Below are 56,886 nucleotides of genomic sequence, written 5' to 3'. Positions count from 1 at the left end.
AACTGCGATCGGGATCGAAGTGGAAGCGGCCAGGCGAACGTGCCCATCGACATCGTCGGCCGGCAGCGGCTCCTCGAACCAGCCGATATCCGCCTCGCGATAATGATGGGCACGCCGGATCGCCTCGTCCACAGCGAAGGCCTGGTTGGCATCGGTGAAGATTTCGAAGCCCTCGCCGACGGCTTCACGCACGGCGATGAGGCGATTCACGTCTTCGCGCACCGGACGGCCAACCTTGATCTTGCAACCGCCGAAACCGTCGGCCTTGGCCTTGAGGGCGTCGGCGACAATCGCCTCCTTGTCGAGTTGCAGCCAACCGCCCTCGGTGGTGTAGAGCCGGATCCTGTCCTGGGCACCCCCGGCCATGACATGCAGGGGCAGGCCGGCCTTGCGGCAACGCAGGTCCCACAGCGCCGTATCGACCGCGGCAAGAGCGAGCGAGGTAACGGCGCCCACCGAGGTTGCATGGCTGAGGAAGAGCAGATCGCGCCAGATCTGCTCGACCATGGCGGCTTCGCGCCCGATCAGCGCCGGCGCGAACGTACGCGCCAGGAGTTCCAGGACGGAATGCCCCCCCGTGCCGATCGTATAGCTATAGCCGATGCCGACGGCACCATCGCTGTCGAAGACGCGAACGATCGGTGTCTCCTGGGCCACGAAGGATTGGATGGCGTCGACCCGCTTCACCTTGGGTTCGAGCACCACCATCGACAATTCGATGCGTTCGATCCTGGCCATGCAAGGCCTCCCTCTTTCTTGCCGAGGCATTCTGCTATCCCGGATCCCGGCCCGCGCAGACGCGGCTGAAATCAGAATATGTCCTGGCTCTGTTTCGAGGTCATCAGAGCGGCCGGCATGCGCAAAGTCAAGCATAGTGCATGGAATATGCATTATGACGCGGGCATCGTCTGGGAGAGGCTGCAGGAATCGACGGATTTGTCGGCGCACGCGCCATGCAACCGGTTCCGTCCCATCGGCGGGCAGCGTATAGTCGTGATCGTTATCCGATCATCCGATAAGAGAGGGGACTGACGTCATGCATGCTACCCCGATTACCGGTGCGCAGATCCGGGCCGGCCGTGCCCTATTGCGCTGGACTGCCCAGAAGCTGGCGGATGCCTCGAGCCTCGGCGTGGCGACAATCCGGCGAGCCGATGCCTTTGACGACATTCCGCAGATCACCAGCGCGAACGCCGCCGCCATCCGCCGGGCGCTCGAAACCGGAGGGGTGGAATTCATCTCGGAGCATGGCCGGGGCGTCGGCGTCCGCCTGGCCCGTCATCGCCTGCTACAAGGCGCGCAATTCGATCATGTCAGCGACGGGAATGAAGGGTGAGGAAGTTTTATCTGGCGGCGGCAGCGGCGGCTTTCATCGGTACGCCGTCCGCCCAGGCTTATGACTATATGGCGCTCGGCCTCGGCACGATGCCGTGCAAATATTGGCTCTCCACCACCCGCCTCGAAGGGGAAGGCAATAGCTGGATTCTCGGCTGGTGGACCGGGCTCAACAGCCGCAACGACAATCACTGGGTCGGCAGCCGCACCGATGGCAACGGCATCATCCTGGCGGTGAAGAGCGAATGCCAGCACCAGCCCGACAGGCTGTTGATGAACGCCATAGACAGCGTATTCAAGAAGATGGCCAATCCGAGCAAATAGGCTGCCCCTTCGGAGAAATACCGGAAATTTACCACATAGTCCGCTGTGCGAGCCTATTTTGGCCCGGCAGATTCGTGTGCATTGACACCTGCCGCTTGTATCCCTATACCGGATAACGTAGCATTCCCTTACGTTACATCGGCTGGGCGGCAGTTAATATTCACCAACGGAGACGGATACTATGTTAAGAATTGTAAAGATTGCTGCCGCTCTTGGATTCATCGCCGCGACGGCTGGGGCTGCGCAGGCCATGCCTGCCTCCACGCCGATGACGAAAGGCTCTCTGATCGTCAACGAAGTTGCTTTCCGCTGTGGCCCGGGCATGGAGCGTAATCGCTTCGGGCGCTGCGAATTCCGCCGCGCCGACCGCTTCGAGCGCCCTGCCCCGGCCTATCGTCGCCCAGCTTGCCCTCGCGGCATGCACCCGGCTCCGTCCGGCCGGCGCTGCGTTCCCAATCGCTTCTGATCGAAGGCACAGCTTTCCGATGCCGATATGAAAGGGCGGTGTGACCGGTTACGCCCGGGAGGCGTGGCCGGTCACGCCGCCCTTTCCTCAAGCGTTACTCGGCACCGGTGTGCCAGGGGCCATGATGGGCACCGGGCTGGTCGATGCGTTCGAAGCCATGGGCCCCGAAGATGTCGCGCTGGGCTTGCACCAGGTCCACTGTGGCTCTGCTGGCCCGCAGTTGCTGCAGATAGTTGAGGGCCGAGGTCAGGGCCGGCACCGGGTGGCCATTGGCGAGTGCAAGGCCGAGAATCTTGCGCGCGGCCGGCAGGCTCGCCTTGAGCTCGCCGGCAAAATCCGGATCGAGAATCAGCGATTCGGGCGCCGGCGTCGCCGAATAGGCGCGCGACATGCTGTCGAGCATACGCGAACGGATGATGCAGCCGGCGCGCCAGATCTTGGCGATCTCGGCAAGCGGCAGGTTCCAGCCGAACTGCTTGGAACCGGCGGCCAGGACGTCGAAGCCCTGGGCATAGGCCAGGATCTTGCCGGTCAGCAGAGTCTTCTCGATCTCGGCGATGATCTCGGGCGTCGCCGTGCCGATCGCGGCCCGCTCGGCATCGCCGAGGACACCGTTCACCGCCTGGCGCAGGCTGCGCATGCCGGAAAGGCCGCGCGCCTCGACGGCCGCGGCGATGGCGCTTGCCGGCACGCCGAGATCGAGCGCCTCGATGGCGGACCAGCGACCCGTGCCCTTTTGGCCGGCGCTGTCGAGAATGATGTCCACCAGCGGCTTGCCGGTGGCGGGATCGGTCGTGCGCAGGGCCTGCACGGTTATCTCGGTGAGATAGGAGGCGAGTGGGCCCTTGGTCCAGCCCTCGAACACGTCGGCGATGGCCGATGGCGTCATGCCCAAGCCGGCGCGCATCAGGCCATAGGCCTCGGCGATCATCTGCATGTCGGCATATTCGATGCCGTTATGCAGCGTCTTGACGAAATGGCCGGCACCGGCCGGGCCCATATAGGCGCAGCAGGATTCGCCCTGATAGCGGGCGGCGATCGCCGTCAACACCGGCTGGACCCGCTCCCAGGCCTTCTGGCTGCCGCCCACCATGATCGAAGGACCGTGGCGAGCGCCCTCCTCACCGCCGGAAACGCCGACGCCGAGGAATTCGAAACCCTCCGCCGAGAGGGCCTGGTCATGGGCGACGCTGTCGCGGTAATTGGCATTGCCGGCATCGATGATGATGTCGCCCTTGGCGAGATGTGGCTTGAGCTGGGCGATGGTCTCGTCGACGGCAGCACCCGCCTTCACCATCAGCAGCAACGCACGCGGCGGCTTGAGGGCGGCGACCAGTTCCTCGATCGAACGGCAGGCAATCATGTTGCCGGCGAGATCACCTGCCTCGACCAAGGCCTCATCGGTGCGGGCCGAGGAACGGTTGTAGACGGCAACCTTGAATCCCTTCTCGGCAATGTTCATGGCGAGGTTGCGACCCATGACCGCCATGCCGATGACTGCGATATCTGCCTGTGCCATTTTCGGCTTCTCCCTGTTTGCCCGGGGTGCCCCGAGCACATCGATCCTTTCCTTGCGCTATGCCGCCTTTGTCCCAGGATGTACAGGCCTCCCCACCCGCGGAAGCGCTGAATATTTGGGCAATCGCGCCATGAAGTCTTTCCAACAAACCGGTAAGCCGCCCGCTCGTTCAACGGCAGGCTGTCCCGACCGATTTGACAAAATACGGCATTTGCCGCCAGGTCCAGCGCCTTGCTACCAAAGCCCGGGGCTCTCTGCGTGGATTTGACCGCCATCGCCAAAACCGTCGCGCAGGCGCTCGCCGCCCTCGCCATCATCGTCGTGCTGGCCTGCCTCTCGCTGGGGCTGGCCGACGGCCTGCGCCGGCCCGAGGCCATCCAGGAAGCGGTCCGGGCGGCCATCGCCAGCCAGTCCTTCGGCGATCGGGAAGGTATCGAGCGCATCGGGCAGCACCGGCTCAGCCATTTCAGCGAATGCATCGGCCTCTCGACGGCGATCGCTCCAGCCGCGGCCAATCCCATCACCTTCACGCTGCAATCCCCGGCCCTGCTCTGGCAGCCGCCGAGATCGATCTGCGACAGCTTGCGAGAACAGCTTGCCGGCACGGAGCAGCCGCATTTCGCCTATTCGCGCTACTGGCACGGCTATCGCCTCGTCACCGAACCGTTCCTGTCGTTCTTCTCCTATCGCAGCCTGCAGCTTTGGGGCGGCGCCTTTCTCATGCTCTGCGCCTTTCTGGTGCTGGCTCCGTTCCTGCCTCCCGTCATCCGCGGCACGGCAAGCGCGGCACGGATCGCCACGCTGGTTGCCGTTACGGCCCTGGGCCTGGTGATGACGGACCTGCCGATATCAGGCCTCACCCCGACCCACATGGTCTCCCTCTCGGTCCTCCTGCTGTGCTGGGCGGTGGCCTTGCGCAAACAGGGCCCGATGGAACTGCTTCGCTTCGCACCCTGGGCCTTCGCCATGGGGGCGATCTACAATTTCTTCGACTTTCTCTACAATCCCGACCTTCTGGCCTACGTACTCGGCTGGACCTTTCTGCTGCGCGCCGTGCTGGCCGAGCAGCGCCCGCTCGGCGCCAGCCTGGTGCAGGCGATCCTTCTGCAGGGCGTTGTTATCGCCGGCTATATCGCCATGTGGGCAGCGAAATGGGTCCTGGTGGTGGTCGCCGGCAGGATCTTCGGCGAACAGACCTCAGTACCGAGCCAGGATTTCGCCCGCTGGTTCGGCGGCGGCGACGGTGTCTACCGGCCCCTGCAAAGCCTCTACGAACTGCTGCTCGAGAGCGCCACCATGCCTCTGGGCTGGTGGCCGATCGCAGCCTGCCTCCTGGCCGGGCTCGCGCTGTTCTCGGTAGCGCTGCGGCGCGGCCAGGCAGCGGCCATGCTCGGCGTTCTGGTGCTGACAGTCCTGCCGCTGCTGGTGCTAGAACTGAAGGCCAACCATAGCATCCAGCATGCGCCCTTCACCTTCCGCCTTATTCCCTTCGCCCTGGTGCTCAGCCTTGCAGGGGCGGCGGCGATGCTGGGCCGCTCGGCACGCATCACCACACTTGCGCCGGGGCACGCGGGACGGGTTCAGTCCTGAAGCCGAAGAGATAGCGTGTCCTGGTCTCCAGGGCCTGCGCCAACTGCTCCATGGTATCGAGGGCGCGCCGCAGTTCGGTGTTGGTGAAATAGGTGAGCAAATGCGCGGCGAGATTCGGCTCGCCGGCTTCGATCAGCACCGCGGCGCTGCGTGCGATTCTCGCATGCTCCACCGCCAGCATCTCCTCCATCGCCTGCCACAGCGTCAGGGCTTCGGGCAGGAAGGCTTCGTGGTGCTGGAAGAGCAGATTGAGCAACCGCTTGCCGGCGAGGCTGGCCGAGCGGGTCGATTCGGTGCCCTGCGGCACCGCCGACAAGGTTTCGGGGCGCCCCTTCTCGGCATGGCGTGTGTCGAGGAAGCGCGAGGCCTCCCCGTCGCTGAGATAGCGGTGCTGACGATATTCCTCCGCTACGGTCTCGATGCCCAGGAACACCGGCACGAAAGGTGCCGCCACCGCGCCGACCTGGGTGTGCCAGATGAGGCGCAAGGCCTCGGGAATCACGCCCAGCAGCGGCACCACCTGGCCGTAGCCGGCAGTGTCGCCGGTCAGCCGCTCCGTGCGCACGGCCCAGAAGATGTCCGCCAGGCCGATCTTCTCCGGCCGGGCTGCCCGTGCCGTCATTTCCTCTTCGATCCATTGCACACCGGGCCAGCGCCCCTTGCCGTCGCCATAGACGGCATTGGCATCGAAAGGCGCACCGGGCCGGTGCCAGCCGTGCTCCTGCGCGAAGGAGACGAAATGCGGTGGATAGAGAAAATCCGTCTGCGCCGGGTCCTCGACCGGCACCTGCCCGACATAGCCGGGCCGGGAGGCGCGAATGGCATCCGGCCCGAGACGCTCCGCCACCCACAAGCCCTGGCCGCCCGAGAACTCGATCACCACCCAGGCCTCGTCAGCATCGGCGATCAGATGCGAATTGCCGCCATAATCGGCATAGCCATGGCGGGCGATCAGATCGGCGATGATCTCGACGCCCTCGCGGGCCGTGTGCGCCCGCTCCAGCACGAAGCGGGCGAGGTCACTGTAATTGGGGCCGGTCTGGTCCGATGGCGTCATCGCCACCAGTTCGGCGCGGGAGGATGACCAGATGTCGCGCACGGCGACGCCATGTTCGTTGAGGCCGCCATTGGTGAGCGGGGCCGGCACCCCCTTGTAGTAGCTGTAGCTGACGCGCAGATGCCGCGCCGTTTCGGGAACCTGCGGAATCTCGCTCATCTGTCCCGGCAGATCGGCCTGAGGCGTCACGCCGACCGCAATCCGCGCATCCGCCGCATGCCGGCATCGAGGCACGAGCTCGAGCCAATGGCTCGAGGGCTCGTCGCCATAGCCGGCGAGATAGGCGATCCCATCCGCCGTATGGTTCCTGCCGATATAAAGACCGTAGCTCACCACCGGCCTCCGCCTTGGAATTCAACAGCCCTGAGGGGCGCCGACAAGGTAGGCCGTCATTCCGCCAAAGGTCACGTGGCATCGTGCCGCGCGCCCTGTGCGCGCCGTCACGGTCGAATAACGAGACATGCGTTAACCTTTGTGCAACCTAATCATCCCTAGCGTAAGGCTACCGGGCGGCGGGGCGCTGCAGGTGAACTGGAGTTCAACCAGGGAATGACAGATATTTCGCAAAACGCTCAGATTTCCAGCGACTGGTTCAGTTATTTTTTTAATTCGACCATGCTCAGCATGATCGTCCTCGATCTTATTGTAGCTCTCGTAATTTTAATTGCTCATCGCTGGTTCGTCTTGAACGAGCGGAAGATTAACGCAACGTCAACCACATCAGCAACTTCAACGGCTTCAGAACAGATCGAAACGCGCCTCCCTGGCATCGCCATACGTCCAGTTGCGCTCGCCTGAGCAGGACGATCGGCTGCCCCCTCATTCGGGGCCAGCCTTTCCACCTCGTTGCCTTTGCGCCTGGCATCACAGACTTTCCTTGATGCGGCCTCATCACGGCCCCGGGCGAAGCGTACTCCCTTCAGCCTAGTCCTTTCGGGGCAGGCCAACTCCTAATTGCTGACTTGGCCGCGCGACGCCTCGCTTTATCATGGCGATGTCCGTTTCTTTTCACCCAATCGATTGCAATGACCTCCGAACAAGCCAATCTTCTTCGCGCCTGCTATCTCTCCGGCCAGATGAGCGAGGCTCAGTGGCAGGAGCATCTCCGCAACGGCGATGTGACCGAGGAAGCTCCTTCTCTTGCGGCCGGCGCGAAGCCCTTGCCGGATATGCTCGCCGAGCTGGAAGCGACCTATGATCTGCGCCCACCAGCCAAGAAGCTGGCCCGCTCAGAAGTTTGAGGGGGATTGGCGTTCGCCGAGCCACAGGACGATGCTTATGCGGGCCGGACATCCGGCCCGTTTCATTTTGCCCGCGTCTCTTCCTCGGACGAGGACGATTCCCGGCGAATCTGCTTTCGCCCGAACAGCCTCGACCTCCCCGTTTTCGGAGAGCCCGGCCGAGGGCGGACAGGTTGAATGGACGGCTCAACCAGCCGAAGCCACAGCATGAACAATCAATTGTTTCAAGGATTTAGATGGTGCTGCAAGAGAGGATTGAACTCTCGACCTCTCCCTTACCAAGGGAGTGCTCTACCACTGAGCTACTGCAGCATCTGCCAAGGTACTTGCCCGGCGCGGCGCTCTAGTGCCACAAGGGAGGCTTCCGCGCAAGCCGGTTGCTGCATAAAGTCGTCATTTGATGAAAACACCCGTGAAAACCGAGGCCGATAAGCGAGCCGAGCGCCTCGCCAAAGCCCTGCGCGCCAATCTCGGCCGGCGCAAGAGCCAGTCGCGCGGGCGTGACGCCGTGTCGAGTGAAAACCGGGAAAACGCCGATGCGAAAATGCCACAGGACGATGCCGAATAGACCCCGCCGCGATTCCGCCCCGGCTTCGCCCTTGTCCGGCCTTTGCGCTTCGTTTACTCAAACCGGTTAACCTTATCTCTTACGTTGCTCGACTGCTTGCCTTCCGGCCGCCAATGCGCCGATCACGGGCGAGGCCGAAGCCATTCCGAAGGATCGAACATGGATCGAATCAAGATCACCGGCGGCGCGCCGCTTCACGGCGTCATTCCGATTTCCGGCGCCAAAAACGCTGCCTTGCCGCTGATGATCGCGAGTCTGCTCTCCGAGGACGTGCTCACCCTCACCAATGTGCCGCGCCTGGCCGACGTCGCCCTGCTTGCCCGCATCCTCGGCAATCACGGCCTCGACGTCACCATCGCCGGCAAGCGCCCGGGCGAGCTGGAACTGACCGGCCAGACGGTGCGCCTCGATGCCCGATCCATCGTCGATACCACCGCGCCCTACGAGCTGGTCTCGCGCATGCGCGCCAGCTTCTGGGTGCTCGGCCCGCTGCTCGCCCGCATGGGCCGTGCCCGTGTCTCGCTGCCCGGCGGCTGCGCCATCGGCACGCGCCCGGTCGACTTCCTGCTGATGGCAATGGAACGGCTCGGTGCCAAGATCGAGATCGAAAACGGCTATGCCGTCGCCGAGGCGAAGAACGGCCTGAGAGGCGCAGAGATCGATTTCCCGAAAGTCACGGTCGGCGGCACCCATGTCGCATTGATGGCCGCGACCCTGGCCGAGGGCACCACCGTCATCCACAATGCGGCGCGTGAACCCGAGATCGTCGATGTCGCCGACTGCCTGATCAAGATGGGCGCCAAGATCAAGGGCGCCGGCACTGCCACCATGGAGATCACCGGTGTCTCGCGCCTGCAGGGTGCGCATCACCGCGTCATCTCCGATCGTATCGAGGCCGGCACCTACGCCATGTGCGTGGCGATGGCCGGCGGCGACGTCATGCTCGAAGGCGCCCAGCCCGAGCTGTTCGAGAATGCGCTCGACGTGCTGCGCGAGGCTGGAACCGAGATCGCCGCTACCAATGAGGGCATCCGCGTGCGCCGCAATGGTCACGGCATCGATCCGGTGGCCGTGACCACCGAACCCTTCCCGGGCTTCCCCACCGACCTGCAGGCCCAGCTGATGGGCCTGATGACCAAGGCCAAGGGCAAGTCGCGCATCACCGAGACGATCTTCGAGAACCGTTTCATGCATGTGCAGGAACTGGCTCGCCTCGGCGCCCATATCCATCTCGACGGCCAGACGGCGATCATCGAAGGCGTCAGCACCCTCAAGGGTGCCCCGGTGATGGCGACGGATCTGCGTGCCTCGGTGTCGCTGGTGATCGCCGGCCTGGCGGCCCAGGGCGATACCGTGGTCAACCGGGTCTATCACCTCGACCGCGGCTTCGAGAGCCTGGAGCGCAAGCTCGCCGCCTGCGGTGCCCAGATCGAGCGCATTTCCGGCGAAGGCTGAGATTTTCCACTTCGCCAGCGTATGCCGGCCTGGTTATCTTCTGAAGGGGCGCTGCCATGTCGGTTCGCGCCCCTTTTGCGTAACGGACCGTCGAGCATGCTGAGAATCTGGGGACGCCAAAATTCCTTCAACGTCCAGAAGGTGATGTGGCTGGTCGGCGAACTCGGAATCGCCCACGAACATATTCCGGCGGGCGGCGATTTCGGCGGCCTGGATACGTCTGAATTCCTGGCGCTGAACCCGCATGGCCGAGTGCCGCTTATCGAAGATGCGGGCACTATCGTGTGGGAATCACACACGATCCTGCGCTATCTCGCCGCTCGATTCGGAGCCGGACGTTTCTGGCCTGATGGCGCCGGCGACCGCTCACAATTCGAGCGCTGGATGGATTGGTCGCAGACTGCCCTGCAACCGGCCTTCCTGTCCGACGTGTTCTGGGGCTTTTACCGCACGCCGGAAGCACAGAGGGACTGGTCACGCATCCGCCGCGGCATCGAGCACTGCAGTGCTCATTTCCTGCTGCTCGATCGCTGGCTGAAAGGCAGGGACTATATGCTGGGCGATCATCTCAGCCTGGCTGATATCACCGTCGGCACCACGCTCTATCGCTATTTCAATCTCGATATTCCGCGCCCTGAAATCCCGAATGTGCAGGCATGGTACGAGAACCTGGCGACACGTGCCCCCTATCGGGAGCATGTGATGATGCCATTCGACAATCTTCATGGCCGGCTCGCCTACTGAGAAACATTGATCCGCTCCCAAGCTAGAGCGTCTTGTCGAGGCGCTCCTTCAGATAGGCGCTGAACTCACTGGCAAAACGCTCCGCCACCTCGATACCGGTCTGGTTTGCCGAGCGAATCATCTGGAAGCCCGCATCGATGAAGATGCTGAAGGGGCGAAAGACGATGTCCCGGCTCGTGAACTCGCTTGCAGAAGCCGGATCGACCAGTGCGATGCCCGCGCCTTCGGCCACCAAGGTGAGGGCCGTATAGGAAAGCCCTGTTTCGAGCTTGGCCAGGCGTGGCACCCCGGCAAGCGCCAATTCCACCCGCATCGAAAACAGCGTGCCGGGATCCAGGTTGATGACGCGCTCGCCGGCAAGATCGCCTGGTTCGATGACCGGCCTGCCGACCAGACGATGGCCTGCCGGAAGCGCGGCAATGGCGGCAGCCGGATAAGGCTCGATGACAAAGCCGCGCCTGTCGAGCGGCTCATCCGCATAACCGATATCGGCCTGGCCTGACGCCACCGCCTCGATCACCATGGCGGAAGGAAGCGCATTCAAGGACACGTTCAGGCCCGGCTTGTCGCGCAGGAAGCGGGCCAGGAAGCGTGGCAGCAGGCTATTGCCCAAGGCCGGCATGGCTGCGATCCGCAGGGTACCGGCCGAATGCCGCCTGATCTCCTGGGCGAGGAAGGCAATCCTGTCCAGGCCGATAAAGGCCCGTTCCACTTCCTGTATCAAATCGATCGCAGCGCGGGTCGGCCTGATCTGATTGCTCTTGCGTTCGAACAGGATGAGGCCCGTGGCACGCTCCATATCGGCGATCAGCCGGCTGACAGCCGGCTGCGTCACCGACATCAGCTCCGCCGCCAAGGTCATCCGGCCGGTGCGCATGACGGCCCTGAAGGCCTCGATTTGTCTCAGATTGATCGGAGGTCCCATAACATCTGCTTATTCGTGAGCGTCAAATTCGAATTTGCGCGAATACGCTGCCGATGCAAGTCTGCTGCAGCCGAACAAGACGGAGAGACGGCATGGGCTCGCAGACCCTTCTGATGTCGCTATATCGCTACAAGTCCTGGGCCGACGATCTCATGCTGGACGCGATGATCGAGGTAGAGCGCGCCGGCCCGCTCCCTGGTTTCGGCGCGGCGCTGCGTATCCTCAATCATGCCCATATCGTCGATCGCATCTTCATGGCGCATCTTGAGGGGCGCAGCCATGGCTATGACGACAATGAACCGGACGACCTGCCGGCCTTGAAGGATCTTTCCGCTGATATTCGCCAGACGGACAGCGCCTATGTCGATTACATCGCCGGCCTGCCGGCTGAGGAATTACGGGAGACCGTTCGTTTCGGTTCACGGATGGACAGCCCGGACGCATGTCGCGCGAGGAAATGCTGGCCCATGTCGTCACACATGCCGGCTATCACCGCGGTGAGATCGGCCGGCTTCTGCCGCAGATTGTCGAGGCTGCTTCCGTGGACGTTTTCGCGGGCTATCTGCACCGGTCCGATCCGGATCGCAGAATCTAGAGCAAAGTGCGATTTTTCTGAATCGCACCTTTTCTCTAACTCCTCGTTTTAGCGCGTTTTCTTAATCGAAAAGTCTATCAACTTTTCTGGAAAATGCTCTAGCGGCAAGATGGTGGTTGAAACCCTGCGACTGCTGACAGGCTGCGGTCAGCAGACAAATCCTATATTCTGTCGGACAACGGTTAGCGGAGTTCGACACATGTCCAGCACCGACTATCAGGACGATCCCTGGGGCCGCCATTGGTGCCATGCACCCCGGCATAATGGCTTCCTCCTCACTGGCGGGGCACCGAAGCCGGGCATCTTCCGCATGCTCCTGCAACGCATCAAAGCGATGGCGCGCGGCAAGCCGGTGCCCTCCGATTACGAAGATCGATCGGCATAGATTGCCGCTTCACGCTTTCTTGCGCGTTCTCGGAGCAGGGCGGGAAGCATTTTAGGCATGAGCAGGGCTTGGCAAGCCCGTGCTCATTTCCCGTCGAGGAACCCGATCAACGCCGCATTGAACAGGGCCGGATCCTGCAGGAAGGCGAAGTGACTGGCATTGGGCAGGATCAAAAGGCCGGCGCCGGGGATGGTGGCGGCGATGTATTCGGTATGCTCGCGCTTGATCGCCTCGTCACGATCGCCATCAACAACCAGCACCGGCGTCTTGATCGCCTTGAGCTGCACATCGGTCCAGCTCGGCTGTGTCGCCCACATCTGGCTGATCTGGCCGACGAAGGCCTCATACTCCTTCGGGGTCTGCGACAGCTTGGCATATTCCTTGCCGGCCCGTTCGATATAGGCGGCGAAGGTAGGATTCTTGTCGACCCCGTCCTTGACACCGGAGGTCACGGTGTTCGCCGCGAAGGCGAAGATCTTGCCGACGCGGTCGGGATGACGGATGGCGAGATCGATGCCGAGAATGGCGCCGTCGCTCCAGCCGACGACATCGGCCCGCTTGATCTTGAGCTTGTCGAGCAGGGCGACCACGTCATCGGCCATCAGGTCATAGCCATAGGGCTTGGTATCCCGGCTCGAGCGGCCATGGCCGCGGCTGTCGACAAGGATCACCTTGTGACGGCGCGCCAAGGCCTTGGCCTGCAGGCTCCAATAGTCGGAATTGCCGAGGCCGCCATGCAGCAGCACGACCGGCGCTCCCTTTCCCAGGGTGGCGTAATAGAGCTTGATGCCGTTGATATCGGCAAAGCTGCCCTTGGTGACGGGTGCCGGCGTCGGCGGCAGCGTCTCCCAGCGCTCGGCCGCCCGGACCGCACCGAAGGAGGCTAAAAGCAGGACGCAGGCGGAAAAGGCGGCAAGGATGATGCGCATTGGAAGGCCCCTCGACTCGAAATCCGATCGAGCCGACGATCCATCATTTACACACCAACGTCAAAGTCTATTAAAATAGTGATCTATTCTCGGGATGCATAACGGTCGGAGCCTGGGCTTCCTCCACCGGTATTCTGATCAACCCAGCGATACCACGCTTCGGCGCTGCCGTTGAAGACGTTGAGGTCGATCTTCTCGCGGACACCATGCGAGAGCCCCGATCCCGAATATTGCCAGAAGATCCATCTCCGGCCTTCGAACACCTTGGAAGGATGCTGGGCGACCGAGCGCAGCCAGAAGGGATAGTCCAGGAAGGCGCCTTCCAGATTGTCGTGATAGAAGCCCGGCGCCGTGTAGATGATGGGTCGCTGGCCGTAATGCTGTTCCACCATGGTGAGGAACACGCGCATCTTTTCAACGATTTCGGCGGGCGACGGCCGCCGCTTGCAGGCCGAGTCGGCATTCCATTCGACATCGAGCACTGGCGGCAGCGCCCCGTCGACACGCGGTACGTTGCGGATGAACCAGCGTGCCTGCTCGGCGCCGCTGCGGCACCAATAGAAGAAATGATAGGCGCCGCGCCTGAGCCCGGCCTCGTGCGAAGCCCGCCAATTGCGCCTGAAGAGGGGATCGAGATGGTCGCCGCCATCGGTCGCCTTGATGAAGGCGAAGTTGGCACCTTGCTGGCGCAGCGTCTGCCAGTCGATGTCGCCCTGCCAGCGCGAGACGTCGACACCGTGAACCGCGAAGGCGCGCGGCGAAGCCTTGCCGAAATTGATCGGCTTGGCATCCCGGAAGCGGCGGCCATAGATGCGCTCGCGCAGGCTCTGCTTGATCACCGGCGCGGCCATGGTCGCTGCCGCGGGCTCGACGGGGAGTGTCACGGGCCGCAGTGGCGGCCTGGAAATCGGTGGCGACGCCATGGCCACCGTGTCCGGCGGCACGCCCTCGGGGAGTGGCTGCTGGATCGGTTCCGGCTCCGGCGGCGCCGGAATGGAGGAAGCAACCGAGCCCGTGGTCTCCGGCGGCCGGATGGGCCGGTCAGGATCGCCGCTGATGGCACTGCAACTCGCCAGAGCGAGGCAGGCGACGAGAATGGCTGGCAGACCCAGTACGCGCATGGATACTCACGTCAACAAACGCCGGAACGATCGGCCCCAGTCCCCCGGAAGCCGTAACGAAACGTTTGTGCGCAAATCGCCAACAAAGATTGAATCAGGGCGCCTCACCGTTGATTTCGCGCCACAAGGCGCGCCATTCCCGGAACATGGTAACTTTTCGGCTAGCAATCATGGTTACCACCACGGCTTGTTTTCGGCCGGCTGCTCCGTCTCGGCCCATGCCGTCATCGTAAGCGCCGCCAGGCGCTCGCAACGCGCCGGAGTGCTTCACGCCGTTCGCAATAAGGAGAAGCCGAGTTTCAGAGGCGGGCTTATTCCGCCGCGGCACGCAGCCGGAAGGGCAGATCGAGCTTGTGCCACACCGCCACCAGTGCCTTCGTCAACTCGGCGATCAGTTCCTCGCCATGGAAGGGTGTCGGCGTGATGCGCAGGCGCTCGGTGCCGCGCGGCACGGTGGGATAGTTGATGGGCTGGATGTAAATGCCGTGTTCGGCGAGAAGCAGATCGCTGGCAGCCTTGCAGCGTTCGGCATCGCCCACGATCACCGGCACGATATGGGTTTCGGAAATCGTTACCGGCAGGCCGGCATTGGCCAGCGCCGCCTTGGTGCGGGCCGCATTGGCCTGCTGGGCCGCGCGCTCGCTCTGCGAGGCCTTGAGATGACGGACGGAGGCCTGAGCCGCCGCTGCCACGGCCGGCGGCAGCGCCGAGGTAAAGATAAAGCCCGGTGCATGTGAGCGCACGGCGTCAATGATGGGGGCATTCGCAGCGATATAGCCACCGAGCGTGCCGAACGCCTTGGCGAGCGTGCCCTCGATCACGTCGACGCGTCCCATCTGACCGTCACGCTCGGCGATACCGCCGCCGCGCGGGCCATACATGCCCACGGCATGAACCTCGTCCAGATAGGTCATGGCATTGTAGCGCGCGGCCAGATCGCAGATCCGTCCGATCGGCGCGACGTCTCCATCCATGGAATAGACGCTCTCGAAGACGATCAGCTTGGGACGCTCCTTGCCAGCCTTGCGCAGGAGGTCTTCGAGATGGTCGAGATCGTTGTGGCGGAAGATCACCTTCTCGCGGCCCGATTGCCGTACGCCCTCGATCATCGAATTGTGGTTGAGCTGGTCTGACAGGATCAGACCATCAGGCAGCAGCCTGCCGAGGGTGGAAATGCCAGTCTGGTTCGAAACATAGCCGGAGGTGAAGACCAATGCGGCTTGCTTGCCGTGGAGATCGGCAAGCTCGCGCTCCAGCGTCACCACCTGGTGGCTGTTGCCCGAGATGTTGCGGGTACCGCCGGCGCCGACGCCCAGATGCTGCGCGGCCTCGACCATGGCGGCGATCGAGCCGGGGTGCTGCCCCATGCCGAGATAATCGTTGGAACACCACACCACGATTTCGCGCGAGCCTTCGGGCGCATGCCAGAGGGCGTGGGGAAAACGCCCGGCGATCCGTTCGATATCGGCGAAGACACGATAGCGCTTCTCACGCCGGAGAGCGTCGACAGCCGTTTCGAAAATCGCGGTGTAGTTCATCATCTCAACCCAAACTCGCCTTGAACCGGATTTACGGGGCCTGCCCCAAACCCGGCGACGCTGACCGAAGAAGCCAATGCTCGCTTCGAACTCTTCCAATCTAGCCCAGTCATAACCCGAATTTTGGGCCGATGCACCAGGATGGACAGTAAAGACGGCGATTGGTCGCGGGTCCTTGCGCTTTCGCACGCATCGCAATCTCACGCACCAAGCATAGGAGCAAGCCATCGGCCCGTCTTGCTTCGATTGCTGGAAAGTGTTTCCCGCCAAACGCGTGGGAAAGAATCCGGTCGCGGAAAGGAAGCGAAGCCGAGAAATATTTTCGCCGCCCAATGGACGATTCACCCCCTTCCTCATTAATGAAAGGAAACAAGATTTCCTGACACGCAGCGGTTGTTCCCGTGTTTTTGCCCGATATCGAGATCCGCGCAGCCCGTAACGGTGGCGGCACCGCTGTCGGGCCGCCGACAAGCCGCGCCTGCGCATATCGTGGCCCAAGCAGATTCCTCCTGATCGGGCCACGGGTCCGATCAGGAGGAATCTACAAGATATCAAACATTTGCAGCGTTTCCTGGCGAGACCCATCCGTGGGCCGCGCCAGGAAACTCTGCTTAGCCGTCGCCCCGAAGGTGCGGCCATGAGGAACGAGGCGTCGTTGCGCCCCATCCTGATGTCGGGGCTGGGCGTCACCTTCCTGGCCTTTCTCGACACCGGCATGAAGGTGATCTCGACCACCTACCCGCTGATGCAGGCCATCACCATGCGCTATGGCGCCGGGGCCGTGGTCGCATTGGTGATCTACCTGCTCTTTGCCAAGGGCCGTCCCAGTCCCGCAGCGCTCAAGCGCAACGCCCTGCGCGCCGTGGTAGTCCTGGCGACGGCGGCCTGTTTCTTCACGGCGATTTCGCGGCTGCCGCTGGTCGAGGCAATCACGCTCACCTTCCTCGCCCCGCTGCTGATGGCCGTGCTGGGGCGCATCATCCTGAAGGAGGCGATCGCCGTGCGGGCGCTGGTGGCCATCCTCGTCGGCTTTGCCGGCGTGCTGGTGATTGCTCGCGGCCAGGAGGCCAGCCAGGCCCATGCCTTCGACGTGATCGGCCTCCTGGCGGCGCTCGGCTGCGCTTTCTTCTACGCTCTCTCCATGGTGCTGATGCGTCAGCAGTCGAGCCAGGATTCGACGCTGACCATCGTGATGCTCTCCAATTGCTTCGCCTTCCTGTTCGTGCTGCCGGCCGGCCTGTGGCAATGGCAGCCGGTCAAGCTGGAACATTGGCTGATTACCGCCACCGTCGGCCTGTTCGGCACATTCGGCCATCTCTGCCTGGCCTGGGCCTATGCGCGCGGCCATGCCGCACGGCTCGGCATCATGGAATATACCGCCTTCGTCTGGGCGATGATCTTTGGCTACTATATCTTCTCCGAAGTGCCGACGAACTGGACGCTCGCCGGCGCCACGCTGATCATGGCCGCCTGCCTGTTTGCAACTTTCAGCGTCCCACGGGCTCGCGCGGCATAGAGCAAAGCGCGTTCAGGCGAGAACGCTTGTTTTGCCCTAATTTGCTGTTTCGATGGGTCTTTGCGAGGCGCGGCGTCCGCGTCCAATCGCAAAATGCTTCGGGCGCGCCATTCACCAAATTCGCTTTGGCTAAAATTGTTTACGGGCGCGCTCCTTGACAGTCCCGAGGGGGCTGACTAAATCCGGGTCAGTCGTTAGCACTCGCATTCAATGAGTGCTAACGATCTTTCATAAAATCCCTTCGATGTGGACCAAGGGGCCTAGCCCCTCGCACAAGAGGAAGACCAACATGAAGTTCCGTCCGCTCCACGACCGCGTGGTCGTACAGCGCGTCGATGCCGAGGAAAAGTCCAAGGGCGGCATCATCATTCCTGACACCGCCAAGGAAAAGCCCCAGGAGGGCAAGGTCATCGCCGTCGGCCCCGGTGGCCGCGATGATTCCGGCAAGCTCACTCCCCTCGATGTCAAGGCTGGTGATCGCGTGCTGTTCGGCAAGTGGTCGGGCACCGAGATCAAGCTCGATGGTGAGGATTACCTCATCATGAAGGAATCCGACATCATGGGTATCGTTGCCTAAACGGCAGCTACCATCTCCCCATTCATTCTGAGGACACCCAAATGGCTGCCAAGGAAGTTAAATTCTCCACGGAAGCGCGCGACAAGATGCTGCGCGGCGTGGACATTCTCGCCAATGCCGTCAAGGTCACGCTCGGCCCGAAGGGCCGTAACGTCGTGATCGAAAAGTCGTTCGGCGCACCCCGCATCACCAAGGACGGCGTCACCGTCGCCAAGGAGATCGAGCTCGCTGACAAGTTCGAGAACATGGGCGCCCAGATGGTGCGTGAGGTCGCCTCCAAGACCAACGACACCGCTGGCGACGGCACCACCACCGCTACCGTGCTGGCCCAGGCCATCGTCCGCGAAGGTGCCAAGGCCGTTGCCGCCGGCATGAACCCGATGGACCTCAAGCGCGGCATCGACCTCGCCGTCACCGCTGCCATCAAGGACATCGCTGACCGCTCCAAGAAGGTCGCGAACTCGGCTGAAATCGCCCAGGTCGGCACGATCTCGGCCAATGGCGACGCCTTCATCGGCGGCGAAATCGCCAAGGCCATGCAGAAGGTCGGCAATGAGGGCGTGATCACGGTCGAAGAGGCCAAGAGCCTCGACACCGAAGTCGACATCGTCGAAGGCATGCAGTTCGACCGCGGCTACCTGTCGCCCTACTTCATCACCAATGCCGAGAAGATGATCGCGGACCTCGAGGATCCCTATATCCTCATCCACGAGAAGAAGCTCTCGGGCCTCCAGGCCATGCTGCCGGTGCTCGAAGCCGTCGTGCAGACCGGCAAGCCCCTCCTCATCGTCGCTGAAGACGTCGAAGGCGAAGCTCTCGCCACCCTCGTCGTCAACAAGCTGCGTGGTGGCCTGAAGATCGCCGCCGTCAAGGCTCCGGGCTTCGGCGACCGCCGCAAGGCCATGCTGGAAGACATCGCCATCCTCACGGGCGGCCAGGTGATCTCCGACGACCTCGGCATCAAGCTCGAAACCGTCACGCTCCAGATGCTCGGCCGCGCCAAGAAGGTGACGATCGAGAAGGAAAAGACGACGGTTGTCGACGGCGCCGGCAAGAAGAAGGACATCGAAGGTCGCGTCGCTCAGATCAAGGCTCAGATCGAAGAGACCACCTCCGACTACGACCGCGAGAAGCTCCAGGAGCGCCTGGCCAAGCTCGCCGGCGGCGTTGCCGTCATCCGCGTCGGTGGTTCCACCGAAGTGGAAGTCAAGGAGAAGAAGGACCGCGTTGATGACGCTCTGAACGCCACCCGCGCGGCCGTTCAGGAAGGCATCGTTCCCGGCGGCGGCACGGCTCTGCTCCGCGCCAAGGCTGCGGTTTCGAAGCTGACCTCCGACAACTCCGACATCCGCGCCGGCATCAAGATCGTCGAGAAGGCTCTCGAAGCCCCGATCCGGCAGATCTGCGAGAACTCGGGCGTCGAAGGCTCGATCGTCGTCGGCAAGATCCTCGAGAACAAGTCGAAGACCTTCGGTTTCGACGCGCAGAACGAGGAATATGTTGACCTGCTCGAGAAGGGCATCGTCGATCCGGCCAAGGTCGTGCGCACCGCGCTGCAGGACGCCGCTTCGGTGGCTTCGCTCCTGATCACCACGGAAGCGATGATCGGCGAAGCGCCGAAGGACAAGGGCGCTGCTGCTCCGGCAATGCCGGGCGGTGGCATGGGCGGCATGGACTTCTAAGAAGTCCATTCGCCCAAAAGCGAAAGATCATCAAGTCCGGCAAGCCGGACTTGATTGGGCGGCATGGACTTCTAAGTCCGGCTTCCTCTCTGGCTTGACGAAGGGCGGTGCCGCAAGGTACCGCCCTTTTTCTTTTCCGTGAGCAGACCGATCAACGGCTGCCCTTGAACCGGCCTCCGAGGAGATTAAATCTGGGAGACCTCCTCTCTTTTTTCTACCATCCTCCAAGTACCTCCGATCCCTTTCCGGACACTGGTCGTCCCCAAGGAATTGACCTGACCGCTCTCCAATTGCATGAAGGCTCATGGAACATTCCAACGCCAGTTTTCTTCCCAGCCTTCTGCTCTTCCTCGGCGCCGCGGTCGTCGCGGTACCCATCTTCAAGCGCATCGGTTTCGGCGCCATTCTCGGCTATCTGATCGCCGGGCTCGCCATCGGCCCCTCCGGCTTCGCGCTGTTCACCGACACCGTCACCATTCAGCATATCGGCGAGATTGGCATCGTCCTGCTGCTTTTCGTCATCGGGCTCGAGTTGCAGCTCTCGCGCCTTCTGGCGATGCGCAAGGATATTTTCGGCCTCGGCGGCCTGCAGCTTCTGGTCTGCGCCCTCGTGATCGGCGGCATCGCCAACGCATTCGGTCTGTCGGTGATGGGAGCTGCGCTCACCGGCATTGCCTTGGCTCTCTCCGCTACGGCGATCGCCTTGCAGGTTCTGGGCGAACGCGGCGAATTGCAGGCACCCTATGGCCAGCGCAGCTTCGCCGTCCTGCTGTTCCAGGATATGTCGGTGGTGCCGATCCTGGCGCTCATCCCGCTTTTCGCCGTCGAGGCCAGCCACGTCGCCAGTGAAGGCGGCGGCTGGCTGCGCACCGGCATCATGGTCGGCTCGATTGCCGTGGTGGTGCTGGCGGGCCGCTATCTGCTCAACCCGCTGTTCCGCATCCTCGCCACCACCGATGCCCGCGAGGTGATGACGGCCGCGGCCCTGCTGCTGGTGCTCGGCACCGCCCTCCTGATGCAGTGGGCGGGCATGTCGATGGCGCTCGGCGCCTTCCTCGCCGGCGTGCTGCTGGCCGAATCGAATTTCCGCCACGAACTCGAGGCCGACATCGAGCCCTTCCGCGGTCTCTTGCTCGGCCTGTTCTTCATGAGCGTGGGCATGGACATCAATGGCGCGCTGGTGCTGCAGCACTGGCTGGCTTTGGTGATCGCCGCCCTCGGCCTCATCCTGGTCAAATCGGTCTCGGTCGCCGCCGTCTTCCGCCTCACCGGCTCCACCAGGCTCGATGCCATCCGCTCCGGCATCCTGCTCTCGCCCGCCGGCGAATTCGCTTTCGTACTGATCCCGCTCGGGCTTTCCTACGGTTTCCTCCAGGGCGAGCAGGCCGGATTCGTCAAGGCACTGGCTGCATTCACCATGCTGTTCGGCCCCCTGATCGCAGCCGGATCCGAACGCCTGCTCACGCGTTTCGCCCCGGCTGAGCTGACCCGGGAGGAGGATTATTCCGACGCTCACGGCAAGGCCCTGGTCATCGGCTTCGGCCGCTTTGGCCAGGTCGTCTCCCAGGTCCTGCGCACCGCCGACATCGAGACGACCATCATCGACAAGGATGTCGAGATGATCGACGTCGCCGCCCGCTTCGGTGCCAAGGTCTATTTCGGCGATGGCGGCCGGCTGGACGTGCTGCGCGCGGCCGGGGCCGGCGAGGCCCGCGTGATCTGCGTGGCGATCGATGACCGCGCCACGGCGGTGAAGATCGTCGAAATGATCAAGGCCGAATTTCCGCTCACCGAAGTCTATTCCCGCGCCTATGATCGCCAGCACGTGCTGGCCCTGCTGAGCGCCGGCGTCGACTTCCACATGCGCGAGACCTATGAGAGCGCCCTCGCCTTCGGGCGATCGACCCTGGAAGCCCTCGGTATCGACAATATCGAGGCCGAGGAGATCATCGAGGACGTGCGTGACCGCGACGCAAGACGCATCGTGGCGCAGCAGCAAGGCGGCATCTATGCCGGCATGGACCTGGTCAATTCCAAGCGCCTGATGAAGCCCGAGCCGCTGGAACGCCCGGACACGGTTGGCGTCACCCTGAACAAGGAAGCCATCGACGCGGCAGAGGAAGCGAAGGAAGACGAAGAGACCGGCTGATACCCCTCGCAATCGCTGCTTCCCTTGCCAGCGATTGTGTGGGGCACAGGCTTGAGCTCTCCCAAATTGTTTGTAGACTAACGATCTTGAACAATTCGGGAGGAGCGCATCATGGCGCATGAGGAAGCCAAGGCCGGCGGTGCCAATGACAAGCTTGTCATCCGCAATATCGGCCTGCTCTTGAGCGGTGACATCGCCAATCCCATCCTCGATGCCGATACGATCGTGGCGGTCGGTGGCCGCATCGCCGCTATCGGCAAGGCGAGGGATCTCGACCTTTCCGGCGCCGCCAGCGTGATCGACGCCTCCGGCACCGCTGTTACACCCGGCCTGATCGACAGCCATGTCCATCCCGTCGCCGGGGATTGGACGCCGCGGCAGAACCAGCTCGGCTGGATCGAATCCAACCTCCATGGCGGCGTCACCACCATGATATCCGCCGGCGAGGTGCACACGCCCGGCCGCCCCAGGGATGTCATCGGCCTCAAGGCAATGGCTGTTTATGCCCAGCGCACCTTCTCGGCCTTCCGGCCCAGCGGCGTGAAGATCCATGCCGGTGCGCCGGTGATCGAGCCCGACATGGTCGAGGACGATTTCCGGGAACTCGCCGCCGCCGGCGTGAAACTGCTCGGCGAAGTCGGTCTCGGCGGCGTCAAGGACGGCCCGACCGCGCGCAGGATGGTGGGCTGGGCCCGCAAATACGGCATCCAGTCGACCATCCATACCGGTGGCCCCTCGATCCCCGGTTCGGGCCTGATCGACAAGGACGTCGTGCTGGAGGCCGACACCGATGTGATCGGCCACATCAATGGTGGGCATACCGCCCTGCCCCTCGACCAGATCCGCTGCATCTGCGAGGGCTGCGGCCGCGGCCTGGAACTGGTGCACAATGGCAATGAACGGGCCGCCCTCTACACGCTGCGCACCGCGCGCGAGATGAACCAGCTCGAACGCGTCATTCTCGGCACGGATGCGCCGGCCGGCTCGGGTGTGCAGCCGCTCGGCATCCTGCGCATGGTCTCGATGCTGTCCTCGCTCGGCGATGTGCCGGCAGAGATCGCCCTGTGCTTTGCCACCGGCAATACCGCGCGCATGCGCTCCCTCGATTGCGGGCTGATCGAAGTGGGCCGGGCTGCAGATTTCGTGCTGATGGACAAGGCCCAGCATTCGGCGGGCAAGAACCTGCTTGAAAGCATCGAGTTCGGCGACCTGCCCGGCATCGGCATGACCGTGATCGACGGCGTGGTGCGCACCCAGCGCAGCCGCAACACGCCGCCGGCGACGAAGGTGCCGGTGATCGAGGGGGCTTGACGGCCGGTCGCGGCTAAGCAGATTCCTCCTGATCGGGCCTCGCCAAGAAACTCTGCTTACGGGCGGACGAACGCCGCTCTCATCGAAACGACGGCGGAGCCACCAATACGGCCCGCTTCAGCGTAGCAGTGCCTTGTCCTGTGCCACAAGGGTGCCCCCGGTCACATAGTCGGTACGCGGGTACTGTGCTTGGCTGAAGGCCCGCGCCCCCGATGTCCTGTCTTCCCCCTGCATCCCTGTTCGGGGTCCCAGCGCGCCACGTAGGGCGGCGGGGCCAATGACGGATGAGGGCCTATTGGCCCCAGGAGGGGTGACATGAATTATCTTGGTAAAGCATTCGCCATTGCCGGCCTGCTGGTGGGCTTTTCCGCGCCTGCCTTTGCGGGCGAACCGGAAAGCTGCAAGGCGGTGCGGTTCTCCGATGTCGGCTGGACCGACATCACCTCGACCACCGCCATCGCCTCATCCATCCTCAAGGGGCTGGGCTATCAGCCGGAGACGACCGTACTCTCCATCCCGGTCACCTATGCCTCGATGAAGGCCAAGGATATCGACGTCTATCTCGGTGACTGGCAACCAAGCATGGAAAATGACCGCAAGCCCTATCTTGAGGACAAATCCATTACGGTCATCGGCGCCAATCTGCCGGTGGGCGCGAAATATACCCTTGCCGTGCCCGAGTACACCTATGACAAGGGCCTGCACGACTTTGCCGACATCGCCAGGTTTCGGGACAGCCTTCAAGGCAAGCTCTATGGCATCGAACCGGGCAATAATGGCAATCGCCTGGTGCAGGGCCTGATCGACGCCAACAAGAACGGCCTGAAAGGCTTCCAGGTGGTCGAATCCTCCGAGCAGGGCATGCTGGCCCAACTCCAGGGGGCCGTCGCGCGCCATGAGGACATGGTATTCCTGGCCTGGGCGCCGCATCCGATGAACGTCAACTTCAAGATCCGCTATCTTGCCGGCGGCGACGATACCTTCGGGCCTGATTACGGCAAAGCCGTCGTTTACACCAATGTGCGGGCTGGCTGGGCTGAACAGTGCCCGAATGCCGCCCGTTTCATCGCCAATCTAAAGTTCACGGTCGAACTCGAAAACCAGATGATGCAGATGATCACCGGCGATGGTCTGGACGGCCCGACGGCGGCGGAGAAATATCTCAAGGCTAATCCTGCTATGCTGGAAGCCTGGCTCGCCGGCGTCACCGCCTTTGGCGGGCAGTCCGGATTGCCAGCTGTGCGGAAAAGCCTCGGTTTGTAGGGTTGGGCGTTGACGGGCGGGTCCGCGGCTCCCATCCGTCAACCTTCACTTGACATGACCCCGGACCTCGATAATTTATTTGTACACTAACAATTTCTCACTGCGTCGCGAGGTGGGATGTATCTGCGCCCCAGAACGGTGAACGAAGCCTGCGCGGCCCTCGCGGCCGAGCCGATGCGTATTCTCGCCGGCGGCACCGACATCTTCCCCGCACTCGGCGACAGACCGCTCACTGGCCCCGTGCTCGATCTTTCCGCCGTCGAAGGCCTGTCGGGCATCGATCTTGGCGCCGATGTCATTCGCATCGGCGCGCGCACCAGTTGGTCCACCATCACCAGGGCAACGCTGCCGCCAGCCTTGCGCGCCCTGCAGCAAGCCGCCCGCGAAGTCGGCGCAATCCAAATCCAGAATGCAGGAACCATAGCCGGCAATCTATGCAACGCCTCCCCGGCCGCGGACGGCGTACCGCCTCTGCTCGCCCTCGATGCGCGCGTCGAACTGCGCTCGGCGGCGGGCAGGCGCGAACTCCCTTTGGCCGATTTCATCACGGGCTATCGCAAGACGGCCCGACGGCCCGACGAATTGGTGAGCGCCATCCTGGTACCGCGCTGCATCGAGACGGCCCGCTCGGCCTTCCTGAAGCTCGGGGCCCGCAAATATCTGGTCATCTCCATTGCGATGGTTGCCGTCATCCTCGCTTGCGATGACAGGGGTATCATTCGCGATGCACGTATTGCCGTCGGCGCCTGTTCGGAAGTCGCCCGGCGCCTGAACGCCCTGGAGACTGCCCTGATCGGCACCAAGGCGGAGCCTGGCCTGGGTGCGGCGATCCGGCCGGAGCATCTCGCCGGCCTGGCACCGATCGACGACGTCAGAGCCAGCGCGGACTATCGGCGGGATGTGGTGAGAACCTTGATCGCCCGTACACTCGATGCGGCCCTACAATAAGGAGAGGCGGGATGGACCAGAAGCTGCCCGGCTTCACGCTCAACGGCGGGGCCGCCACCATCGCCGCGACGCCCGGCGCCCGCCTCAGTCAGGTCCTGCGCGAGACATTCGGGCTGACGGGCACCAAAGTCGGCTGCGACGCGGGTGACTGTGGGGCCTGCACGATCCTGCTCGACGGCGAGGCGACCTGTTCCTGCCTGGTTGCGGTTGCTCAGGCCGAGGGACGCCGGGTCGATACCATTGAAGGGCTGACCCGCAGCAACCCGCTCACTCGGGCCTTGCAGGCCTCTTTCCTGCGGCACGGCGCGGCCCAATGCGGCATCTGCACGCCCGCCATGCTCACGGCTGCAACGGCTTTGCTGCAGGATGGCAGCGCGTGCACCGAAAGCGCTGTCGCCGATGCGCTCGGCGGCGTCCTCTGCCGCTGCACCGGCTATCGCAAGATCATCGACGCAGTGCTCGAAGTGGCCTGTGGCTCTTCAACCGCCGCTTCTTCCAGCTCCGAGGGCCCTGTCGGCTCGCGCATCGATCGTCTCGACGGCCTTGCCAAGGTGGAAGGGCGTGACATTTTCGGAGCGGACGAGAAGCCCCGGGATGTCCTGGCGCTACGGGCCATACGCAGTCCTCACCATCGCGCTGCCTTCGAGATCGGTGACATCGACGCCTTCCTCGCCGCGCATCCCGGCCTCCTCAGGGTCTTCACGGCACGGGACGTCCCCGGCCGCAATTGCTACGGCGTCATCCCGGCCTTTGCGGATCAGCCTGTCTTCGCCAGCGGCGAAACCCGTTTTCGCGGCGAGGCCATCGCTGCCGTGGTGGGTGAGCCGGCCGCCGTCGAGGCGCTCGACCTCTCGGCCTTCCCGGTCAGCTGGACGCCGCTCGCCGCCCTCACGGCCATCGACGAGGCCCTCGCCTCGACCGAGCTCCTTCATCCAACCCGCCCCGGTAACATCCTCACCCGCGGCCGCGTCGTGCGCGGTGACGTCGAAGTCGCCCTTGCCGCGGCCGATGTCGTGGTGGAAGGTGAATTCGAGACCGGCTTCGTCGAACATGCCTATATCGAACCGGAAGCAGGCTTTGCCCGCCGCGTGGGGGACCGCATCGAGATCCAGGCCTGTACCCAGGCGCCTTATATGGATCGCGACGACGTCGCCGGCCTCCTCGGCATCCCGCCGGAGAATGTGCGCATCATCCCCACCGCCGTCGGCGGCGGCTTCGGCTCCAAGCTCGATCTGTCGATCCAGCCCTTCATCGCCGTCGCCGCCTGGCAGCTCGATCGTCCCGTCCGCATGGTCTATTCGCGCTCCGAATCGATCGCCACCACCACCAAGCGGCATCCGGCCCGGATGAAGCTGCGGATCGGCGCCTCGCGGGAGGGCAGGCTCACCGCGATGGACTTTTCCGGCGATTTCAACACCGGCGCCTATTCCTCCTGGGGCCCGACGGTGGCCAACCGCGTGCCGGTGCACGCCTCCGGTCCCTATTACATCCCGCATTATCGTGCGCTCGCCAGGGCCGTGCACACCCATCTGGTGCCGGCAGGCGCCTTTCGCGGCTTCGGCGTGCCGCAATCCTCGATCGCCCAGGAACAGCTTTATGACGAGCTTGCCGACAGGCTCGGTATCGACAGGCTGGAATTTCGCATCCTCAACGCCCTCACCAATGACCAGCCGACCGTGACGGGCCAGGTGCTTGGCAAGGGCGTCGGCATCAAGGCCTGCCTGGAGGCTTTACGCGCTCCCTGGCGGCGCGCCCGCGAGGAGGCCACCGCCTTCAATGGCGCGCAGGCGGGTCCATTGCGGCGAGGCGTGGGCGTCGCCGGCATGTGGTATGGCTGCGGCAACACCTCCCTGCCCAATCCCTCCACCATCCGGCTGGGCCTCAAACCTGATGGGCGATTGGCATTGCACCAGGGGGCCGTCGATATCGGCCAGGGGTCCAACACGGTGATCCCCCAGATCTGCGCGCAGGCCCTTGGCGCGCCGGTGGAGGCCTTCGACCTCGTCTCCGCCGATACGGACCTCTCGCCCGATTGCGGCAAGACCTCGGCCTCTCGCCAGACCTTCGTCACCGGCAAGGCGGCGGAACTCGCGGGGCGGGACCTGCGCGCGCAGATCCTGCGCCAGACCAATGCCGGCGAGACTGCCACGATCCGCTTCGGGGATGCCGTGCTCACGGTGGAAGACGGCGAAAGGGTGCGCACGCTCGCTCTGGCGGACCTGCCGACCAACGAGCTCGGCTATGCCCTCTCGACCGAACAGACCTTCGATCCGCCCACCAGCCCCCTCGACGCGGATGGCCAGGGCGACCCCTATGCTCTCTACGGCTTCGGCGCCCATATGGCGGAGATCGAGGTCGATTGCGAGTTCGGCACGATCAAGGTCCTGAAGATCACCGCCAGCCATGATGTCGGCCGCGCCATCAATCCGACCCTGGTGGAGGGCCAGATCGAAGGCGGCGTCGCCCAGGGCCTCGGCCTGGCCCTGATGGAGGAGTTCCATCCCGGCCGTGGCGAGAACCTGCACGATTATCTCATCCCCACCATCGGCGACGTTCCCCCGGTGGAGACGATCCTGATCGAGGATGCCTCACCTGTCGGTCCGTTCGGTGCCAAGGGCGTCGGCGAGCAGGCTCTCATTCCCACCGCGCCAGCCATCCTCAACGCCCTGCACGATGCGGCAGGGATCAGGCTGCGCCGAGTTCCGGCGACACCGGACCGGGTACGGGCGGCGATCTTGGAGCGCGGACTTCCAGTCCCGAAATAGGATTTCCCGGGTGCGCGGGCATCTTGCCCGCTCTTGGAAACATCACGCGTGTGGAGAAAAAAGGCGGACGGAACGTCCGCGCTCCAAATCACCGCTTGAACAAACGCGCATCCGCCGGCGTAGGATCACCAGGCAGTTGGGCGGCGCGATGGCAGACCTTGGCCTCCTCGATGAGCTGGTCGAGCAAAGCTGTGAACAGCACCGGCTTGGCGGCAGCCTCCCAGAGGAAATAGCCGAAGGAGCCGGGGCAGGGATTGACCTCGTTGAGCCAGACCTCGCCGGTCCGCTCATTGGACAGGAAATCGATGCGCGGCGCGCCGGTGCCGTTCACGGCATCGAAGGCGTCCGTTGCCCATTGCCGGATATTGTTCTCCAGCGCCGCCGGCAGTTCGGGATTGATGTCGCGCGTCAGCGACAGCATGCCCTGGCTCGAAGCCCCCGGCTGCTTGCTGCCGCCGGTCTTCTTGGAGCCACCGGACATGTATTTGGTCTTGAAGTCGAGCAGGTCGCTCTGGCGCTTCGGCCGCTCGATGGCCGAGGTGACGATCTCGCCCTTCTCGCGGCGCACGGCGACATTGTATTCGACCAGATTCTCGACGAAAGGCTCAATGATCGCGTGGGTGTCGAACTTGAAGATGCCGGGCAGCACCTGGCGCACGGTGTCGACGTCCTCAGCCCTGGCGACGCCGATCGAGGAGCCCAGATGCGCCGGCTTGACGATCACCGGGAAGGCAATGTTCTTGAGCGCGGCTTCCAGGCCCGCCTTGTCCGGCACCAGGCCGGTCGCGGGGCGCGAGACCACCACATCCGGGAGCATGACGATGCCGCGCCCGGCAAAGGCCCGCTTGGTAATGGCCTTGTCCATCAGGATGGCCGAAGCCATGGTGCGGGCGCCGGTATAGGGCACGTTCGCCGTCTCGAACACGCCCTGGATCTGGCCGTCCTCGCCGATATTGCCGTGGAAGGCGAGCAGGGCGACGTCGAACTCGATCGGCTCGGGCTTCTTGGCAAAAAGCCCCGTCTTGCCGCGCGGAACCAGAAGCCCCTTGCCAGCCGACAGGTCGAGATCGACCCGCGTCAGCGCGCGCCGTGCTTCCTCATCCGGGATGTAGTTCGCGCGATTGCGCAGGGCATCGCCGGTGAACCAGGCACCGTCCCCCGCGATATACACGGGAAAACCCTCATATTTCGAGCTGTCGAGCGCGTTGAGCGCCTGCAGACCTGAAACGATGGAGACGTCATGCTCCGGCGAGCGCCCACCGAACAGTACCGCGACGCGCGTTTTCGACATCGTGTTTCCTTATAGCGTTTTGCGATTTGGCGGAATCGCCAGGAACCGCAAAGACGCGTTCGAACAAAGAGGGAGAGCAAAGTGCGTTTCCGCTTAAACGCACTTTGCTCCAGAGATTGAACCGAATCGTTGCCTCGAAAATAAGGTGCCGCAAGCACCGAGGCAAATCGCGATCCTGTTGCCGTTCCATGGAAATTCTGTGGCTGGTACACCGGTAGCGGCGATCTTGGGTGCCCGGGCTTGCCACGAGGCGCGCCATGAAGCACTTTGCGCGGCGATGGAGGCCCGCCACGATCGAATTCCGGTCGTGACATTCATGGAATGAACGCGCCTTTCCGATCCCGAAGCGCTTTGCGATTTGGCGGACTCGGCAGGCGCTTCAGCGGAGGAACGATGTCGAATACCCTGTCTCAGATTCCATTGTTCCAATCGTTGGACGAAGCCACGATCAAGGCCTTCGACGGCCGAGTACGCTGGGCCAAGTTCGAAGAGAACGAACTCGTCGTCGACTATGACGACAATTCCAACGACGTCTATTTCCTGCTCTCCGGCAAGGTGCGAGTGCTCTACCGCACCATCACCGGCAAGGAAGTGATTCTGGCCGAACTCGGCGGCGGGCAGTTCTTCGGGGAATTGTCGGCCATCGACGGTGTCGGGCGCTCGGCCAACGTCACCGCGCTCAACCGCTCGCAGATGTGCATCATCTCCGGACCGGTCTTCATGGAGATGCTCACGCAGAACGCCTCGGTGTGCAAGCAGATCCTGCTGCTGCTCGCCGGCCGCGTGCGAGCCCTCAACACCAAGCTCGCCGAGCATTCCTTCCTGCAGACCAAGCACCGGCTCTATGCCGAACTCATCCGCCTCTCGCAGCCCCGCGCCAGCCATCCCGGACAGCGCGTGCTCTCACCGCCCCCCTTCCATCACGACCTCGCCGCCCGCATCGGCTGCCGCCGCGAAGCCGTTTCCCGCGAACTTTCGGCGCTGGAGAAGGAAGGTCTGGTCAGCAAGACCCGCGGAGCCCTCGCCTTGGTCAATCCGGAAGAACTGAACAAGCGGATTTCGGCAGCGCTGGCGGACTAGAATAATCAGTGGCGTACTTAGCCTCTCTGGTCGAGTTCCTTAATTCGGGAAAGCTCGGCCCCCTCTATCCGGGCGTCGGCATCCAACAAGTCATAGACTTGCTCGGACCACCGAAATGGTGGGTTGCGAAAGACGAATGGAATTTTCGTCCAGTTCCGGACTATTGGGGATATGGGCGCCTGGAGTTGCAGCTCGACTTTGGCTCAGAACCGAGCTGCGAGTGGTTCCAACTTGAGGATATCAATCATCTCCGAGGCGAGGTGGATGTCATAACAGGCAACTTTGCGATCACCCTCGACGGCTTGAACGGCGATTCAAACATTTCGGACGTCATCAAATCCATTCGCGACCTCTCCTCGATCTCCATCCACCTTGCCGATGTGACGGGAAATCTAAATCCAACCCTTTTTATCGGCCCACATATACATTTCGGCTTCGGAATCCAGGAAGACACGCATGTCCCCGGAGAAGATCTCAAAACATTGTGTGGGCGCCTCGATCGAGAATGCATTCCTCTCGACATCTATTCGATGAATGGGACGGTCAGTCAGGAACACGGGAAAAAGGTCCTTCGGGAGAAGGGGTTGCAAGACCTGATCCTGAGCGGATCGGACTTTCTCCGGCTGGTTCAATAAAGGCGCGTATTACACGTATATTATTTGTCAATCCTGCCATCTCGGCTTGAAGCCGTTGCGGAGCGCCGCGACGCTGGCCGGCGGGGTCAGCAGCCGAGCCGGTCGATCCTGCCATTGGACGGCGTGCCAGCCTTCGGGCGACCAGTGCAGCACTCTGCCCTCGCGCCGGGTGAAGGCATCCTTGCCATCGGCCCAGACGGCACCGTCGGGGAGGTCCCCGCTGTCTTCCAACCGATGTTCAGCGAGACGCTCGGCATGCAAGATCTCGTCCATGCGATCGGCACCCGCTCCCTGCTCGGGAAAGGCAGCCTGGTAGGCGAGCGCGTCAGGGCGGCGGCATTCGAAACAGGGGCGATGCCCGGCGGCCAATGCCGTAACCTCATCCAGGAAGAACAAATGCGTGTAGCCGGGGCCCATGACCTCCCGCCAGCGCCCCTTGAAAGAGAGCTCGCAGCAGATCCAGCGCTTGGAGGTCCAGCGTCGGCGCGTCAGGCGCTTGGTCTCGTCATGGATGCGGCCTCCGCGAATGCCCATCATCGTGCCACGTGCCGTCATGGCAACGATCTCACCGAATGGCGTGACGCGATTCTGGAGCGGACGGCTCATGGCTTGGCTTTTCCTTCCGCGTCGAAGGTCGCGAGATAGGCGATGACATCATCCACCGTCGCGTCATCGCGAATACCGGCAAAGGTCATCTTGGTACCGGGAACGACAGCCGAAGGGTGGGCAAGGAAGAGGCGCAAAGAGGCCTCGTCCCAAATCTTGCCCGACGTCTTCAGCGCTTGCGAATAGACATAATCCGGCGCGGAGGCGGCGGGGCGTCCGACAATGCCGTTGAGTTGGGGTCCGACCACGTTCTTGGCGCCCTCGCCGACCCGATGGCAGGCCGCGCAACGGGTAAAGCCAGCCTTGCCTTTCACGGCATCGCCGGCAAAGGCAGGCGATGACAGGAGAAGAAGGGCGAGAAGCGCTCCTGGGACCGCCGCGCGAAGCCCGGTGTGCCGATCTCCAGATCGGCATCCGCTTGCCTGATCGACGCACCGTTTCCAAGTATGCCGATCTGGAGATCGGCACACCATTGTCACGCCTGGAAGCCAGTGGTCCCAGGAAGAACCTGTCATTTCGCCAGCGCCTGCTCGCGGATCCTTGCGATGGTGGTCATCGGCGTGATCGCCTCCGGATCCATGCGGCAATGCAGGATGGCGGGCTTACCGGAGGCCGCCGCCCGCTCGAAGGCCGGACCGAATTCGGCCGCCGTCGTCACCGTCTCGCCATGGCCGCCAAAGGCGAGCGCATAGGCGGCAAAGTCCGGATTCCTGAGCTTCGTCGCCGAGACCCGCCCAGGGAATTCCCGTTCCTGATGCATGCGGATGGTGCCGTACATGCCGTTGTCGACGACGACCACGATGATCGGCAGGTCATACTGCACGGCGGTGGCGAATTCCTGGCCGTTCATCATGAAGCAGCCGTCGCCGGCGAAACAGACCACCGTTTTCGAACGGTCGAACGCCTTGGCCGCCACCGCAGCAGGCACGCCATAGCCCATCGAGCCCGATGTCGGCGCAAGCTGCGTGCCGAAGCGGCGGAAGCGCAGATAGCGTTGCACCCAGATGGCATAGTTGCCGGCGCCGTTGCAGATTACCGTGTCCTCGGGCAGGCGGTCACGCAACCAGAGCAGCGCCTCGCCATATTGGAACGTGCCGGGAATGGGCTTGGGCTCGTCGGTCCAGTCGTGGAAGTCCCGGTTCGCCTGGCGCGTCTGCCCCGACCATGACAGGCTGCCCGAGGGCTGAAGCCCGTCCAAGGCTGCGGCGAAGGCCTGGGCCGTCGCATGGATGGCGAGCGTGGGCTGGTAGACCCGTCCCAGTTCCTCGGCTCCGGCATGGATATGCACCAGGCGCTGGCGCGGAGTAGGAATATCGACCAGCGAATAGGAAGAAGACGGCATTTCCGAAAGCCGTCCGCCGGCCAGGATCAGGAGGTCGGCCTCCTTGATACGCTGGGCGAGCTTTGGATTGGGGCCGATGCCGACATCGCCGGCATAATTGGGATGGTCGGCCGGAAACAGCATCTGGCGCCGGAAGGAGGTGCCGACAGGCAGGTCGAAGCGCTCGGCGAAGCGGGTGAGATCAACCACCGCCTCATCAGACCAGCCCGACCCGCCGACGATCAGGAAGGGATTTTTCGCCTCCCCGAGCAGGCCCTCGAGGCGCGCCATCTCGGCCTGGCCGGGATAGGTCTGAACCGGCTCGACGAAAGCGGCGTCGGCAACCGTGGCTGTTTCGACCAGCATGTCCTCCGGCAGGGCGATCACCACCGGGCCGGGGCGGCCTTGCATGGCGACGCGGAACGCGCGGGTCACCAGTTCGGGAATGCGCTCTGCCTTGTCGATCTCGACCACCCATTTGGCCATCGAGCCGAAGAAGGCCTTGTAGTCGACCTCCTGGAAGGCCTCACGCTCGCGCATGCCCGTCTCGATCTGGCCGATGAAGAGAATCATCGGCGTGGAATCCTGCATGGCGATATGCACGCCATGGGAGGCATTGGTGGCGCCGGGCCCGCGCGTCACCATGCAGATGCCGGGCCTGCCGGTGAGCTTGCCGACCGCTTCCGCCATCATCGCCGCGCCCCCCTCCTGGCGACAGACGGTGACGTCGATCGGGGCATCATGGAGGGCATCGAGCACGGCGAGATAGGATTCGCCCGGCACGCAGAAGACATGTTCGACACGCTGCGCGACCAGTGCATCGACGATCAGGCGGCCGCCATTGCGGGGTTGAGACTCGGATCTGGGCTCTACTTTGGACACCGACATGGGCATTGGCACTCTTGGATGAACAGCCCGAGTCATACGCCCAGGATCAGCTTCGTGGAACCGCCATTCTTCCGGGCAGTCTCGGCATCTTGCCATCGGCGCCGGCGTTGTTGCGGAAGGCGTGTCTTGGCGCCCTCGATCTCCGCGACCTCTTGCCGCGAGGCCTGCGGAACATTACATGCAGCTCATGTTGTCGCCTGAACCCCTTAAGCTGCTTGCCTTCGATGGAGAGGACCTGGAGGTCATCTCTACCCATCTGCAGGAGGCGGCCGTCGTGCCGGCCGAAATCGCCTGGTTGCCGCGCGAGAAGCGCTTCGCCTTGGTGATGGATCGCTATGACTGGTGCCGTGCCCAGAGTGGTGAGCGCACGAGGCGGCGCTCTGGCCTGCATTTCGAGCGGGTTCTCGGGGTCAAGCGTTCGCATTTCGAGCAGAACGCCGGCCAGAAGGCAGTTCTGCTTTCGATCTCCTTCGAGGTCAGCGACGATCCAGCCGGGCTGGTGACCCTCTATTTCGAGGGCGGCGGCGCCATCCGCCTCGAAGTGGAATGCCTGGAAGCGGCGATGTCCGATCTCGGTCCGGCCTGGCCCTGTGGCTCCCCGCCACCGGAGCGGGTGTGAGGCAAAGTCTCTCGCCGACGTATTTTTCTTGAAGCGCCCCGGCATTTCTTGTCATTAGCGGCCCGCCCCTTTCGTTCTTCCCGCCGCACAAGGAAATGCCATGCCGGTTCGGCTCCACAGCGTCCAGGCCGATTTCGCCGACGCCTTCGCCACCCTTCTCGCCGCCAAGCGTGAGATCTCGGAGGATGTCGACGCCTCCGTCAAGGCCATCATCGAGGATGTGGTCGCGCGTGGCGACGCGGCGGTGATCGACTATACCGCCCGCTTCGATCGCCTGACGCTCAGCGCCGAGACCATGCGTGTCACGACGGCTGAGATCGAAGCGGCACATGCCCAATGCGATGCCGGTGCGCTCGAAGCCCTGGCACTGGCCGCCAGCCGCATCCGCGCCTACCATGAGCGCCAGAAGCCTGTAGACACGCTGTTCAAGGATGCGCTCGGCGTGGAGCTAGGCTGGCGCTGGACGGCGATCGAGGCCGTCGGCCTCTACGTGCCCGGCGGCACCGCAGCCTATCCCTCCTCCGTCTTGATGAACGCCATTCCGGCCAAGGTCGCCGGCTGCCCACGCCTGGTGATGGTGGTGCCGAGCCCCGGAGGCGTCCTTAACCCACTGGTGCTCGCAGCAGCGAAGCTCGCCGAGGTCGACGAAATCTATCGCATCGGCGGCGCCCAGGCCGTCGCCGCGCTGGCCTATGGCACCCGGACCATCGCGCCGGTCGCCAAGATCACCGGGCCCGGCAATGCCTATGTCGCTGCCGCCAAGCGCCGTGTCTTCGGTCATGTCGGCATCGACATGATCGCTGGCCCCTCCGAGGTGCTGGTGATCGCAGACGACAGCGCCAATCCGGCCTGGATCGCCGCCGACCTGCTGGCCCAGGCCGAGCATGACAGCGCCTCCCAATCGATCCTGATCACCGATAGTCCTGCGCTGGCGGAGGCGGTGGAGCGCGAGGTGGAAGCCCAGCTTGCCACGTTACCCCGCGCCGAGATCGCCGGGGCGAGCTGGCGCGACTACGGCGCCCTGATCACCCTCTCCTCGCTGGACGAGGCTCCGCCCTTGGCCGACCGTCTCGCCGCCGAGCATCTGGAGATCGTCACCCGCGATGCCGAGGTCCTCGCGGGCCGCATCCGCAATGCCGGCGCCATCTTCCTCGGCGGCCACACGCCCGAGGCGATCGGCGATTATGTCGGCGGCTCCAATCACGTGCTGCCCACGGCCCGCTCGGCCAAATTCTCCTCCGGCCTGGGCGTGCTCGACTTCATGAAGCGCACCTCCATCCTGAAATGCGGACCCGAGCAGCTTGCGGCTCTCGGCCCGGCCGCGATCGCGCTCGGCGAGGCGGAAGGGCTTGCCGCCCATGCGCGTTCGGTCTCGATCCGCAGCAATCGCCTTTGAGATTCGTCGGGCAATAAACGGGCCGAATTGGCTCGACCTTTGTCATTGCCGGGCTTGACCCGGCAATCCAGCCCTCCTTCCGGGCATGGAAGACGGGGCCGCTCGATGCCCGGATCAAGCCCGGGCATGACAAAGCGGCGTTTCAATTGTTTCTGGACAACAACTCCAGGCTGACGCGAAGCCACGTTCCGTTTGACCGCGCTTTGCTCTATGAGAGCCCATGCACCGTGCTATGAGATGCCATGGACAATGAGGAATTCAGCCCCACCTGCCGGTTGATCGCCGTTCATCTCGATGAGCGCAGCATCGGGCGCGGCAATCAGGATCAAGAACATGAGCGGCGGGTCGCCGCCTATGACCTCATCGAGGAGAATGCGTTCTCGCCGGTCGGCTATGACGCAGGGCCCTACGGCCTGCATATCTCCTTGCAGGATGGCCGCCTCGTCCTCGATATCCGCAATGCCGACAGCCAGCCGGTCGTGGTGCATATCCTCTCGCTCACGCCGCTGCGGCGCGTAGTGCGCGACTATTTCACCATCTGCGACAGCTATTACGCCGCCATCCGCAGCGCCACGCCCTCCCAGATCGAAACGATCGACATGGCCCGGCGCGGCCTGCACAATGAAGGATCGGAGATCCTGCGCGAAAGGCTGGCCGGCAAGATCGCCCTCGATCTTTCCACCGCAAGGCGGCTGTTCACTCTTGTTTCCGCTCTCTACTGGAAAGGCTGAGGCGTGAAGGAGGGCCGCCGTCCACAGTCGGTCCTGTTCGCCTGCGCGCATAATGTCGTCCGCTCGCCCATGGCGGAGGCGATCGGGCGCTATTATTTCGGACGTTCCATCTTCTTCGGCTCGGCGGGCGTGCGCCCGGGCGAGCCGGACCCTTTCGTCGCCGCCGCGCTGGACGAAATCGGCATCTCACTCGGCAAGCACCGCCCCCAGAGCTTCGAGGATCTGGAAGAACTGGAAGGACTGAACTTCGACCTGATCATCACCCTCGCCCCGCAGGCTCACCACAAGGCGCTCGACCTCACGCGCACTCTGGCCGCCGACGTCGAATATTGGCCGACCCCGGACCCCAGCCTCGCCAGCGGCAACCGCGAGCAGAAGCTCGATGCCTATCGCGCCCTGCGCGAAAGCCTGATCGACAAGATCACTCACAGACTAGGCTGACGCCGCCTCACTCCGCCGCTGCTGCCCTGCCTCACGGCCTGTTCCACAAGATACAGTTTCGCGCCCGGGAACATCTTTCTCTCCAACGCGTGTATCATGTATAAGCCGCGTTGCGATTTTTCAGCTCCGCCTCTATCGTGCGCAGCAATGAACCGGAGGTTTTGATGCGCGTTCTGCGTTCCCTTGTCCTTGCCGCCCTGTCGGCCGTTACCCTGTCGAGTTGTTCGATGTTCGGTTCGGTGCCGCCGAACAATGTGCCGCCGACTTTGCCCAAGCCCATGGACAGCAAGGCCTCCCGTCCCTTCCCGATGAACCGGACCTTCGCGGCGATCTCCTACAAGGATCAGACCTTCAAGGACGACCGGCCGACCATCCTGGTCTCGGACAGCTATCGCGGCACCGGGTTTTCGGCGTGCAACAACTGGTCCGCCACCATCATTCCACGCGCCGACCAGCGCATGGCCATCGGCCCGGTGGCGATCAGCAAGCGCAAATGCGCCGATCGCCTGATGCACAACGAGCAGGTCTTCCTGTTCGTGATGCGCACCTCTACCGATTGGTCCTATGACGGCTACACGCTGATCCTGCGTGGCCCCTATGGCGAGATGAAGTTCCAGCCGGCGGCGTAAGCCCGGGCCTCGGAATGGAATTGAAAAGACCGGTCTCGCGGCCCAACGCGGGTCACTTAAGCGTCTTCGAGTTTTGCACGAGCTTTGTCATTGCCGGGCTTGACCCGGCAATCCAGCCTGTCATCCGATTACACGCGTGGCTTCTGGATAGCCGGGTCAAGCCCGGCTATGACAATTCACAGTGGTTCCCGCTTAAGTGAACCGCATTAGGTCTCGCGACCGGCCTTTTCATTATACCCCTTGCACGCTTTCTCGCGGCGCGCCTTGCGGAGGCACATCGTCGAGCGTTGCTTCGAAGGCTTTTAGACGTTTGTGGATCGAAAGCAGTTCCACGATCGTCGACCAGGAATTGACCAGGTACTGGAACGAGTCCGTCACGCTGGAGAAGGCAAAACGGATCTGCTGGTAAATGCCGAAGGTAATCGCCCCTGCCGCAATGGTCGGAACTAGCAGAATAAGGCCGAAGACCACATCCGCCTGTACATAGATGGCAGCAACCACGTTGAAATAGACATAGTGGAAATAGAGCTTGAAATAGTTCTTTCGCACGTTCCGGAACAGCTCTGTCACAGTCAGCGGCTGGGCCCGGTCGGCGTGATCCTCGCCATAGACCAGTTCCTTACGATAGGCCGCCTCCACCTTCTGATTGTTGAAGTAAAGCCCTGGCAGCTTGATGCCGGCGACGGCAAGCAGCACTGTGCCGAAGATCGACCAGATCAGGGCAGCAAACAACAGGGGATAGGGAATAACCCCGACGATCGGTAGCGCCACGATATGGCTGGACAGTTGCGCCAGCAGCGGCAAGAAGGCAATCAGGGTCATCACCGATTTGACCAGCGAAATGCCGAGGGTTTCCAAGGTGCTGGAAAAGCGCATGGTGTCTTCCTGCACGCGCTGCGAGGCACCTTCAATATGGCGCAGCTGGGTCCAATGGCTCATGAAGTAGTCATTCATGGCCGTGCGCCAGCGGAAGATGAAATGGCTGACGATGAAGCTGGTGATCACGGCCACCGTGATCGCTACGCAGGCGATGATCACGAACGTCAAGACGCCGCTATAGAGCTGCGATGGCTCGACTGAATTTGCTTTCGTCAGTGCTTTCTGAACGAGATCATAGAAAGCCCCACGCCAGCTGTTGAGCACGACGCTGACTTGCACGCTGAAATAAGTCAGGAACAGCAGGACGGCGGCGACCAGGATCGACCAGTTCTGCCAGGGATGCGGGCTGGTGATCGCCCAAAAGCCATAGAAGAGGCCGACTATCACGATGAAATAGACATAGAACCATAGGAACGATTTCGTCCAAAAATAGCCGAGTCCGATCACTGGCGGGTCATTCGGGCCTGCAGGAGGCAAGCCGAATGTGGCTCCCAGATCTCGCGCGCCGAAGTACCAGAGCAGGATGGCGGCGAGGCACCATAGGGCCGCGGAAATAAAGAACAGCTTCGGCTTGGGGAAGAAGGACGTGAACACGTGGGAAATCCCTTTGTATAGGGGGCGTTAGGCAGCGCGACTTGTCGACCCGACACCGGATCGGAGGTTGTTTCGGGTCAGTCATCCGGATCGCCTTGGTGGCGGATGGATGTTGTTGGTCGAGAATGAGGCCAGCGGCCCGTCGCGGTACCTTTGCAGCACGCAGCGCCAGACTGGTGAAGCGAACGATATGGCCGATGGTAAGATCATCGCGCACCGAATTCGGCCAGTGGGCGTTCCTCGATATGAGCCGCCGTCTCGTCCGGCACGACCGCAAGACGGCGGTCGTGCAATCCGGCAAGCGAGGAGCGGTGCCCGATCGAGACGATCGTGGTATCGGGCAAGGCTCGACGAAGCAGGCCGTAGAGATCGGCCTCGCTCGTTTCGTCAAGCGCAGAGGTCGCCTCGTCCAGCAGCAACCAGGCGGGCCGACGCAGGATGGCGCGCGCCAGAGCGATGCGCTGCTTCTCCCCGCCCGACAAGGTGTTGTCCCATTTGTCGTCGGCATCGAGGCGATCGGAAAGTTCACCAAGACCGACCTGCTCCAGTACGGCACGATAGTGCTGTTCTTCGAAGGCTTCGGCCCCGTGGGGATAGGCCAGAGCCGAGCGCAACGATCCCAGCGGGAAATAGGGCTGCTGCGGCAGCAGCATCACGTCTTCGGTCTCCGGCAGGGCAATGGTGCCCTTGCCATAGGGCCAGATGCCCGCAATGGCACGGAACAGGGTGGTCTTGCCGGAGCCCGACGGCCCCGTCACCAAAGTTCGGACTCCCTTGGGGAGGCTGAAATCCGTCTTCTTGAGGAGATTGGCTCCATTGGGCAGCGCCACATCCACATCCTTGCCTTCGATGATCCCTTGCCGCGGAACGGGTATGGCGTGGACGCCCTCATCGCGCGCCGCGTTGGCCCTGACGATGGCCAAGTCGAAGCCGGTAAGACGGTCGATCGTGGCCTTGTAAGCCGCAAGGATGGCGTAGGACGTCACAAAAAAGGAAAGAGCGGGTATGATATTGCCGAATGCATCGGCAGTTTGCATGAGCGTTCCCGACTTCATGGCCTCATTGGCGAAATAAGCCGGGGCTAACAGGAAGAAGGGCAACACGAGATTGAACTGGCCGTAGGCGAAAGTGACCGATACCAGCTTGAGCTGCCGCATCAGCAGATCGAAGCGTGTCTGATAGACGGACGCGAAACGTGCCAGCAGACCCCGCTTTTCTTCCTCCTCGCCGTGCAGGAGAGCAATCTGCTCGTCATTTTCGCGCACGCGCACCAGATTGTAGCGGAAATCGGCCTCGAGCCTCTGAACCTTGAAATTGAGCGGCACCAGCGGCCGGCCGATAAGATGTGAGAGATAGGTGAACAGGATGGCCCAGGCCAGGAGCATCCACACCAGGTAGCCGGGAATATTACTCAGATCATATCCAGCAATTTTGTAGGGAAATTCAGCCGATATGCCCCACAATATCGTGACGAAGGCGTAGATGTTGAGAAGTTGCGAGAATATGCCGGTATAATTGTCGTAGGAACCCTGGACGAAATCGCGAACATCCTCGGAGATACGCTGGTCCGGGTTGTCCGTCTTATTACCGGCAACCGACAAGCGATAATGGACCTTGTCGGAAAGCCAATCTTTGACATAACGGCCCGAAAGCCAATTGCGCCAACGCAGGGCGGCGTAGCTGCTGATATACAGATCGACCATGCCCCTCAGAACCCAGAAGAAGGCGAGCGCCCCATAGACGCCCATCTCCGTCCAAAAAGCGGCCGCGGCCTTGTCCTGGATGGCTGTATAAAAGCGGTTCTGCCAAAAATTGAAGAGAACGTTGAGATAGACGAACAACACGTTCGAAACGATGACGAGGCCGAGCAGGCCGAGAGCCACGTTCCTTTCCCGCATCGCCCATTTGCCGAAGAGGCCGAGGTTGAGTTCCGCCCGGTCTTCCGCCTCGAAATAGGGGTTTACCAAGTCGACGATCCGTCGAAGCACCGGCACGAAATAGATCAGGTAATGCAGCAGGGCGAGAATACTGGCGACGATGGCGGCGTTAGCAGGAGGCAGATAGGGCTGAACTGTCTCCGAAACTTTACCCGCCTCGTTCAGGGCCGTGACGCCACCGAGGATCAGAAATGACAAGGCAAATAAGCTCACCAGGAAGCGCAGGACTGTCGGAATGCGGGCGGACAGAAACAAGACAACCGTGAGCACGAGGGATGCCAGGGGCAGATACAGGGGCACCGGACCGACGATGGAACCTGCAGCAAAACCAATCGTGGAAACAGCACAAAGACCCGCGAGGAGCCGGATCATGAAGACGGCCTTTCAGAAGTACGCCATCGGTCAGGCGAGGAATCCATTGCCTTTGACCATGCGGAATTAAGGTTAATACAACCCTGTCGTCCGCCCCCAAGCGGAAGGATATTGAGCATCCTTTGCCGCCTGCCACAAATGATCAAATGGTAAGGTGGTTCAGCATTTCGTGAAGGCCATCCGCGGTTCACAACCGTTTCGGCCAATAAAAAAGACGCGCCGGGGCGCGCCTCTGAATGGGATTGGGTGAGAGACTGCCCGACCCTATGCGCCGGAGAGGCCCTCCATTCTTGTTATTCGTCGCTTGCCTTCACGCGAACCGGTGACCCTGCCGCTTGAAGATGCTTTGTCGGGGATCACACAGTCTTGAGGTTGCCGGCTGCCGCCTTGCCCGTCTTGCGATCGGTCAGGATCTCGTAACCGATCTTCTGGCCTTCACGCAGTTCGGGTAGACCGGCACGCTCGACGGCGGTGATATGCACGAATACGTCGTGACCACCGTCATCAGGCTGAATGAAGCCATAACCTTTCTGGGTGTTGAACCATTTTACGGTTCCCGTGCTCATAGATAGATAGTCCTTTACTTCGTTCCAAAGCATGGACGCCCCACGGAACTCCGTGCTTCGCCCGGTTTTGTGAAATTTGGGGAGGGTGTCCTGAACGTACGTCCCGCTAGAGCCGCCCGAAGGCAGCTCAAGTGCATGGATGTACCGGCCCAGTCGTCCGGCCAAATGACGTCAGATCGATAACACAGGTTTGTCGAAATTCACAAGAGCGTGGCCCAAGCAGGCTTAAGAGGCGGGAAAGATCACAGTTCTGCCATTCCCAGCTGCCACGGCTTGGTCTAGAGCAAAGCGCGTTTGGACAGAAACGCTTGTTTGCTCTAGCTCCCTGTTTTGACGCATCTTTGCGGTTCTTGCCGGTTCCGGAAAATCGCAAAACGCTATAGAGGCTGTGCCTGTCGCCTCCTTCTCTCGCCCCGTCAGTGGAACCGTGCCCGGTATGATCGCCCTTCTGCGCCCTGCTCTTATCCTGCTTGCTCTTTGCGCCAGCACGCCCGCTCTTGCCGACAGCGCCGACCGGGATTGCTCGAAAGGGGTGGCCGAGCAGCGCATTCCCGCCTGCACGCAATTGCTCGACCGGAAGCTGGCCAAAACGACGCGGGCGCTGGTGTATTTCCGGCGTGGACAGGCCTATGCGGAAAACAGCGACGACGCCAAGGCGGTGGCGGATTTCGGCGCGGCGCTCGAATTGCGGCCGCGCGACGCCGCCAGCCTGACCGCACGGGCCGATGCCCAGTCCCGCCTCGGCGAGATGGACGCGGCGCTGGCCGATTATGCCGCCGTGATCGCCGTCAATCGGCGTTCGGCCCTCCCGCTGGTCAATCGCGGCTTTGCGCTGCTCCAATTCGACCGCAACGAGGAGGCGATCAAGGATTTCGATGCTGCCATCGCCCTCAACGGGCGCGAGGAAGAGGCGTATAAGGGCCGTGGCGATGCGCATCGCGCCCTCGAGGAGCATATGGCCGCCATCGACGACTACACGCAGGCCATCCGGCTCGACAAGACCTACAAGAATGCCTTCTATGCCAGAGCCCGTTCCCTCATCGAGATGAAGGACTATACTCGCGCCCTGGAAGACCTGCAGAAGGCGCTCGACCTCGATAGCGATTTCGATTCCGCCTATTTCAGCCGCGCTTTCGTGCAGTGGCAGCTCGGCGACACCGAAGGCGCCATCGCCGACTATACCAAGGCGCTCGCGCTCGATACCAGTTTTCCGTCCGCGCGCCTGGAACGTGGACAGCTCTTTGCCGCCCTGCATCGCTATGACGAAGCGATGGCCGATTATGACGAGACTATTCGCGAGCAGCCGACCAGCGACCAGGCCTATGTCTCGCGCGGCATGGTCTGGCGCGAACTCGGGGACTACGACAATGCACTGGCCGATTTCGGCAAGGCGCTCGAACTCACCAAGGACAAGCCCGATACCCTCAATGAACGGGCCCTGACCTATCTCGCCGCCGATCGCTATGACGAGGCGCTGCGCGATGCCAATGCCGCCATCGCCGCCAATGCGCAAGTCACCGACTATTTCGTCACGCGCGCGCGCATCCATGAGAGCCGGGGCGAGCGCGACGACGCCATTGCCGATTTCAACAAGGCGCTGGAGCTCGACCCCGCCAACAAGCCGGCCAAGGGCGGCCTGTCGCGGCTCGGCGCCAAGCCGTAAGCTGCCCGGGACCGCCGGCTTCTCAGCGACATTGAGCTTGGCTCAATGTCGCGATACCCGCTTTTGAAAGCAGCGTGCTTGCCCGAGAGAAAGAGGCGGACGTCAGATCTTGTCCAGCCAGTCGACCAGGCGCTGCGTGGCGGCCTGGAGCTGCTCGGGGCTGCGCAGATAGCACAGCCGCATGAAGCCCTCGCCACCAGCGCCAAAGGCCGTGCCGGGCGCGAGGCCGACATTGGCCTGATCGACGATCTCGAGGCCCAGGCGACGCACGTCCGGCTTCCCCTCCACGGAGAAGAACAGGTAGAAGGCGCCGCTCGCCGGGGCGAAGCGCACCTTGCCGGTGGCGCTCAGGCCGTTGATGACGATATCACGGCCCTGACGAGCGCGGGCGATCTGATGCTCGACGAAGCTCTCGCCCCGCTCCAGGGCCGCGATGCCGGCGCGTTGCAGGAAGGTTGCTACACCCGAAGTGGAATATTGCAGCAGATTCTCGATGGTCTGCCCGAGTTCAGGCGGTGCCTCCATCCAGCCGATGCGCCAGCCGGTCATCGCCCAGTTCTTGGAGAAGGTATCGGTGAAGATGATCCGATCCTCCGGCGTGCGGATGTCGCGGAAGGAGGGCGCGCGACCGCCGGCATAATGGAAGCGCGTATAGATCTCGTCGGCGAAGATCCACAGCCCATGCCGGCGGGCGAGATCGAGCACGAAGGCGATATCCTCCGCCGTGGCGACCCAGCCGGTGGGGTTGGACGGCGAATTGATGAAGATGCCGCGGGTGCGCGGCGTGATGGCGTCGGCGAGACGCTGGAAATCGAGCTTCCAGCCCTGTTCGGTGAAGATCTGGGGCACCATCACCGGCTTGGCACCGGCCACGCCGATGGCGGCCGCGAAATTCGGCCAGGCCGGCGTCGGCACGATCACCTCGTCGCCGGCACCGGCGATCAGGCGAACCGCGGTTTGGATCGCATGCATACCGGACTGGGTAACGAAAAAGCGATCGGCGGAGAATGGTTTGCCGAAAAGGTTGGTGTGATAGCGCGCCAGGGCTTCGCGCAAATCAGGAATGCCACGCTGCCAGGTGTAGAAGGTTTCGCCGGCGGCCAGCGACCGTGTCGCCGCTTCGGTGATGAAGGCCGGTGTAGGCACATCGCCCTCGCCGGCCCAGAGCGGGATCATGCCCTGGCGCGTGCGCCCATAATTCATCACCTCGACGATGCCGCTTTCCGGTGCGCCGAGCGCCTCCGGCCTGATGCCATCGAGGAAGGTGGGAGCGGAGGGAATCGTCTCGAAGGCGGCAGTCACGGCATTATCCTTGCAATGGGAATGCCGGACTTTATGACATCAGCGCGGGCAGCAGAAACCAAAACTTGGAATGGAATCCATCGCCTGCATGCATGGATACCGATAGCAGCCTCTCCCGACTCGCGGAAAAGGCTGCCCACACGGCAGGCTCACCTCCTGGCGAGCAGGTCGCGGATTTCCGTCAGCAGCAGCACATCGGCGGGCGGAGGAGGAGGTGCAGCCGGGGCCGCCTCGGCCGCAGGCTTCAGATTCTTGACGCGGTTGATGCCCTTCACCACCAGGAAGAGCACAAAGGCGATGATCAGGAACTTGACGGTGACGGTAATGAACTTGCCATAGGCGAAAACGGCACCTGCCTTGCGGGCGTCATCGAGCGAGACACCCTCGGGGACCTTGGAGCTCAGGCCGACATACATGTTCGAGAAATCAAGTCCACCCGTGATTGCGCCGATGATCGGCATGATGATGTCATCAACCAATGACGCGACGATCAGGCCGAACGCCGCACCGATGATCACACCGATGGCGAGGTCGACGACGTTGCCCTTGAGGGCAAATTCCCTGAATTCCTTGAGCATGGAGCCTCCGCTTGTGCCTGCCTGGACCGACGTCAATGCAACCGATCCCTGGCTCTGTCACCCGATGATACCGGCGCCAATGCCAAGATTCGTTACTATAGGGAGGTAATGATTAGCCTCCTCGCGCAGGGATGCAAGTCATTGTCCACCCGGACGTTCCAGCTCAAACGTGCTTTCCACTACGGAATAGTCCCGATAGCCCAGGCGCGAGACCACGCGCATCGCTGCGGTATCGACGCGCCCGTCACGAATGAAGCGGTCGTCGACATGAATGCCGACCACTTCGCCGCAAACGAGCCAGGCATCGCTCGGCGCGCCCTCCGCATCGACGAGATGGATCGTCTGGGTCCAGCGGCATTCCAGCGCGGCAGCGGCCCGGGCCACGCGCGGCGGCTTTACCAGGCGCGAGGGCGCGGCTTCCAGCCCGGCATGTTCCATCTCGCTCTGGCCGCGCGGCAGCCGGGCCGAGGTGGCATTCATCGCGTCCATCAGATCTTCGGTGACGAGGTTGCAGACGAATTCACGTGTCTCCTCGGCAAAGACGACGCTGTCCTTGCGGCCGTCCGCAGCAAAGCCGACGAGATGCGGACGCGACTGGAACGCATTGAAGAAGGAGAACGGGGCGAGATTGAGGGCCCCGGCCGCCGACCTCGTGGTGATCCAGCCGATTGGACGCGGCGTCACCAGCGCCTTGAAGGGATCATGGGGCAGGCCGTGATCGCCCTTGCGTGGTTCGTAAAACATCGCGTCAAACCTCCAGCGTCTGGCCGAGCCGTCGCAGGAAACCGGCACAGGCCTCGAGTTCGGACAGGGCGATCCACTCGTCGGCGCCATGGGCCTGCTTGATCGAGCCTGGGCCACAGATCACGGTTGGAATGCCGGCAAGCTGGAAATGACCGGCTTCGGTGCCGTAGGACACCGCCTGGGTGCGGTTGCGCCCGGCAAGACGCAGGGCCAGCGTCTCCGCATAGGAGCCGGGATCGGGCGACAAGGCCGGCACCGCCACGTCGAGTTCGGTCACGATATCGGCCTCCGGCGCATTGCGCCTCAGCCGCGGCAGCACGACCTCCTGGCTGAAGGCCCGTATCCGGTCCGGCACGAACTCCACCGGCAAGGAGGGCAGCCCGCGGCATTCCCAGACGATGTGGGCCTCGTCCGGCACGATGTTGATGGCCTTGCCGGCCTGGATGAGGCCCGCCTGTACCGTGGAATAGCCGGGCTCGAACCGGCCGGAAGGATCGCCTGCGGCCCGCAATTCGTCGGCAATGTCATCGAGATGGCTGATGATGCGGGCGGCCGCATGCAGGGCGTTGGCGCCGAGCGCCGGCATGGCCGAATGGGCGGGCCGGCCGGTGATGCGGGTGAGATAACCGGCAAGCGACTTCTGCGCATCGACCACTTCCATCAGCGTCGGCTCCCCGACGATGCAGGCGCGCGGCAAGGGCAGGTCCTGGCCGAAGCGGGCGATCATGTCGAGGCTGCCCAGGCAGGAGATCTCCTCGTCATAGGAGATGGCGATATGAACAGGCGCTTTCAGCTTCATCGCCAGGAAATCGGGTACCAAGGCGAGCGCGGTGGCGACGAAACCCTTCATGTCGCAGGTGCCACGGCCGTAAAGGCGCTCACCCTCCAGCCGCGCCTCGAAGGCCGGCGCGCTCCAGGCCTGGCCTTCCACCGGCACCACGTCGACATGGCCGGAAAGCACCACGCCCGGCCGATCTGCCGGGCCGATGGTGGCAAGAAGCGCAGCCTTGTCGCCAGCGGCGTTGGGCAGGCGGACGCTCTCGACGCCATGCCCGGCTAGGTAGTCGGCAACGAAATCGATCAGCGCCAGATTGGAACGGGAGCTGACCGTATCAAAGGAAACCAGCTTGGTGGTGAGTTCGGCGGGGGTATAGCGAGAGGGCATGATGTCCGCTCTTCCTCAATTGCAGGCGCTTCGTTTCCAGGAGTGGACGTCGCCGAGATAGCACAGGAAGCGGCGCGGCTGGGACCGCGGACAACAGCCACATGGAGCTACGCTCAACGTGGCGGCGACGTCCGCTCCTTCTTTCCCACTGGTGTCGCCACCTACGCGTTCACCAGCTCTTCCGTCTCGGCCTTGTCGAAATCGTAGCGGGCGTTGCAGAACTCGCAGGTCACCGTGATCGATCCGTCATCGGCGACCATGTCACGGCGATCGGCTTGCGAGAAATTGCGCAGCATGGTGGTGACGGCCTCGCGCGAGCAGCGGCATTTCTCGATGATGGCCGAGCTGTCGAACACCCGAGCTCCGCGCTCGTGGAAAAGGCGATAGAGCAGTTCCTCGGCCGGCACATTCGGATCGGTGAGTTCGTGATCCTCGACCGTCCCCATCAGGAGCTTGGCCTCGACCCATGCGTCGTCCTCGCGATGCTCCATCACCTCGGCCCCCTCGGGCGCATCGCCCGGCGGCAGGTCGGCCATGCGCATGCGCTCGGGCGAGGACGGCAGGAACTGGATCATCATGCCGCCGGCGCGCCAGCTCGTCCCCTCCCCGGCCACGTAATTTTCGGCCACGGCCAGACGGACGCGGGTGGGAATCTGCTCGGACTGGCGGAAATACTGGTCCGCCGCCGCTTCCAGGCTCTCGCCCTCCAAAGCGACGATACCCTGGTAGCGCGCCATGTCCGGGCCCTGGTCGATGGTCATGGCAAGATGGCCACTGCCGAGCAGTTCGATGGTGCTGGTCTTGCCGGCATCGATGGCAGCAGCCACGGCCTCCTTGTCGAAGGTGGCGCAGGCCCGTACCCGATCCGGTGCCTGGAAATCGACCACCAGCATCCTCACCGGCCCGTCGGTACGGGTCTGCAGGATGAACCGGCCGTCGAATTTCAGCGTGGTGCCCAGCATCAATGCCAGCGCCGTCGCCTCGCCAAGCGCGCGCGAAACCGGCGCCGGATAGTCGTGCCGGCGCAAAATGGTGTCGATGGCCGGACCGAGCCTGACGACGCGGCCCCGCACGTCCAGCCCCTCCGCCTGGAAGGGCAGGATGTGATCATCTTCCATCAGATGAGGCTCGCTCATGCCGCGGCCTGCCCGAAACACCAGGCGAGCACGCCCTTCTGGGCATGCAGGCGGTTCTCGGCCTCGTCGAACACCACCGATTGCGGCCCGTCGATCACCTCGTCCGTCACCTCCTCGCCGCGATGGGCGGGCAGGCAATGCATGAACAGGGCATCCGGCTTGGCAAGACCCATCAGCTTGGCGTTGACCTGGTAGGGGCGCAGCAGATTGTGGCGATAGCCCTCGGAATCGCCCATCGAGATCCAGCAATCGGTGACGACGCAATCGGCGCCCTCCACCATCTCGCGGGGATCCGTGCTGACTTCCAGCCGGCCATTGTTGGCACGGGCCCAGTCGACGACCTCCTTGCGCACGGAAAGGTCATGGGGCGCGGCGACGCGCATGGTGAAGTCGAAGCGTTGTGCTGCCTCGATCCAGGACGTCAGCACATTGTTGGCATCGCCCGTCCAGGTCACCGTCTTGCCCTTGATCGGACCGCGATGTTCCTCATAGGTGAGGATATCCGCCATGATCTGGCAGGGATGGGAGAGCTTGGTCAGGCCGTTGATCACCGGGATCGTGGCATTGGCCGCCAGTTCGCGCACCGCGGCATGGTCGAGCATGCGGATCATCACCGCATCGACATAGCGCGAGAGCACGCGAGCCGTGTCGGCGATGGTCTCGCCGCGACCGAGCTGCATCTCAGCACCGGTCAGCATCAGGGTCTCGCCACCAAGTTCGCGCATGCCGACATCGAAGGAAACCCGCGTACGCGTCGAGGGCTGCTCGAATACCATCGCCAGCACCTTGCCGGTGAGCGGACGTTCGCTCGCCACCTTGCCCTTCACGCGCTTGGCCTTGATCGAGGCGGCGAGGTCGAGAACCGTCCGCAAATCCTGGGTGGGAAGGTCGGAAAGATCGAGAAAATGCTTTACCATCGTCAATGTCCGGCAGTCTTTGGCTTGCTCGAGAGGGCGACACAGGCAGCCTCGATTCGGCGCACGCCTTCGAGAAGTTCTTCATCCGAGATGATCAACGGCGGCAGCAGCCGCGTGACGTTGTCGCCGGCCGGAATGGCCACCAGCTTTTCGGCCCTGAGGGCACCGACGAATTCGCCCGGCGTCACGCGCGTGCGCAAGCCGAGCATCAGGCCTTCGCCGCGAATCTCCTCGATGATGTCGGGGAAGCGGTCCTTGAGCTCGGCCAAGCGCTGGCGCAGCAGCAGGCCGGTTTTGGCGACATGCTCCAGGAACCCTTCCTCGAGCACGACGTCGAGCACGGCATTGCCGACCGCCATGGCGAGCGGATTGCCGCCGAAGGTGGTGCCATGCACGCCGGCCGTCATGCCCTTGGCCGCCTCGTCGGTGGCGAGGCATGCGCCCATCGGGAAGCCGCCGCCAATACCCTTGGCGACCGCCATGATGTCGGGCGTCACGCCAGCCCATTCATGCGCGAACAGCCTGCCGGTGCGGCCAACGCCTGTCTGCACCTCGTCGAAAATCAGGAGAAGCCCCTTGTCGTCGCACAGTTGGCGCATGCCCTTGAGGCAAGCCTGCGGGAAGGAGCGGATGCCACCCTCGCCCTGGATCGGCTCGACCAGGATGGCGGCGGTTTCCGGCGTGATCGCCCGGTCCAGCGCCTCGTGGTCGCCGAAGGCGATCTGGTCGAAACCGTCGACCTTGGGGCCGAAGCCTTCCAGATATTTGGCCTGGCCGCCGGCAGCGATGGTCGCCAGCGTACGGCCGTGGAAGGCGCCCTCGAAGGTGATGACGCGGTAGCGCTCGGCATGGCCGTTGGCCGACTGATATTTGCGGGCCATCTTGATGGCGCATTCGAGCGCTTCCGCCCCCGAATTGGTGAAGAAGACCTTGTCCGCGAAGGTGGCGTCGGCCAGCCGGCGGGCAAGCTTCTCGCCACCCGGCATCTGGAACAGGTTGGAGGTGTGCCAGATCTTCTGGGCTTGCTCAGTCAGCGCCGACACCAGATGGGGATGGGCATGGCCAAGCGAATTGACGGCGATGCCCGCACCGAAATCGAGATAGCGCTCGCCGTCCGAAGCGATCATCCACACGCCCTCGCCTCGCTCGAAAGCCACGTCCGCTCGGGCATAAGTCGGCAGGATGGCCGACGGGGCGGGATCATGGGAGAGCTGAGATTTGACGGAGGCGTTCACGGGTGTGGCTTTCAAGTTGGCAATTCTAGAGGTTTGAGACAGTCCTGGGATTTGAGATAGTCCTGGAACATCATGATGACAGGAGCAAAGCGCGTTTTGGCGAAACCGCACTTTGTTCCAACTCTTGGTTCCGACGCGTCTTTGCGATTCCTGGCGATGCCGTCAAATCGCAAAACGCTTGGGCCAAAAAATCAAAACGCCGCCCCAAGGTTGCTGCTTGAGGGCGGCTGTTTCAACGAAAAATATATTAGGCGTGAGGGCGATGCTGTCAATGGCAGCGTTGGAGCGGACCGGCGCGGTCAGGTCAGGCCCGCGCCGTGTCCCCGTTCATGCACCCACCTTCAGCCGTTGTGCTTGGCATCGTCCACTTCCGGCGACCCGTTTCCGTCGGGGCGGCCAACGGTCGGCGCCTTGTGTCCTGCGCCTCCGAGCGAGGCGGCCAGTAGTGCCTGGGTGGGATCGGCCCCCTTGAAGCCGGCCTGGGCCAGGATCTCGTCGAGGATGGGCTTTTGGGCGGTGAAGCTGAGTAGCTGGCTGGACAGGTCGCCGATCGGATGGCCGCCCTGATCACCGCCGGCGCCCGCGCCGCCGAGAGCACCGGCCAACCCACCCGCGCTGAAGATCCTGATGTCGGAAATCTTCTCGATCGGCTTCATCGCCTGTTCCAGTGCCAGCGGCACGATCGCCACCCGGGCCTTGGCGAGTTCGAAGCCGATGATGTTTTCCGCCAGTGCATTGCGCGCCTCGTTCTTGGCCCGCTCGGCCCGCGCTTCGGCTTCGCCCAGTTCGATCACGCCGGTAGCGCGGATCTTGGCCGCCTGCGCTTCGGCGTCGGCCTGGATCTTGGTGGCGGCGGCCACGTTCTCGGCCGCCTGCCTCTCCGCCTCGGCCTTGACCGTGATGGCGGTCGCCGCCTGCTCGGCCGCCTTGCGGGCATCGATAACGGCGATGCGCTTGGCGCGCTCGGCGATTTCAACCTCGCGGGCGGTGGTGACCTGCTCCTCGGCAGTGATGGCTGATGCTTTCGCCTCATCCGCCTTGGCGCGGGCAGCCTGCTCTTCCTCCATCTTGCGGGCCACCATGATCGCTGCGTCGATACGCGCGGTCTCGGTGATCTTGCGGGCCACCGCTTCACGCTCGGCGATGCCCTGCTCGGCCCCGATACGCGCAGCCTCGCGGGCCTGGCGCGCTTCCGCGTCGCGCTCGGCGATGCCCCGGTCGGTATCGAGCCGGGCGGTCTCCTGGCTCAAGCGCGCCAATTGCTCGGCCTTGGCCGTTTCGGCGCGGGTTTCGGCCGTCTTGTTGGCGATATCGCGTTCCTGGCTCAATTCCGCATCGCGCTGCTCGCGCTCGATGGTGAGACGCCTCAGCGCGGCCTCGCGGTCCTTGGTGGCGATCTCGACCTCGTTGTCGCGCACGATCTGGTTACGCTCGCGCTTGCGCTCTTCGGTGATCTTGGTGAGGGCGGTCAGGCCCTCGGCATCGAATGTGTTGTTCGGATTGAAATGCTTGATGTCGGTCTGGTCGAGGCGGGTGAGCGAGACCGATTCGAGTTCGAGACCGTTGGACTGCAGGTCGTGCGCCACCGCCGCCTGCACCGATTTGACGAATTCGGCGCGCTGCTCCTGCAGATCGCGCAGCGACATGGTCGCAGCTACCGAACGCAGGCCGTCGACGAATTTGGCTTCCACCAGAGCCTTGAGCGCATCGGCGTCGTTGGTGCGATCGCCCAGCGTCTGGGCGGCGAGCGCGATGTTCTCGGCATCGGGCTTCACCCGAACATAGAATTCGGCGGTGATGTCGGCACGCATGCGGTCCTTGGTGATCAGCGATTCATGTTCGGAACGCTTGACCTCGAGCCGCAACGTGCTCAGCGACACCCAGGAATAGGAGTGGAAGATGGGCAGGATGACCGAGCCGCCGTCGAGCACCACCTTCTTGCCGCCGAGGCCGGTACGCACATAGGCCTTGTCGCGCGTGGACCTGGTGTAGAGGGTCGTCATGATGATGCCGATGACGACGATGGCCGTCACGATCACACCGGCAATGAGCCCCAACGAAAGGAAGTCCATGGTCGTTCAGCTCCTGTTGTTGTCGAGATCGAGAGGCTGCGGCGCGGGAATGGCCTGGAAGAGACCATCGACCCCATCAACGATCACCACGAGCGCGCCTGTCTCGATGACATGCCCCGGCGCGGCTTTCGCGCGCAGGGCATGAAAATTGTCGTAGCGGTCCTTGACCCGCACGCTGCCGGGATTGCCCTGGTCGAGCGGGCCGATGGTCACCGTGCCGATCAGTCCGACGAACTCGTCCTGGCTGAGCACGCTGGTCTCGTCGCGCGGGATGATCCGGGCGACGCCCCGGCCGATCCAGCGTGTGGAGGGAAGGGCTGCCGCCAGCGCGCCAGGAACGGCAATCAGGCTCGGCAGCGGCCCGGCAAGGCCGGAGGCAACCGCCTGGATGGCGAAGCCGAAGGCCGCAAAGGCCGAAAGCAGGATGACGATGAGCACGAGGATGGGCACGCCGCCCGCATTGAGCCATGACGACCAAGCGCCGAGCAGGCTGCTATCGTGATCGCCGGGGGCATGATGCCCGAGGCCTTGATGCTCGAAGCCCTGGAATCCGAAACTATCGTCGAGCAAGGCCGAGACGGAAGCGCCAAGCAGCACCGAGACGAGCTCGACCACGCCGATGCCGATCACCGTCAACAATGCCACCCAAAAGGGCGCCGTGCCCGGCTGGACCAAAGTTTCCATCATCACGGGGCTTCCATCAGCGCTGGCCTTCCCTGAACGCCTTGAGCCGCGCCTCGATCGCATCCTGGCGCTGCAGCCGCCCGAGTTCCTCTACCTCGACGGCCGCGGCGACGGGCTTGGTCGGGACCCCAGTCACACGCTCCACGGCCGCCAGCGCGTCGGCGAGCCGCTGGTCGTTGCGCTGAGAGGGCGTCACGGCTGCGGGAACGGCGCGCTCCGCCCGCTTGGCATCCTCCAGCCTCTTCATCGCATCGGCCCGGGCCGATGCTATGCTGCGCAGTGTGGTTTCGGCTTCGGCAATCTCGGCGGCATTTTCGGCAATCGCCTTGGAGAGTGCCTCCCGTTGGGCTTCCAGATCGATCTGGACGCCCGTCGCGGCGCGGGCGAGATCCTCTCGCCCCTTCTCCAGGCCGATCTTGATCTTGCCGTCGAGGTCCCGGATCTCGGCATCGAGATCGTCGGCCTTGGCCTTGAGGCGGTGGCCAGCGGCAACGGCGACGCCGAGCGCGGCCCGCGCCTCCTCGGCGATCTTGCCGATCTCGCGCACGGCCTGTTGGGCAACCGCGGTGGGATTGGAGGCCTCAGCCGTATCGACCGCATTGTTGACGACACCGGCGATGACCCGCCCGAGCCGGGCGAGAATACCTTCGTTGGACATCGGGGTCTCCTTCTGAGAGTGGACGCTGGCCTGCACGCCGACATCGATATGCAGCGAGGGGCCTTCGAAGACGAGGCGGGCTTCGGCGAAATCGTCCCAGCCGCCACGATAGCCGCTGACCGAATAGGGCATGACCACCCGGCCATCGATGGTGGCGATGCTGACACTGTCCGGCCCCTTCACGGCGAACAGCTTGGAGTCGAGCGGAATGTCGTCGATCGGCACGCCCGACTGCCGCCGGCTGTGATCGCGCAGGGCCAGGGTCGCCATGCGCGAGGGTAGCCCGGTCTTCAGGCGGATTTCCTCATAGGCTTCCTCGTGCAAAGCGACGAGATTAGCCCCTTTGGTCCCGTCGAGAATGGCCATGGCCCGGCGATAGGCAATGAGGGTGGCCTGCAGCGCACCGCGATCTTCGGCGGTTGGTGCCAGGACGAAAACCATGGTGGCATCAGGCTTTCCGGTCATGTTTAATATAATAAAGCACTTCCTTGTTGCTTTCAAGGAAGAGAGGTGCATTTTTGGGCGTACTAGGTCAGAATCGGGGCGTAGACAGTGCGTTAGCCTCTTGCTCCCCAAGCGAGCGCTTCCAAAAAACGGACATCGCGACATGCGGACATGTCGCTGTGATGTCCGCGCTCCTCGGGTTCAGTTGACGCTGCGCTTGGCGTAGGGGCTGTCGAGCGAGAAGGCCGGAATGGCGACCTCGAAATTCTCGCCGCTGTCGGCCACCATGAGATAGGTGCCCACCATCAGGCCGGACGGCGTTCCGAGGGGACAGCCGGAAGTGTATTCGAAGCGCTCGCCGGGCTCCAGCACGGGCTGCTCACCGATGACGCCCGCGCCCCTGACTTCCTCTCGGCGGCCATTCTCGTCGGTGATTTCCCAGGCTCTCGACCGAAGCTGCACCGTTTCCGGGCCCATATTGGCGATCTCGACCGTGTAGGCCCAGAAATAGCGTCCCTCCGCCGGCCGCGATTCCTCGGCAAGGAATCGGGGGCGGACCGTCACTTTGATATGACGTGTGATGGCGCTGTACATGCCCTGATTTACGCATTCACGGGCTTCGCCGTCAAACCCGCTTATGGTCCGACCATTGCAGACTCCTTCGCGACTCTTCATGCTTTGCAGGTTTCCGTGCACAGGACCCGCCATGGCTGCCTCCGTCATTCTCGTCGATCCCCTGCCGCGTACGCTCGAACAGATCATGGCACCGCCGGTGCGAGCCCGGCTCGAACGTCTCGGACGCCTGGTCATCAGCGAAGCCAGGCCGATGAGTGACGACGAAATCGAGGCGCTGCTGCCCCACACCGTGGCCATCATCGGGCAGACGGCAATGCCCGCCGAGAGGCTGGAGCGGGCCCCGCGCCTCAAAGCCATCATCAATGTCGAAACGAATTTCCTGCCCAATATCGATTATGCCGCCTGCCAGGCGCGCGGCATCTGGGTGCTGACTCCGGCCTCGGCCTTCGCGGCTCCGGTGGCGGAAGCGACGCTGGGCCTTGCTCTCGACCTTGCACGCGGCATCAGCGCGGCCGACCGCACTTTCCGCGCCGGCGCCGAAACCTATGGTCTGGAGGCCAATAGCGATACGATCCGCTTCGAAGGCGCCTCGGTCGGCATCATCGGCTTCGGGGATCTCGGCCGCAAATTCCGCGAACTCATCCGCCCGTTCCGCAACGAGGTCAGGGTCTACGACCCCTGGCTGCCGGCCGAGATCATCGAACGGCTGGATTGCCGGCAAAGCGACCTCATGACGCTGCTGGAAGGCAGCCGCTTCGTGGCGGTGTTCGCCGCCCCCACCACAGAAAACGCCCATTTCATCGGCGCATCTGAATTTGCCCGCATGCAGAAGGGCTCGGCCTTCCTTTTGATGAGCCGGGCCGCCGTCGTCGATTTTCCTGCCATGCTTGCCGCCGCGCGCAGCGGCCATATTCGCGTGGCCACCGACGTCTTTCCGGTCGAGCCGGTTCCGGCCGACGATCCCGTGCGGGCCACGCCGAACATGGTGTTCTCGGCCCATCGCACCGGCGGCACCAGGGATGCCCTGCTCGAGATCGGCAGCATGACGGTCGCCGATCTCGAACTCATCCTCAAGGGCTTGCCGCCGCAGCTCTGTCGCCGCGCCGATCCCTCCCTTGCCAGCCGCCTGCGCTCCCAGCCGGTGAGCAAGACCTGATTCCGGCTTCCTATCCACGGCCTCTCCACTACACTCGGCAACGAGTCACGAGGACAGAGGAAACCGGCCCATGGATCGACGCCGCCTGGAAATGACCGTCTTGATGACACCGGACATGGCCAATTTCAGCGGCAAGGTGCATGGCGGCGCGCTGCTCAACCTGCTCGACCGCGTCGCCTTCTCCTGCGCTTCGCGGTTCTCGGGCCAATATGCGGTGACCCTGTCCGTCGACCAGGTGATGTTCAAGGAACCGATCCAGGTCGGGGAACTCGTCACTTTTTTGGCCTCGATCAACCACGCCGGCCGGACATCGATGGAGGTCGGCATCCGGGTGGAGGCGGAGAACATCCGCTCCGGTATGCGCCGGCACACCAATTCCTGCTACTTCACCATGGTCGCTGTTGACGACGAGGGTCGCCCCTCGGCCGTACCGGCTCTCGCAGTGAGCGGGCCGACAGAGGAACGCCGCTATAAGGCTGCGGAACTGCGACGAACCCTGCGCCGCGAGATCACTGCCCGTCTGGAAGCCGTGGCGGAGACCGGCGTCGACAGCGGCGGCTGACGGAGC

At 63.2% G+C, this 56,886-nt stretch carries 54 protein-coding genes and 1 tRNA gene (1 of these 55 only partly in view); 29 read left to right on the top strand and 26 right to left on the bottom strand.

What is annotated here, in order from left to right:
* On the bottom strand, positions 1-738 hold the 5' portion of the coding sequence (locus tag AB4037_RS01640; RefSeq protein WP_441770311.1) for a mandelate racemase/muconate lactonizing enzyme family protein. 375 nt of this gene lie to the left of the window's left edge; 738 of the gene's 1,113 nt are visible here — the first part of the coding sequence; the start codon lies at positions 736-738; its stop codon lies beyond the left edge, outside the window.
* A gap of 298 nt (positions 739-1,036) precedes the next feature.
* On the opposite strand from AB4037_RS01640, the gene AB4037_RS01635 reads away from it, so the two are divergent.
* From AB4037_RS01635 to AB4037_RS01625, 3 genes are all read left to right on the top strand, one after another.
* Positions 1,037-1,336 carry a transcriptional regulator gene (locus AB4037_RS01635; protein ID WP_434957814.1) on the top strand — a complete coding sequence of 100 codons (300 nt, stop codon included), beginning with the start codon at positions 1,037-1,039 and terminating at the stop codon, positions 1,334-1,336.
* Positions 1,333-1,659 (top strand): hypothetical protein, encoded by a 327-nt coding sequence (locus AB4037_RS01630; RefSeq protein WP_441770310.1) that lies wholly within the window; start codon positions 1,333-1,335, stop codon positions 1,657-1,659. The genes AB4037_RS01635 and AB4037_RS01630 overlap by 4 nt, the downstream gene beginning before the upstream one ends.
* A 181-nt stretch (positions 1,660-1,840) precedes the next feature.
* Entirely contained in the window at positions 1,841-2,125 is a 285-nt protein-coding gene (locus AB4037_RS01625) for a hypothetical protein (RefSeq protein WP_441770309.1), read from the top strand.
* Positions 2,126-2,219: 94 nt separating this feature from the next.
* On the opposite strand, the gene gndA is transcribed toward AB4037_RS01625, so the two are convergent.
* A complete protein-coding gene (gene gndA / locus AB4037_RS01620) occupies positions 2,220-3,644 on the bottom strand; it encodes an NADP-dependent phosphogluconate dehydrogenase (RefSeq protein WP_434957816.1) in 1,425 nt (474 codons plus the stop codon).
* Positions 3,645-3,902: 258 nt separating this feature from the next.
* Between gndA and AB4037_RS01615 the strand changes: the two genes are divergently transcribed.
* On the top strand, positions 3,903-5,234 hold the full coding sequence (locus AB4037_RS01615) for a hypothetical protein (RefSeq protein WP_441770308.1): 1,332 nt from the start codon (positions 3,903-3,905) through the stop codon (positions 5,232-5,234).
* Here AB4037_RS01615 and AB4037_RS01610 read toward each other — a convergent pair.
* Positions 5,191-6,624 (bottom strand): C69 family dipeptidase, encoded by a 1,434-nt coding sequence (locus AB4037_RS01610; protein WP_441770307.1) that lies wholly within the window; start codon positions 6,622-6,624, stop codon positions 5,191-5,193. The two genes, AB4037_RS01615 and AB4037_RS01610, sit on opposite strands and share 44 nt — an antisense overlap.
* 216 nt (positions 6,625-6,840) lie before the next feature.
* Here AB4037_RS01610 and AB4037_RS01605 point away from each other — a divergent pair, with 216 nt between their 5' ends.
* Both AB4037_RS01605 and AB4037_RS01600 read left to right on the top strand, forming a co-directional pair.
* Positions 6,841-7,089 (top strand): hypothetical protein, encoded by a 249-nt coding sequence (locus tag AB4037_RS01605; protein WP_434957819.1) that lies wholly within the window; start codon positions 6,841-6,843, stop codon positions 7,087-7,089.
* Positions 7,090-7,253: 164 nt separating this feature from the next.
* Positions 7,254-7,532, top strand: a complete 279-nt coding sequence (locus AB4037_RS01600) for a hypothetical protein (RefSeq protein WP_434957820.1) — start codon at positions 7,254-7,256, stop codon at positions 7,530-7,532.
* A 237-nt stretch (positions 7,533-7,769) separates the two neighbouring features.
* Here the strand turns inward: AB4037_RS01600 and AB4037_RS01595 are convergent.
* Positions 7,770-7,844, bottom strand: a tRNA-Thr gene (locus AB4037_RS01595).
* A 100-nt stretch (positions 7,845-7,944) separates the two neighbouring features.
* Here AB4037_RS01595 and AB4037_RS01590 point away from each other — a divergent pair.
* The 3 genes from AB4037_RS01590 to AB4037_RS01580 all read left to right on the top strand — a co-directional run bounded on the left by AB4037_RS01590 (position 7,945) and on the right by AB4037_RS01580 (position 10,299).
* Positions 7,945-8,100: a hypothetical protein gene (locus AB4037_RS01590; RefSeq protein ID WP_434957821.1), complete on the top strand. Its 156-nt coding sequence runs from the start codon at positions 7,945-7,947 to the stop codon at positions 8,098-8,100.
* A 159-nt stretch (positions 8,101-8,259) separates the two neighbouring features.
* Positions 8,260-9,555, top strand: a complete 1,296-nt coding sequence (murA, locus tag AB4037_RS01585; RefSeq protein ID WP_434957822.1) for a UDP-N-acetylglucosamine 1-carboxyvinyltransferase — start codon at positions 8,260-8,262, stop codon at positions 9,553-9,555.
* 96 nt (positions 9,556-9,651) lie between these two features.
* On the top strand, positions 9,652-10,299 hold the full coding sequence (locus tag AB4037_RS01580) for a glutathione S-transferase family protein (protein ID WP_441770306.1): 648 nt from the start codon (positions 9,652-9,654) through the stop codon (positions 10,297-10,299).
* 22 nt (positions 10,300-10,321) lie between these two features.
* On the opposite strand, the gene AB4037_RS01575 is transcribed toward AB4037_RS01580, so the two are convergent.
* The gene (locus AB4037_RS01575) at positions 10,322-11,224 is read right to left on the bottom strand and encodes a LysR substrate-binding domain-containing protein (protein WP_441770305.1); all 903 of its coding nucleotides are present in this window, start codon (positions 11,222-11,224) and stop codon (positions 10,322-10,324) included.
* Positions 11,225-11,316: 92 nt separating this feature from the next.
* Between AB4037_RS01575 and AB4037_RS01570 the strand changes: the two genes are divergently transcribed.
* Complete coding sequence (locus tag AB4037_RS01570; RefSeq protein ID WP_441770304.1) at positions 11,317-11,871, top strand: DinB family protein; 555 nt, start codon at positions 11,317-11,319, stop codon at positions 11,869-11,871.
* Between the two features lie 147 nt (positions 11,872-12,018).
* Complete coding sequence (locus tag AB4037_RS01565) at positions 12,019-12,204, top strand: hypothetical protein (protein ID WP_441770303.1); 186 nt, start codon at positions 12,019-12,021, stop codon at positions 12,202-12,204.
* Between the two features lie 83 nt (positions 12,205-12,287).
* On the opposite strand, the gene AB4037_RS01560 is transcribed toward AB4037_RS01565, so the two are convergent.
* The 3 genes from AB4037_RS01560 to hemA all read right to left on the bottom strand — a co-directional run bounded on the left by AB4037_RS01560 (position 12,288) and on the right by hemA (position 15,792).
* On the bottom strand, positions 12,288-13,133 hold the full coding sequence (locus AB4037_RS01560) for an alpha/beta fold hydrolase (RefSeq protein ID WP_441770302.1): 846 nt from the start codon (positions 13,131-13,133) through the stop codon (positions 12,288-12,290).
* Between the two features lie 83 nt (positions 13,134-13,216).
* Positions 13,217-14,254 (bottom strand): glycoside hydrolase family 25 protein, encoded by a 1,038-nt coding sequence (locus AB4037_RS01555; RefSeq protein WP_441770301.1) that lies wholly within the window; start codon positions 14,252-14,254, stop codon positions 13,217-13,219.
* 311 nt (positions 14,255-14,565) lie between these two features.
* Positions 14,566-15,792 (bottom strand): 5-aminolevulinate synthase, encoded by a 1,227-nt coding sequence (hemA, locus tag AB4037_RS01550; protein WP_434959691.1) that lies wholly within the window; start codon positions 15,790-15,792, stop codon positions 14,566-14,568.
* A gap of 637 nt (positions 15,793-16,429) precedes the next feature.
* Between hemA and AB4037_RS01545 the strand changes: the two genes are divergently transcribed.
* From AB4037_RS01545 to AB4037_RS01510, 8 genes are all read left to right on the top strand, one after another.
* On the top strand, positions 16,430-17,308 hold the full coding sequence (locus AB4037_RS01545; protein ID WP_434957829.1) for a DMT family transporter: 879 nt from the start codon (positions 16,430-16,432) through the stop codon (positions 17,306-17,308).
* Positions 17,309-17,597: 289 nt separating this feature from the next.
* Positions 17,598-17,885 (top strand): co-chaperone GroES, encoded by a 288-nt coding sequence (gene groES / locus AB4037_RS01540; protein WP_149253952.1) that lies wholly within the window; start codon positions 17,598-17,600, stop codon positions 17,883-17,885.
* Between the two features lie 41 nt (positions 17,886-17,926).
* Positions 17,927-19,567 carry a chaperonin GroEL gene (groL, locus tag AB4037_RS01535; RefSeq protein WP_434957830.1) on the top strand — a complete coding sequence of 547 codons (1,641 nt, stop codon included), beginning with the start codon at positions 17,927-17,929 and terminating at the stop codon, positions 19,565-19,567.
* Positions 19,568-19,871: 304 nt separating this feature from the next.
* Positions 19,872-21,716, top strand: coding sequence for a monovalent cation:proton antiporter-2 (CPA2) family protein (locus AB4037_RS01530; protein WP_434957831.1), 1,845 nt, complete (start codon positions 19,872-19,874; stop codon positions 21,714-21,716).
* A 111-nt stretch (positions 21,717-21,827) separates the two neighbouring features.
* Complete coding sequence (locus AB4037_RS01525) at positions 21,828-23,027, top strand: amidohydrolase family protein (protein WP_434957832.1); 1,200 nt, start codon at positions 21,828-21,830, stop codon at positions 23,025-23,027.
* Positions 23,028-23,342: 315 nt separating this feature from the next.
* Positions 23,343-24,290: a choline ABC transporter substrate-binding protein gene (locus AB4037_RS01520; protein WP_441770300.1), complete on the top strand. Its 948-nt coding sequence runs from the start codon at positions 23,343-23,345 to the stop codon at positions 24,288-24,290.
* Positions 24,291-24,407: 117 nt separating this feature from the next.
* Positions 24,408-25,238: an FAD binding domain-containing protein gene (locus AB4037_RS01515; protein WP_441770299.1), complete on the top strand. Its 831-nt coding sequence runs from the start codon at positions 24,408-24,410 to the stop codon at positions 25,236-25,238.
* Between the two features lie 11 nt (positions 25,239-25,249).
* Complete coding sequence (locus AB4037_RS01510; RefSeq protein WP_441770298.1) at positions 25,250-28,003, top strand: molybdopterin-dependent oxidoreductase; 2,754 nt, start codon at positions 25,250-25,252, stop codon at positions 28,001-28,003.
* Positions 28,004-28,091: 88 nt separating this feature from the next.
* On the opposite strand, the gene AB4037_RS01505 is transcribed toward AB4037_RS01510, so the two are convergent.
* Complete coding sequence (locus tag AB4037_RS01505) at positions 28,092-29,294, bottom strand: hypothetical protein (protein WP_441770297.1); 1,203 nt, start codon at positions 29,292-29,294, stop codon at positions 28,092-28,094.
* 393 nt (positions 29,295-29,687) lie between these two features.
* On the opposite strand from AB4037_RS01505, the gene AB4037_RS01500 reads away from it, so the two are divergent.
* A complete protein-coding gene (locus AB4037_RS01500) occupies positions 29,688-30,374 on the top strand; it encodes a Crp/Fnr family transcriptional regulator (protein ID WP_434957837.1) in 687 nt (228 codons plus the stop codon).
* 8 nt (positions 30,375-30,382) lie between these two features.
* On the top strand, positions 30,383-31,009 hold the full coding sequence (locus tag AB4037_RS01495) for a hypothetical protein (protein WP_441770296.1): 627 nt from the start codon (positions 30,383-30,385) through the stop codon (positions 31,007-31,009).
* Between the two features lie 27 nt (positions 31,010-31,036).
* Here AB4037_RS01495 and AB4037_RS01490 read toward each other — a convergent pair whose 3' ends face one another.
* The 3 genes from AB4037_RS01490 to AB4037_RS01480 all read right to left on the bottom strand — a co-directional run bounded on the left by AB4037_RS01490 (position 31,037) and on the right by AB4037_RS01480 (position 33,824).
* Entirely contained in the window at positions 31,037-31,615 is a 579-nt protein-coding gene (locus AB4037_RS01490; RefSeq protein WP_441770295.1) for a hypothetical protein, read from the bottom strand.
* Positions 31,612-31,929 (bottom strand): c-type cytochrome, encoded by a 318-nt coding sequence (locus tag AB4037_RS01485; protein ID WP_434957840.1) that lies wholly within the window; start codon positions 31,927-31,929, stop codon positions 31,612-31,614. Before AB4037_RS01485 ends, AB4037_RS01490 begins: the two co-directional genes overlap by 4 nt.
* A 197-nt stretch (positions 31,930-32,126) precedes the next feature.
* Positions 32,127-33,824, bottom strand: a complete 1,698-nt coding sequence (locus AB4037_RS01480; protein WP_434957841.1) for a thiamine pyrophosphate-binding protein — start codon at positions 33,822-33,824, stop codon at positions 32,127-32,129.
* 178 nt (positions 33,825-34,002) lie between these two features.
* Here AB4037_RS01480 and AB4037_RS01475 point away from each other — a divergent pair, with 178 nt between their 5' ends.
* From AB4037_RS01475 to AB4037_RS01455, 5 genes are all read left to right on the top strand, one after another.
* The gene (locus AB4037_RS01475) at positions 34,003-34,443 is read left to right on the top strand and encodes a DUF2948 family protein (RefSeq protein ID WP_434957842.1); all 441 of its coding nucleotides are present in this window, start codon (positions 34,003-34,005) and stop codon (positions 34,441-34,443) included.
* Between the two features lie 100 nt (positions 34,444-34,543).
* Positions 34,544-35,839, top strand: coding sequence for a histidinol dehydrogenase (hisD, locus tag AB4037_RS01470; RefSeq protein WP_434957843.1), 1,296 nt, complete (start codon positions 34,544-34,546; stop codon positions 35,837-35,839).
* 242 nt (positions 35,840-36,081) lie between these two features.
* Positions 36,082-36,570, top strand: coding sequence for a UPF0262 family protein (locus AB4037_RS01465; RefSeq protein ID WP_434957844.1), 489 nt, complete (start codon positions 36,082-36,084; stop codon positions 36,568-36,570).
* Positions 36,571-36,573: 3 nt separating this feature from the next.
* Positions 36,574-37,011, top strand: a complete 438-nt coding sequence (locus AB4037_RS01460; protein ID WP_434957845.1) for a low molecular weight phosphatase family protein — start codon at positions 36,574-36,576, stop codon at positions 37,009-37,011.
* A gap of 164 nt (positions 37,012-37,175) precedes the next feature.
* Positions 37,176-37,640, top strand: a complete 465-nt coding sequence (locus AB4037_RS01455) for an META domain-containing protein (protein WP_434957846.1) — start codon at positions 37,176-37,178, stop codon at positions 37,638-37,640.
* Positions 37,641-37,871: 231 nt separating this feature from the next.
* Here AB4037_RS01455 and sbmA read toward each other — a convergent pair whose 3' ends face one another.
* The 3 genes from sbmA to AB4037_RS01440 all read right to left on the bottom strand — a co-directional run bounded on the left by sbmA (position 37,872) and on the right by AB4037_RS01440 (position 41,988).
* The gene (gene sbmA / locus AB4037_RS01450; protein ID WP_441770294.1) at positions 37,872-39,113 is read right to left on the bottom strand and encodes a peptide antibiotic transporter SbmA; all 1,242 of its coding nucleotides are present in this window, start codon (positions 39,111-39,113) and stop codon (positions 37,872-37,874) included.
* Between the two features lie 206 nt (positions 39,114-39,319).
* The gene (locus tag AB4037_RS01445) at positions 39,320-41,422 is read right to left on the bottom strand and encodes an ABC transporter ATP-binding protein/permease (RefSeq protein WP_441770293.1); all 2,103 of its coding nucleotides are present in this window, start codon (positions 41,420-41,422) and stop codon (positions 39,320-39,322) included.
* A 356-nt stretch (positions 41,423-41,778) separates the two neighbouring features.
* A complete protein-coding gene (locus tag AB4037_RS01440; protein ID WP_434957849.1) occupies positions 41,779-41,988 on the bottom strand; it encodes a cold-shock protein in 210 nt (69 codons plus the stop codon).
* 436 nt (positions 41,989-42,424) lie between these two features.
* On the opposite strand from AB4037_RS01440, the gene AB4037_RS01435 reads away from it, so the two are divergent.
* Entirely contained in the window at positions 42,425-43,651 is a 1,227-nt protein-coding gene (locus AB4037_RS01435; protein ID WP_441770292.1) for a tetratricopeptide repeat protein, read from the top strand.
* 102 nt (positions 43,652-43,753) lie between these two features.
* Here AB4037_RS01435 and AB4037_RS01430 read toward each other — a convergent pair whose 3' ends face one another.
* The 11 genes from AB4037_RS01430 to apaG all read right to left on the bottom strand — a co-directional run bounded on the left by AB4037_RS01430 (position 43,754) and on the right by apaG (position 55,180).
* A complete protein-coding gene (locus AB4037_RS01430) occupies positions 43,754-44,953 on the bottom strand; it encodes a pyridoxal phosphate-dependent aminotransferase (protein ID WP_434957851.1) in 1,200 nt (399 codons plus the stop codon).
* A gap of 149 nt (positions 44,954-45,102) precedes the next feature.
* Positions 45,103-45,531, bottom strand: coding sequence for a large conductance mechanosensitive channel protein MscL (gene mscL, locus AB4037_RS01425; RefSeq protein ID WP_441770291.1), 429 nt, complete (start codon positions 45,529-45,531; stop codon positions 45,103-45,105).
* A gap of 138 nt (positions 45,532-45,669) precedes the next feature.
* On the bottom strand, positions 45,670-46,275 hold the full coding sequence (locus tag AB4037_RS01420; RefSeq protein WP_441770290.1) for a flavin reductase family protein: 606 nt from the start codon (positions 46,273-46,275) through the stop codon (positions 45,670-45,672).
* A gap of 4 nt (positions 46,276-46,279) precedes the next feature.
* Positions 46,280-47,440: an acetylornithine deacetylase gene (gene argE / locus AB4037_RS01415; RefSeq protein ID WP_441770289.1), complete on the bottom strand. Its 1,161-nt coding sequence runs from the start codon at positions 47,438-47,440 to the stop codon at positions 46,280-46,282.
* A 161-nt stretch (positions 47,441-47,601) separates the two neighbouring features.
* Complete coding sequence (locus AB4037_RS01410) at positions 47,602-48,576, bottom strand: Hsp33 family molecular chaperone (RefSeq protein WP_434957855.1); 975 nt, start codon at positions 48,574-48,576, stop codon at positions 47,602-47,604.
* A complete protein-coding gene (gene argF, locus AB4037_RS01405; protein WP_441770288.1) occupies positions 48,573-49,493 on the bottom strand; it encodes an ornithine carbamoyltransferase in 921 nt (306 codons plus the stop codon). The genes AB4037_RS01410 and argF overlap by 4 nt, the downstream gene beginning before the upstream one ends.
* 2 nt (positions 49,494-49,495) lie before the next feature.
* Positions 49,496-50,743: an aspartate aminotransferase family protein gene (locus AB4037_RS01400; RefSeq protein ID WP_441770287.1), complete on the bottom strand. Its 1,248-nt coding sequence runs from the start codon at positions 50,741-50,743 to the stop codon at positions 49,496-49,498.
* A 326-nt stretch (positions 50,744-51,069) separates the two neighbouring features.
* The gene (locus tag AB4037_RS01395) at positions 51,070-52,800 is read right to left on the bottom strand and encodes a flotillin family protein (RefSeq protein ID WP_441770286.1); all 1,731 of its coding nucleotides are present in this window, start codon (positions 52,798-52,800) and stop codon (positions 51,070-51,072) included.
* Positions 52,801-52,806: 6 nt separating this feature from the next.
* The gene (locus AB4037_RS01390; RefSeq protein WP_441770285.1) at positions 52,807-53,487 is read right to left on the bottom strand and encodes an OB-fold-containig protein; all 681 of its coding nucleotides are present in this window, start codon (positions 53,485-53,487) and stop codon (positions 52,807-52,809) included.
* A 13-nt stretch (positions 53,488-53,500) separates the two neighbouring features.
* On the bottom strand, positions 53,501-54,607 hold the full coding sequence (locus AB4037_RS01385; RefSeq protein ID WP_441770284.1) for a PspA/IM30 family protein: 1,107 nt from the start codon (positions 54,605-54,607) through the stop codon (positions 53,501-53,503).
* Positions 54,608-54,787: 180 nt separating this feature from the next.
* Positions 54,788-55,180 carry a Co2+/Mg2+ efflux protein ApaG gene (gene apaG / locus AB4037_RS01380; RefSeq protein ID WP_149253924.1) on the bottom strand — a complete coding sequence of 131 codons (393 nt, stop codon included), beginning with the start codon at positions 55,178-55,180 and terminating at the stop codon, positions 54,788-54,790.
* A 112-nt stretch (positions 55,181-55,292) separates the two neighbouring features.
* Here apaG and AB4037_RS01375 point away from each other — a divergent pair, with 112 nt between their 5' ends.
* Positions 55,293-56,318 (top strand): hydroxyacid dehydrogenase, encoded by a 1,026-nt coding sequence (locus AB4037_RS01375; protein ID WP_441770283.1) that lies wholly within the window; start codon positions 55,293-55,295, stop codon positions 56,316-56,318.
* Positions 56,319-56,388: 70 nt separating this feature from the next.
* Positions 56,389-56,880, top strand: a complete 492-nt coding sequence (locus AB4037_RS01370; RefSeq protein ID WP_434957862.1) for an acyl-CoA thioesterase — start codon at positions 56,389-56,391, stop codon at positions 56,878-56,880.
* Positions 56,881-56,886 lie beyond the last annotated feature (6 nt).

Origin of the sequence: Labrys sp. KB_33_2, assembly GCF_052114505.1 — a bacterium.
Taxonomy (GTDB): Bacteria; Pseudomonadota; Alphaproteobacteria; order Rhizobiales; family Labraceae; genus Labrys.
This window is presented reverse-complemented; position numbering and strand designations above follow the sequence as displayed.

Excerpts from the sequence above, each read along its gene's own strand:
- AB4037_RS01385 (WP_441770284.1), bottom strand. The coding sequence starts at position 54,607 with ATGACCGGAAAGCCTGATGCCACCATGGTTTTCGTCCTGGCACCAACC.
- AB4037_RS01435 (WP_441770292.1), top strand. The coding sequence starts at position 42,425 with ATGATCGCCCTTCTGCGCCCTGCTCTTATCCTGCTTGCTCTTTGCGCC.
- hemA (WP_434959691.1), bottom strand. The coding sequence starts at position 15,792 with ATGAACTACACCGCGATTTTCGAAACGGCTGTCGACGCTCTCCGGCGT.
- AB4037_RS01545 (WP_434957829.1), top strand. The coding sequence starts at position 16,430 with ATGAGGAACGAGGCGTCGTTGCGCCCCATCCTGATGTCGGGGCTGGGC.
- AB4037_RS01420 (WP_441770290.1), bottom strand. The coding sequence starts at position 46,275 with ATGTTTTACGAACCACGCAAGGGCGATCACGGCCTGCCCCATGATCCC.
- AB4037_RS01570 (WP_441770304.1), top strand. The coding sequence starts at position 11,317 with ATGGGCTCGCAGACCCTTCTGATGTCGCTATATCGCTACAAGTCCTGG.
- AB4037_RS01520 (WP_441770300.1), top strand. The coding sequence starts at position 23,343 with ATGAATTATCTTGGTAAAGCATTCGCCATTGCCGGCCTGCTGGTGGGC.
- murA (WP_434957822.1), top strand. The coding sequence starts at position 8,260 with ATGGATCGAATCAAGATCACCGGCGGCGCGCCGCTTCACGGCGTCATT.
- AB4037_RS01410 (WP_434957855.1), bottom strand. The coding sequence starts at position 48,576 with ATGAGCGAGCCTCATCTGATGGAAGATGATCACATCCTGCCCTTCCAG.
- AB4037_RS01375 (WP_441770283.1), top strand. The coding sequence starts at position 55,293 with ATGGCTGCCTCCGTCATTCTCGTCGATCCCCTGCCGCGTACGCTCGAA.
- AB4037_RS01445 (WP_441770293.1), bottom strand. The coding sequence starts at position 41,422 with ATGATCCGGCTCCTCGCGGGTCTTTGTGCTGTTTCCACGATTGGTTTT.
- AB4037_RS01565 (WP_441770303.1), top strand. The coding sequence starts at position 12,019 with ATGTCCAGCACCGACTATCAGGACGATCCCTGGGGCCGCCATTGGTGC.
- AB4037_RS01370 (WP_434957862.1), top strand. The coding sequence starts at position 56,389 with ATGGATCGACGCCGCCTGGAAATGACCGTCTTGATGACACCGGACATG.
- gndA (WP_434957816.1), bottom strand. The coding sequence starts at position 3,644 with ATGGCACAGGCAGATATCGCAGTCATCGGCATGGCGGTCATGGGTCGC.
- AB4037_RS01525 (WP_434957832.1), top strand. The coding sequence starts at position 21,828 with ATGGCGCATGAGGAAGCCAAGGCCGGCGGTGCCAATGACAAGCTTGTC.
- AB4037_RS01515 (WP_441770299.1), top strand. The coding sequence starts at position 24,408 with ATGTATCTGCGCCCCAGAACGGTGAACGAAGCCTGCGCGGCCCTCGCG.
- groL (WP_434957830.1), top strand. The coding sequence starts at position 17,927 with ATGGCTGCCAAGGAAGTTAAATTCTCCACGGAAGCGCGCGACAAGATG.
- AB4037_RS01475 (WP_434957842.1), top strand. The coding sequence starts at position 34,003 with ATGCAGCTCATGTTGTCGCCTGAACCCCTTAAGCTGCTTGCCTTCGAT.
- AB4037_RS01490 (WP_441770295.1), bottom strand. The coding sequence starts at position 31,615 with ATGAGCCGTCCGCTCCAGAATCGCGTCACGCCATTCGGTGAGATCGTT.
- AB4037_RS01390 (WP_441770285.1), bottom strand. The coding sequence starts at position 53,487 with ATGATGGAAACTTTGGTCCAGCCGGGCACGGCGCCCTTTTGGGTGGCA.
- argF (WP_441770288.1), bottom strand. The coding sequence starts at position 49,493 with ATGGTAAAGCATTTTCTCGATCTTTCCGACCTTCCCACCCAGGATTTG.
- AB4037_RS01395 (WP_441770286.1), bottom strand. The coding sequence starts at position 52,800 with ATGGACTTCCTTTCGTTGGGGCTCATTGCCGGTGTGATCGTGACGGCC.
- argE (WP_441770289.1), bottom strand. The coding sequence starts at position 47,440 with ATGCCCTCTCGCTATACCCCCGCCGAACTCACCACCAAGCTGGTTTCC.
- AB4037_RS01560 (WP_441770302.1), bottom strand. The coding sequence starts at position 13,133 with ATGCGCATCATCCTTGCCGCCTTTTCCGCCTGCGTCCTGCTTTTAGCC.
- apaG (WP_149253924.1), bottom strand. The coding sequence starts at position 55,180 with ATGTACAGCGCCATCACACGTCATATCAAAGTGACGGTCCGCCCCCGA.
- AB4037_RS01440 (WP_434957849.1), bottom strand. The coding sequence starts at position 41,988 with ATGAGCACGGGAACCGTAAAATGGTTCAACACCCAGAAAGGTTATGGC.
- AB4037_RS01575 (WP_441770305.1), bottom strand. The coding sequence starts at position 11,224 with ATGGGACCTCCGATCAATCTGAGACAAATCGAGGCCTTCAGGGCCGTC.
- AB4037_RS01455 (WP_434957846.1), top strand. The coding sequence starts at position 37,176 with ATGCGCGTTCTGCGTTCCCTTGTCCTTGCCGCCCTGTCGGCCGTTACC.
- mscL (WP_441770291.1), bottom strand. The coding sequence starts at position 45,531 with ATGCTCAAGGAATTCAGGGAATTTGCCCTCAAGGGCAACGTCGTCGAC.
- AB4037_RS01605 (WP_434957819.1), top strand. The coding sequence starts at position 6,841 with ATGACAGATATTTCGCAAAACGCTCAGATTTCCAGCGACTGGTTCAGT.
- AB4037_RS01555 (WP_441770301.1), bottom strand. The coding sequence starts at position 14,254 with ATGCGCGTACTGGGTCTGCCAGCCATTCTCGTCGCCTGCCTCGCTCTG.
- AB4037_RS01465 (WP_434957844.1), top strand. The coding sequence starts at position 36,082 with ATGGACAATGAGGAATTCAGCCCCACCTGCCGGTTGATCGCCGTTCAT.
- AB4037_RS01530 (WP_434957831.1), top strand. The coding sequence starts at position 19,872 with ATGGAACATTCCAACGCCAGTTTTCTTCCCAGCCTTCTGCTCTTCCTC.
- AB4037_RS01510 (WP_441770298.1), top strand. The coding sequence starts at position 25,250 with ATGGACCAGAAGCTGCCCGGCTTCACGCTCAACGGCGGGGCCGCCACC.
- AB4037_RS01480 (WP_434957841.1), bottom strand. The coding sequence starts at position 33,824 with ATGTCGGTGTCCAAAGTAGAGCCCAGATCCGAGTCTCAACCCCGCAAT.
- AB4037_RS01505 (WP_441770297.1), bottom strand. The coding sequence starts at position 29,294 with ATGTCGAAAACGCGCGTCGCGGTACTGTTCGGTGGGCGCTCGCCGGAG.
- AB4037_RS01580 (WP_441770306.1), top strand. The coding sequence starts at position 9,652 with ATGCTGAGAATCTGGGGACGCCAAAATTCCTTCAACGTCCAGAAGGTG.
- AB4037_RS01625 (WP_441770309.1), top strand. The coding sequence starts at position 1,841 with ATGTTAAGAATTGTAAAGATTGCTGCCGCTCTTGGATTCATCGCCGCG.
- hisD (WP_434957843.1), top strand. The coding sequence starts at position 34,544 with ATGCCGGTTCGGCTCCACAGCGTCCAGGCCGATTTCGCCGACGCCTTC.
- AB4037_RS01635 (WP_434957814.1), top strand. The coding sequence starts at position 1,037 with ATGCATGCTACCCCGATTACCGGTGCGCAGATCCGGGCCGGCCGTGCC.
- groES (WP_149253952.1), top strand. The coding sequence starts at position 17,598 with ATGAAGTTCCGTCCGCTCCACGACCGCGTGGTCGTACAGCGCGTCGAT.
- AB4037_RS01500 (WP_434957837.1), top strand. The coding sequence starts at position 29,688 with ATGTCGAATACCCTGTCTCAGATTCCATTGTTCCAATCGTTGGACGAA.